At 60.5% G+C, this 56515-nt stretch carries 52 protein-coding genes (1 of these 52 cut by a window edge); 25 read left to right on the top strand and 27 right to left on the bottom strand.

What is annotated here, in order from left to right:
- From J0G10_RS27515 to J0G10_RS27505, 3 genes are all read left to right on the top strand, one after another.
- On the top strand, positions 1-880 hold the 3' portion of the coding sequence (locus J0G10_RS27515) for a GlxA family transcriptional regulator (protein WP_220557068.1). Its footprint begins 122 nt before the window's first position; only the last 880 of its 1002 coding nucleotides appear in the window; its start codon lies beyond the left edge, outside the window; the stop codon is at positions 878-880.
- A gap of 280 nt (positions 881-1160) precedes the next feature.
- Positions 1161-2270, top strand: coding sequence for a DUF3182 family protein (locus J0G10_RS27510; RefSeq protein ID WP_095048829.1), 1110 nt, complete (start codon positions 1161-1163; stop codon positions 2268-2270).
- Positions 2260-3018, top strand: coding sequence for an alpha/beta hydrolase family protein (locus J0G10_RS27505; protein WP_093434434.1), 759 nt, complete (start codon positions 2260-2262; stop codon positions 3016-3018). Before J0G10_RS27510 ends, J0G10_RS27505 begins: the two co-directional genes overlap by 11 nt.
- A gap of 115 nt (positions 3019-3133) precedes the next feature.
- On the opposite strand, the gene J0G10_RS27500 is transcribed toward J0G10_RS27505, so the two are convergent.
- The 4 genes from J0G10_RS27500 to J0G10_RS27485 are packed head-to-tail and all read right to left on the bottom strand — an operon-like array spanning position 3134 to position 7108.
- Positions 3134-4120 (bottom strand): lysylphosphatidylglycerol synthase domain-containing protein, encoded by a 987-nt coding sequence (locus tag J0G10_RS27500; protein ID WP_095048828.1) that lies wholly within the window; start codon positions 4118-4120, stop codon positions 3134-3136.
- Positions 4117-5391: a cardiolipin synthase ClsB gene (clsB, locus tag J0G10_RS27495; protein ID WP_220557067.1), complete on the bottom strand. Its 1275-nt coding sequence runs from the start codon at positions 5389-5391 to the stop codon at positions 4117-4119. The genes J0G10_RS27500 and clsB overlap by 4 nt, the downstream gene beginning before the upstream one ends.
- Positions 5388-6185: an endonuclease/exonuclease/phosphatase family protein gene (locus J0G10_RS27490; protein WP_095048826.1), complete on the bottom strand. Its 798-nt coding sequence runs from the start codon at positions 6183-6185 to the stop codon at positions 5388-5390. The genes clsB and J0G10_RS27490 overlap by 4 nt, the downstream gene beginning before the upstream one ends.
- On the bottom strand, positions 6182-7108 hold the full coding sequence (locus J0G10_RS27485; protein WP_220557066.1) for a DUF72 domain-containing protein: 927 nt from the start codon (positions 7106-7108) through the stop codon (positions 6182-6184). Before J0G10_RS27485 ends, J0G10_RS27490 begins: the two co-directional genes overlap by 4 nt.
- 462 nt (positions 7109-7570) lie before the next feature.
- Here J0G10_RS27485 and J0G10_RS27480 point away from each other — a divergent pair, with 462 nt between their 5' ends.
- The gene (locus tag J0G10_RS27480) at positions 7571-9664 is read left to right on the top strand and encodes a mechanosensitive ion channel family protein (protein WP_220557065.1); all 2094 of its coding nucleotides are present in this window, start codon (positions 7571-7573) and stop codon (positions 9662-9664) included.
- 140 nt (positions 9665-9804) lie between these two features.
- On the opposite strand, the gene J0G10_RS27475 is transcribed toward J0G10_RS27480, so the two are convergent.
- Positions 9805-14091 (bottom strand): DEAD/DEAH box helicase, encoded by a 4287-nt coding sequence (locus J0G10_RS27475; protein WP_220557064.1) that lies wholly within the window; start codon positions 14089-14091, stop codon positions 9805-9807.
- A 278-nt stretch (positions 14092-14369) separates the two neighbouring features.
- On the opposite strand from J0G10_RS27475, the gene J0G10_RS27470 reads away from it, so the two are divergent.
- Together J0G10_RS27470 and J0G10_RS27465 are read left to right on the top strand one after the other, a co-directional pair.
- On the top strand, positions 14370-15254 hold the full coding sequence (locus J0G10_RS27470) for a sugar nucleotide-binding protein (protein ID WP_095048822.1): 885 nt from the start codon (positions 14370-14372) through the stop codon (positions 15252-15254).
- A complete protein-coding gene (locus J0G10_RS27465) occupies positions 15247-16179 on the top strand; it encodes an NAD-dependent epimerase/dehydratase family protein (RefSeq protein WP_095048821.1) in 933 nt (310 codons plus the stop codon). Before J0G10_RS27470 ends, J0G10_RS27465 begins: the two co-directional genes overlap by 8 nt.
- Positions 16180-16558: 379 nt before the next feature.
- Here the strand turns inward: J0G10_RS27465 and J0G10_RS27460 are convergent, their stop codons facing one another.
- The 5 genes from J0G10_RS27460 to J0G10_RS27440 all read right to left on the bottom strand — a co-directional run bounded on the left by J0G10_RS27460 (position 16559) and on the right by J0G10_RS27440 (position 20750).
- Positions 16559-17257, bottom strand: a complete 699-nt coding sequence (locus J0G10_RS27460) for an OmpW/AlkL family protein (protein WP_007910962.1) — start codon at positions 17255-17257, stop codon at positions 16559-16561.
- A 249-nt stretch (positions 17258-17506) separates the two neighbouring features.
- Positions 17507-18025: a DUF3299 domain-containing protein gene (locus J0G10_RS27455; RefSeq protein ID WP_220557063.1), complete on the bottom strand. Its 519-nt coding sequence runs from the start codon at positions 18023-18025 to the stop codon at positions 17507-17509.
- A gap of 11 nt (positions 18026-18036) precedes the next feature.
- Entirely contained in the window at positions 18037-19302 is a 1266-nt protein-coding gene (locus tag J0G10_RS27450) for an ABC transporter permease (RefSeq protein WP_095125519.1), read from the bottom strand.
- A gap of 1 nt (position 19303) precedes the next feature.
- The gene (locus J0G10_RS27445; protein ID WP_095125518.1) at positions 19304-20014 is read right to left on the bottom strand and encodes an ABC transporter ATP-binding protein; all 711 of its coding nucleotides are present in this window, start codon (positions 20012-20014) and stop codon (positions 19304-19306) included.
- Positions 20015-20150: 136 nt separating this feature from the next.
- Positions 20151-20750, bottom strand: a complete 600-nt coding sequence (locus tag J0G10_RS27440) for a DUF2796 domain-containing protein (protein ID WP_095125517.1) — start codon at positions 20748-20750, stop codon at positions 20151-20153.
- Between the two features lie 135 nt (positions 20751-20885).
- Here J0G10_RS27440 and J0G10_RS27435 point away from each other — a divergent pair, with 135 nt between their 5' ends.
- Positions 20886-21245, top strand: coding sequence for a hypothetical protein (locus J0G10_RS27435; protein ID WP_095048817.1), 360 nt, complete (start codon positions 20886-20888; stop codon positions 21243-21245).
- An 88-nt stretch (positions 21246-21333) separates the two neighbouring features.
- Here J0G10_RS27435 and trxA read toward each other — a convergent pair whose 3' ends face one another.
- The 3 genes from trxA to J0G10_RS27420 all read right to left on the bottom strand — a co-directional run bounded on the left by trxA (position 21334) and on the right by J0G10_RS27420 (position 23480).
- Positions 21334-22206, bottom strand: coding sequence for a thioredoxin (trxA, locus tag J0G10_RS27430; protein WP_220557062.1), 873 nt, complete (start codon positions 22204-22206; stop codon positions 21334-21336).
- A 147-nt stretch (positions 22207-22353) separates the two neighbouring features.
- Positions 22354-23019: a class I SAM-dependent methyltransferase gene (locus tag J0G10_RS27425; protein ID WP_220557061.1), complete on the bottom strand. Its 666-nt coding sequence runs from the start codon at positions 23017-23019 to the stop codon at positions 22354-22356.
- Positions 23016-23480, bottom strand: a complete 465-nt coding sequence (locus J0G10_RS27420) for a YbaY family lipoprotein (protein ID WP_095048847.1) — start codon at positions 23478-23480, stop codon at positions 23016-23018. Before J0G10_RS27420 ends, J0G10_RS27425 begins: the two co-directional genes overlap by 4 nt.
- A 128-nt stretch (positions 23481-23608) precedes the next feature.
- Here J0G10_RS27420 and nrdR point away from each other — a divergent pair, with 128 nt between their 5' ends.
- From nrdR to J0G10_RS27360, 12 genes are all read left to right on the top strand, one after another.
- Positions 23609-24073, top strand: a complete 465-nt coding sequence (gene nrdR, locus J0G10_RS27415) for a transcriptional regulator NrdR (protein WP_007910946.1) — start codon at positions 23609-23611, stop codon at positions 24071-24073.
- Positions 24070-25203, top strand: coding sequence for a bifunctional diaminohydroxyphosphoribosylaminopyrimidine deaminase/5-amino-6-(5-phosphoribosylamino)uracil reductase RibD (gene ribD / locus J0G10_RS27410; protein WP_220557060.1), 1134 nt, complete (start codon positions 24070-24072; stop codon positions 25201-25203). Before nrdR ends, ribD begins: the two co-directional genes overlap by 4 nt.
- Positions 25204-25250: 47 nt before the next feature.
- The gene (locus J0G10_RS27405) at positions 25251-25913 is read left to right on the top strand and encodes a riboflavin synthase (RefSeq protein ID WP_093434480.1); all 663 of its coding nucleotides are present in this window, start codon (positions 25251-25253) and stop codon (positions 25911-25913) included.
- Between the two features lie 16 nt (positions 25914-25929).
- The gene (gene ribBA / locus J0G10_RS27400) at positions 25930-27021 is read left to right on the top strand and encodes a bifunctional 3,4-dihydroxy-2-butanone-4-phosphate synthase/GTP cyclohydrolase II (RefSeq protein WP_039761895.1); all 1092 of its coding nucleotides are present in this window, start codon (positions 25930-25932) and stop codon (positions 27019-27021) included.
- A 91-nt stretch (positions 27022-27112) separates the two neighbouring features.
- Positions 27113-27589: a 6,7-dimethyl-8-ribityllumazine synthase gene (gene ribH, locus J0G10_RS27395; RefSeq protein ID WP_003228649.1), complete on the top strand. Its 477-nt coding sequence runs from the start codon at positions 27113-27115 to the stop codon at positions 27587-27589.
- A complete protein-coding gene (nusB, locus tag J0G10_RS27390) occupies positions 27586-28086 on the top strand; it encodes a transcription antitermination factor NusB (protein ID WP_034153728.1) in 501 nt (166 codons plus the stop codon). Before ribH ends, nusB begins: the two co-directional genes overlap by 4 nt.
- 18 nt (positions 28087-28104) lie before the next feature.
- Positions 28105-29070: a thiamine-phosphate kinase gene (gene thiL, locus J0G10_RS27385; RefSeq protein ID WP_095048813.1), complete on the top strand. Its 966-nt coding sequence runs from the start codon at positions 28105-28107 to the stop codon at positions 29068-29070.
- Entirely contained in the window at positions 29067-29570 is a 504-nt protein-coding gene (locus J0G10_RS27380; RefSeq protein WP_007910933.1) for a phosphatidylglycerophosphatase A family protein, read from the top strand. Before thiL ends, J0G10_RS27380 begins: the two co-directional genes overlap by 4 nt.
- A 37-nt stretch (positions 29571-29607) precedes the next feature.
- Positions 29608-30345, top strand: coding sequence for a substrate-binding periplasmic protein (locus J0G10_RS27375; RefSeq protein ID WP_220557059.1), 738 nt, complete (start codon positions 29608-29610; stop codon positions 30343-30345).
- 235 nt (positions 30346-30580) lie between these two features.
- Positions 30581-31198 (top strand): GTP cyclohydrolase II, encoded by a 618-nt coding sequence (gene ribA, locus J0G10_RS27370; RefSeq protein ID WP_016984117.1) that lies wholly within the window; start codon positions 30581-30583, stop codon positions 31196-31198.
- The gene (locus J0G10_RS27365; RefSeq protein ID WP_095048811.1) at positions 31195-31614 is read left to right on the top strand and encodes an MFS transporter; all 420 of its coding nucleotides are present in this window, start codon (positions 31195-31197) and stop codon (positions 31612-31614) included. The genes ribA and J0G10_RS27365 overlap by 4 nt, the downstream gene beginning before the upstream one ends.
- Positions 31614-32414 carry a cobalamin-binding protein gene (locus J0G10_RS27360; RefSeq protein WP_220557058.1) on the top strand — a complete coding sequence of 267 codons (801 nt, stop codon included), beginning with the start codon at positions 31614-31616 and terminating at the stop codon, positions 32412-32414. Before J0G10_RS27365 ends, J0G10_RS27360 begins: the two co-directional genes overlap by 1 nt.
- Positions 32415-32524: 110 nt before the next feature.
- Here J0G10_RS27360 and J0G10_RS27355 read toward each other — a convergent pair whose 3' ends face one another.
- From J0G10_RS27355 to J0G10_RS27335, 5 genes are all read right to left on the bottom strand, one after another.
- Positions 32525-34408, bottom strand: coding sequence for a TonB-dependent receptor domain-containing protein (locus J0G10_RS27355; protein WP_220557057.1), 1884 nt, complete (start codon positions 34406-34408; stop codon positions 32525-32527).
- A 139-nt stretch (positions 34409-34547) separates the two neighbouring features.
- On the bottom strand, positions 34548-36446 hold the full coding sequence (gene dxs, locus J0G10_RS27350; protein ID WP_220557056.1) for a 1-deoxy-D-xylulose-5-phosphate synthase: 1899 nt from the start codon (positions 36444-36446) through the stop codon (positions 34548-34550).
- A 91-nt stretch (positions 36447-36537) separates the two neighbouring features.
- Positions 36538-37425: a (2E,6E)-farnesyl diphosphate synthase gene (gene ispA, locus J0G10_RS27345; protein WP_220557055.1), complete on the bottom strand. Its 888-nt coding sequence runs from the start codon at positions 37423-37425 to the stop codon at positions 36538-36540.
- A complete protein-coding gene (locus J0G10_RS27340) occupies positions 37422-37664 on the bottom strand; it encodes an exodeoxyribonuclease VII small subunit (protein WP_003228627.1) in 243 nt (80 codons plus the stop codon). The genes ispA and J0G10_RS27340 overlap by 4 nt, the downstream gene beginning before the upstream one ends.
- Before the next feature lie 112 nt (positions 37665-37776).
- Positions 37777-38922 carry a Fic family protein gene (locus tag J0G10_RS27335; RefSeq protein ID WP_220557054.1) on the bottom strand — a complete coding sequence of 382 codons (1146 nt, stop codon included), beginning with the start codon at positions 38920-38922 and terminating at the stop codon, positions 37777-37779.
- Between the two features lie 278 nt (positions 38923-39200).
- Between J0G10_RS27335 and J0G10_RS27330 the strand changes: the two genes are divergently transcribed.
- The 6 genes from J0G10_RS27330 to J0G10_RS27305 are packed head-to-tail and all read left to right on the top strand — an operon-like array spanning position 39201 to position 49396.
- Positions 39201-39992, top strand: a complete 792-nt coding sequence (locus J0G10_RS27330; RefSeq protein WP_093434504.1) for a YfaP family protein — start codon at positions 39201-39203, stop codon at positions 39990-39992.
- 48 nt (positions 39993-40040) lie between these two features.
- Positions 40041-41753, top strand: a complete 1713-nt coding sequence (locus J0G10_RS27325) for a DUF2138 domain-containing protein (RefSeq protein ID WP_220557053.1) — start codon at positions 40041-40043, stop codon at positions 41751-41753.
- A complete protein-coding gene (locus J0G10_RS27320; RefSeq protein WP_095048804.1) occupies positions 41738-42388 on the top strand; it encodes a DUF1175 domain-containing protein in 651 nt (216 codons plus the stop codon). Before J0G10_RS27325 ends, J0G10_RS27320 begins: the two co-directional genes overlap by 16 nt.
- Positions 42385-46959, top strand: coding sequence for an alpha-2-macroglobulin family protein (locus J0G10_RS27315; RefSeq protein ID WP_220557052.1), 4575 nt, complete (start codon positions 42385-42387; stop codon positions 46957-46959). The genes J0G10_RS27320 and J0G10_RS27315 overlap by 4 nt, the downstream gene beginning before the upstream one ends.
- Before the next feature lies 1 nt (position 46960).
- On the top strand, positions 46961-48580 hold the full coding sequence (locus J0G10_RS27310) for a DUF2300 domain-containing protein (RefSeq protein WP_095048802.1): 1620 nt from the start codon (positions 46961-46963) through the stop codon (positions 48578-48580).
- A 3-nt stretch (positions 48581-48583) separates the two neighbouring features.
- Positions 48584-49396: a YfaP family protein gene (locus J0G10_RS27305; protein ID WP_095048801.1), complete on the top strand. Its 813-nt coding sequence runs from the start codon at positions 48584-48586 to the stop codon at positions 49394-49396.
- 54 nt (positions 49397-49450) lie between these two features.
- On the opposite strand, the gene J0G10_RS27300 is transcribed toward J0G10_RS27305, so the two are convergent.
- The 9 genes from J0G10_RS27300 to J0G10_RS27260 form a co-directional block, all read right to left on the bottom strand.
- The gene (locus J0G10_RS27300) at positions 49451-49747 is read right to left on the bottom strand and encodes a type II toxin-antitoxin system RelE family toxin (protein WP_016984129.1); all 297 of its coding nucleotides are present in this window, start codon (positions 49745-49747) and stop codon (positions 49451-49453) included.
- The gene (locus J0G10_RS27295; protein ID WP_016984130.1) at positions 49737-49976 is read right to left on the bottom strand and encodes a type II toxin-antitoxin system RelB/DinJ family antitoxin; all 240 of its coding nucleotides are present in this window, start codon (positions 49974-49976) and stop codon (positions 49737-49739) included. Before J0G10_RS27295 ends, J0G10_RS27300 begins: the two co-directional genes overlap by 11 nt.
- Positions 49977-50406: 430 nt before the next feature.
- The gene (locus tag J0G10_RS27290; RefSeq protein WP_095048800.1) at positions 50407-51153 is read right to left on the bottom strand and encodes a S24 family peptidase; all 747 of its coding nucleotides are present in this window, start codon (positions 51151-51153) and stop codon (positions 50407-50409) included.
- Between the two features lie 223 nt (positions 51154-51376).
- Positions 51377-51904, bottom strand: a complete 528-nt coding sequence (ppa, locus tag J0G10_RS27285; protein ID WP_008052339.1) for an inorganic diphosphatase — start codon at positions 51902-51904, stop codon at positions 51377-51379.
- Between the two features lie 112 nt (positions 51905-52016).
- Positions 52017-52829, bottom strand: a complete 813-nt coding sequence (locus J0G10_RS27280; protein WP_095048798.1) for a M90 family metallopeptidase — start codon at positions 52827-52829, stop codon at positions 52017-52019.
- Between the two features lie 4 nt (positions 52830-52833).
- Complete coding sequence (locus tag J0G10_RS27275) at positions 52834-53484, bottom strand: DedA family protein (RefSeq protein WP_220557051.1); 651 nt, start codon at positions 53482-53484, stop codon at positions 52834-52836.
- 229 nt (positions 53485-53713) lie between these two features.
- Complete coding sequence (locus J0G10_RS27270) at positions 53714-54175, bottom strand: GNAT family N-acetyltransferase (protein ID WP_220557050.1); 462 nt, start codon at positions 54173-54175, stop codon at positions 53714-53716.
- 115 nt (positions 54176-54290) lie between these two features.
- Positions 54291-55124: an ethanolamine ammonia-lyase subunit EutC gene (eutC, locus tag J0G10_RS27265; RefSeq protein WP_371857748.1), complete on the bottom strand. Its 834-nt coding sequence runs from the start codon at positions 55122-55124 to the stop codon at positions 54291-54293.
- Complete coding sequence (locus J0G10_RS27260; RefSeq protein WP_038361972.1) at positions 55121-56515, bottom strand: ethanolamine ammonia-lyase subunit EutB; 1395 nt, start codon at positions 56513-56515, stop codon at positions 55121-55123. The genes eutC and J0G10_RS27260 overlap by 4 nt, the downstream gene beginning before the upstream one ends.

Below are 56515 nucleotides of genomic sequence, written 5' to 3'. Positions count from 1 at the left end.
TCAGGCCGCGCAGTTGCCAGTGCTGCGGGTCAGTCACTGGCAGGTCGAAGGTGAGCAGCCGCCAACGCGCACTTACGCCAGTCATGCGGGTGACGACAGGGCTTTGCTGGCGGTGCTGATTCCGCCATCGATCGGCGGGTTCTCGGCGGCGCAAGCGCCGGCCAGCCTGATGCAATGGTTACGGGATCAACATGCCCACGGTGCGACGCTGGGCGGGGTTTGCGTAGGCTCGCTGATGTTGGCTGAAAGCGGTCTGCTCGACGGCCGCAGCGCCACCACCCATTGGACCTCGGCCAAGGCCTTCGCCGAGCGTTACCCAAAGATCAAGCTCAAGGCTGATACCCCGATTGTCGACGACGGCGACTTGATCACCACGGCCGGATTGATGGCTTGGTCGGAACTCGGATTACGCCTGGTCGACAGGTTGCTTGGGCCGAGCATTGCCACCGGCACCGCGCGATTTCTGGTGATAGAGCACAGTGACAGCGCCAGTGAGTGCGGCAGTAATTTCGCGCCGATACTCGGGCATGGCGATGCGGCGATTCTCAAGGTTCAGCATTGGCTGCAAAGCACCGGCGCGACGGATGTTTCCTTGGCGGCGATGGCGGAGCGGGCGGGGTTGGAAGAACGTACCTTTCTGCGCCGGTTCCGCGCGGCAACCGGTTTGAAACCGACCGAGTACTGCCAGCATCTGCGGGTGGGCAAGGCACGGGAAATGCTCGAATTCAGTAATGGCACGATTGATCACATTGCGTGGACGGTGGGTTATCAGGATCCGGGTGCGTTTCGTGCGATCTTCAAGAAGATTACCGGGCTGGCGCCGAGTGATTATCGGGCGCGGTTTGGTGTGTCCCCAAACCCGAAGCCGACGAATATCTAATGTGGGAGCGAGCCTGCTCGCGATTGCGATTCGTCAATTAAGAACAGGTCGACTGACCCACTGCTATCGTGAGCAGGCTCACTCCTACAGGCGACCGTGTAAGGTTCAGGATCGTGCAATTTGCCGGGGTTTTGCGCACGGTCGTGCAGATTGAAACAGGCGCGGTGCCAGTACGATTCCGGCAAGTTTCTGATTAGGCTAGGATTTTTGTGGAGCAGCCGTTGGCCTGATCTCTGCACCTCTCACCGCCACAGTCATCGAACCGATGGAAGGGGGACGCATGACCCCGACACCCAGCAGGAAAATCGTGGTTGCCCATTCGGTGCGCCCTGACGCGCCGCAGCACGAAGTGCAAACCAATAAAGCTCTGGCGCGTTGGCTGGCGCAGATTCTCGGATGCAAATTTGGCGGCAGTTACGATCCGGACAAACATCGCGGTCGTGACCTGTATCTGCTACCGACGCAAACCATCGTCGGTAATGCCAGCGCTCAGCAACTCGGCATCAAAGGTCCGGACGATTTGTGGGGTGGCTTTGTCGAGCACGATTTCATCTGCACCAAAGCCATTAGCCACGGCCTGCGCAGTCATCTGGCTCAGGCGCCGCAAGGCTGGTCGCCATTATTTTCCGAGCGAACGCGCAATGTGGTGCTCGACGGGCTCAGCGTGTTCTCGCTGGAGGATGCGCGGCCCGCTGCCGAGCATTTGCTGTACAACGGCCCGATTCGTTTGAAGCCGGTTCACGCCTGCGCCGGTCGGGGGCAGGAAGTGATCAAAAACCTCGACGCCTTCGACGAAATTCTTGCCCGGCCTGACATTGAAAAGCAGTTCAGCGAAGGCGTGGTGCTTGAGCAGGACCTGAGCGATGTCGTCACCCACAGCGTCGGCCAGTCATTCATCGGCGACAAAGTGTTGAGCTACTGCGGTGATCAATACTTGACCAACGATGCCCACGGTGAAGACGTGTACGGCGGCTCGAACCTGTTGGTCGTGCAGGGTGGGTATGACGAACTGCTGAAGCTCGACCTGCCCGACGATGTGCGTCTGGCCATTGAGCAGGCGCAGGTTTTCGACGCTGCCGCCAATGAAGCCTATCCGCGCTTCTATGCTTCGCGGCGCAACTACGACATCGCCCAAGGTCTGGACAGCAAGGGCAAAAACCGCAGCGGTGTGCTCGAACAATCGTGGCGCATGGGCGGTGCCAGCAGTGCTGAAGTCGCCGCGTTGCAAAGCTTCGTCAACGATCCGGGGATGCGCGCGATCCGTGTGTCTTCGGTAGAAACCTACATCGATCAGCCGTTGCCGGCGGATGCCATCGAGGTCTATCGCGGCCCGGCTGAGAACAGCGAATTTCTCCTCAAATACGTTACGGTCAAATCCTATGACGGCTAGAAGCGAAAGCATTCAAATCGACATTGATGATGAACAGATGAGCGGGACCTTTCTCAGTCCCAAATCGAAAGTGCCTGGCGTGTTGTTTGTCCACGGTTGGGGCGGTAGTCAGGAGCGTGATCTGGAGCGGGCCAAAGGCATCGCCGGTCTCGGGTGTGTGTGCCTGACTTTCGACTTGCGCGGACATACCGGCGGTACCGGGATTCCGCTGACCCGCGTTACCCGCGAAGACAATCTGCGTGATCTGCTCGCGGCGTATGACCGCTTGCTCGCGCATCCGGCGCTCGACACTTCGGCCATCGCCGTGGTCGGCACCAGTTATGGTGGGTATCTGGCGGCCATCCTTACCTCATTGCGTCCTGTACGCTGGCTGGCACTGCGCGTACCGGCGCTGTATCGCGATGAGCAATGGCACACACCCAAGCGCGATCTGGACAAGGCTGATCTGCGTGATTACCGCAGCACGCTGGTGCGGGCTGACACCAATCGGGCGCTGCATGCCTGTTCACAATTCACCGGGGATGTTTTGCTGGTGGAGTCGGAAACCGATGATTACGTGCCCCATGCGGCGATCATGAGTTACCGCGCGGCGTGTCAGCAGACCCATTCACTGACGCACCGGATTATCGATGGCGCCGATCATGCGTTGAGCGAACCAGTGTCGCAGCAGGCCTACACCTCGATTCTGGTGGACTGGATTACCGAGATGGTTGTGGGCGAGCGGTTGAGCATTATTCAATCAGCATGATTTTTTAGTGTTCTTTCTAACGCTATCGCGAGCAGGCTCACTCCTACATTTTGGAATGCGTTCACTTGTAGGAGTGAGCCTGCTCGCGATAGCGATTTCGAATTCAAAAACTAACTCAAGAGGGGTTTTTCTCGATCCGAAGCGCCTTGGCCTTGGCCTCAACCACCAGATACATCACCACCGTAATTAACAACGGCAACAGAAAATAAATCGCCCGATACGCCAGCAATCCCGCCACCAGACTGCCGCGTGAAGCCTCGTGTTGCAGCAGCGCCACAAACACTGCCTCCAACACCCCAAGCCCCGCCGGAATATGCGTGATGACCCCGGCAATCGCACTGATCAACAGCACGCCCAGCACCAACGGATAATCGAGCTTGCTCGGCAGCAAAGTGAAAATCACCGCTGCCATCAGCGACCAGTTCAACGCGCCCAGCAGCAGTTGCAGGACCGCCATGCGCAACGACGGCAGATTGATTTCCACGCCGCGAATCGACCACTCACGGCGCTTGGAAAACTGGCACGCGGCGAGATAACCGGCACTGATCAGTAGCAACAGCACGCCGATGCCTTGCAGCGCACTGCTGCTGATTTTCCAGCCCGGCGGCATTGTCACCAGCCCACTGCTGAACACCACGCCGGCAATGGTCATGTAGCCGAACCAATTGGTCGCCAGGCTCAAACCGAGGATCTTGGCGATGTTGCTTTTGCTCACCCCAAGACGCGAATACAGCCGATAACGCATGGCGATGCCGCCGACCCAGGCGCTCAGGTTCAGGTTGAACGCATAGCTGATGATCCCCACCGGCAGGATCTGTTTCCAGGTCAGGTCCTGACGAATGTAAGTACGGCCGATCAGATCAAAACTGGCGTACACGAGAAAACTCAGCAGTGTCAGGCTGGCGGCGATGATCAGTGTGCGCAGCTTGAAGTCGGCAAGGGTTTGCAGCACTTCGGCCCACTCGATGCGCGTGGCGAACAGCGTCAGCAAGACGATCAGTGCGAGGAAAAACAGCAGGCTCAACGGGCGTTTCCAGCGACTCCATTTCGAGTGAGTCGCTGGTGCCGAATGGCTGCTCGAATGCGCTTCGGAATGGCTCATGGCGTGTTTCCTCGAAATGGCTTGAGCCGTGGTTTGTGCGCCGGCAGCCAACCGGCCATCGCCGGAAAATGCCGCAAAAAGTGGAACACCAGAAAACCCACGGTCATGTGCCAGATTCGACCACGCGGGGACTTGCTCGGGTCCATGGCTTTGCAGTGGTTCTGGCTGAGGTCTTCGAGGCGCTCGAACAGATGCTGATTGAACGCGCGGTCGCGGATCAGCACGTTGGCTTCCAGGTTCAGCGACAGGCTCAGCGGGTCCAGATTGCTTGAGCCGACGGTGCTCCATTCTTCGTCGACCAGCGCGACTTTGCCGTGCAGCGGGCGCTGGCAATATTCGTGGATCTGCACGCCGGCCTTGAGCAAGTAGTCGTAGGTCATGCGCGCCGCCAGTTTGGCCACCAGCATGTCCGGTTGCCCCTGCAGAATCAGGCGCACCTCGACGCCGCGCCGCGCCGCGTTACGGATCTCGCGCAGCAAACGATAGCCGGGAAAGAAGTAGGCGTTGGCAATCACCACGCGGCGTTTGGCGCGGCGCAGTACCTGTAAGTACACATCCTCGATATCGGTGTTGTGTTGATCGTTGTCACGGAACACCAGACGCACTTGGCCATCGAGATCGTTGAAGGCCATTTCCGCACGCCGCTGGCGCCGGCGTTGCCACCAGAACCGTGCACGTCCGGGACGACCGCTTTGCAGCAAGGCGAAATGATGGATGTCGGTAACCGCCGGGCCCTGAACTTCCACCGCATAATCCTGCTTGGCTTCGGGGCCGAAGTCGGCCAGGTGATCACCGGAAAAATTGATTCCGCCAACGAACGCAACCAGTCCGTCGACCACGACGATCTTGCGATGCAAACGGCGGAACCAGTTGGTGCGAATACCCAGGTGCTTCGGTGCTGGATCGAAAATCTGCAGGTGCACCCCGGCCTCGCTCAACGCCGTCAGATAACCGGTGGTCAATTCGCCACAGCCGAAACCGTCAAAGCTGACCGTGGTGCGAACGCCACGCTGTGCTGCGTCGATCAGAATCTCCTGCAGTTCGGCGCCGACCTTGTCTTCGAAAACGATAAAAGTCTCGAGGAGGATTTCACTCTTTGCCGCGCGCATCGCGGCGAACACCCGCGGGAAATATTCTTCGCCGTTTTCCAGCAACTCGACACGGTTGTTGCCCTGCCAGTGGTACTCGACATCGACCTGGCCGGGCTCGCGGGTCGGCGGGGTGATGGCGACCGGTTCCACGGCGGATTTCTCCAGCGGCGCGCTGCTCATAGTTCGATCTCTACCGATAAAGGAACGTGGTCGGAAAGGTGCGACCAGGGCCGGTTCGCCAGGACTTTCGGCTGGCTGGCCTTGAGGTTGCGCACGTAAATACGATCAAGCCGAAGTGCTGGCAGGCGCGCGGGAAAGCTGCGCGCCGGTTTGCCCTGGTGCTCGGCGAATACTTCGCGCAGGCCGCAGGGTTTGAGCTGCGCATCGGCGCGCTGGCGCCAGTCGTTGAAATCGCCCGCGACGATCACCGGTGCGTCGTCGGGCAACTCCGCCAGGCGTTGCATGAGCAAATCCAGTTGGGCGTTGCGATGACTTTCGCGCAGGCCCAGATGCACGCAGATCGCATGCACTTCGGTGCCGTCACCGGGCAGGCGCAGGACGCAATGGAGCAGGCCACGGTTCTCATGGCCGCTGATCGATACGTCGAGGTTGTCGTGGCGAATGATTTGGAATTTCGACAGCAGCGCGTTGCCGTGATCGCCCTCCGGGTACACCGCGTTGCGCCCATAGGCGAACTGCGGCCAGAGGCTGTCGGCGAGGAATTCGTATTGCGGCATCGTCGGCCAATTGTTGTAGCGCTTGGGGTGCTGTTCGTGGGTGCCATGGACTTCCTGCAGAAACACCACGTCGGCGGCGACGCTGCGCACCGCTTCGCGCAACTCCGGCAGGATGAAACGCCGGTTGAGGGCGGTGAAACCCTTGTGGGTATTGACCGTCAGCACGGTGAACGTGCGTACCGATGGCGCGACTACCGAACCTTCGTCTGTAAAACCGACCGGTTCTGGAATACTCATGCCAACACTCCTTCGCCAGCGGGTTCGCCGGGGGTGGTGACGAGGTCTTTATCCAGTTCGAAACGGTGCAGCAGATCACGGGCGTCGTACGGCGCGCGGACTTTGATGTCGTTGTCGAAATAGCAGAACACTTCGCGAGACTTGCGTGCGCGTGGCTTCAAGCGTGGTGCGATCAGATGAGCATCCTTTGGTTGCTCGCCGTGATGCCAAGCGTCAATGCGCTCGGCCCAGCGTTTGAGTGCCGGTGCTGTGTAGCCACTGGCGTACAGCTCTTCGGCACCGTGCAGGCGCAAGTAGACAAAGTCGCTGGTGAGGTCTTCGCGGTATGGCCATTTATCGGCAGTGTCGGCGATCACCAGTGCGGTGTTGTAGCGCTTCAATAGGCGCACAAAATCGGGATCAAGGAAGCTGTCGTTGCGGATTTCCACAGCGTGGCGCAGCGGTTTTCTACGCCAGGCTTTCATGCTCGCGTGACCGTGCAGATGAGGGTCGTGTTGCCGGGCGAGGGTGGCGGCGGCTTCGGTATCGTGGGGCAGTAGCGCGAGGAAATTTTCAAAGCGCTCAGGCTCGAATTTGAAGTTCGGCGGGAACTGCCAAAGGATCGGCCCGAGCTTTTCCTTGAGCTCCAGCACCCCCGAGGCGAAGAAATTGGCCAGAGGCTTTTCGATCTCGCGCAAGCGGCGGATGTGGGTGATGAAGCGCGGCGCCTTAACGCTGAAAACGAAGTCGTCCGGTGTTTCGGCGTACCACTGCGAATAGCGTTCGGGCCGTTGCAGGGCGTAGAACGATCCATTGATTTCGATGCTGTTGACCGCCCGCGAAGCGAACTGCAATTCGCGTTTCTGCGCCAGTCCCTTGGGGTAGAAGTCCCCGCGCCACGGTGCGTAGCGCCAGCCGGAAATACCGATGTGGATCGTTGCCATGCCGCCCTCCGTCGAAAGTCCTCGTGTTGCCGGTATCTTTTGATGACTGCGGGCGGCTGGGGAAAGTTTCGATGGTGTTACGGACGGTCACGTCTAAAGCGAAGATCAAAAGCGCTCCCCCCTCACCCCAACCCTCTCCCCCAGAGGGGGCGAGGGGAAGGGAGCAGATCTTCAGGGTTTTCAGGGTTTGAGTTCGACTCCGGACTTGCAAGTCGGTGTACTTCTCGCAGGCAACTTGGTCAGCTCCCTCTCACGCTGGGAGAGGGCGAGGGGGAGGGGAGCTGATCTTCAGGGTTTTCAGGATTTGAGTTCGACTCAGGACTTTCAGGTCGATGTACTTTTCGCAGGCAACTCGGTCGGCTCCCTCTCCCTCAGGGAGAGGGCTGGGGTGAGGGTGCTCTTGAACTTGCTGTGCAATTACCGATCAGTTCCTTACAGGTTCAGCCACGGGAGATCGGAGTTTTGGGCAAGTTCAGGATCGCCATTCTGCTGGGAGCACTGCTGTTTCTCGGCGCCAGTGAAATCGACGCCGCCGCGTTGCCGGGCATCCCGGCCGCCGCCGAAGAGGCGGAAAAACCTGAACCGATTGTGCAGGGCGGTCTGCTCGGTGCAATCAGTTCGAGCATCGACGACGTCCAGGACAAGCTCGATCTCAACGAACACCTGGTCGACGCCTGGCGCCTGCGCGCCGATCGCGCCGCTGATGAAGTCGATAAACTGGTCAACCAATCCTCGAACCGCTCGGGCTGGAGCGTCGCCGGGGACTTCCTCACGCTGTCGGGCGTTTGGCTTGGCAGTTTCGCGTTGTTGACCGTGCTCGGCAGTTTGATGGCCAAGCGTCTGCGTGAGGGCCGCTGGTTGCGCACCCGCCAGCGCAGTCAGGATCTGATTGGTTACTTGCTGCCGTACACCGTGCCGGCGCTGATCTGCCTGCCGCTGACGCTGTACGTCAGCCATTTTCTGCAAGCTTCGGTCGGCCGCGCGCTGGCGCTGTGTCTGGCCTACGCCACCAGCAGCGGCATCTTTTCCACCTCGATGTTGTTGTGCGTGGTGGTGATGTTCAACGTCGGCCATAAACGTCCGGCGGCGCGGATCATTCGTGATTATTGCCCGCGTCCGCTGTTCCTGATCGGCTTCCTCGCGGCCCTCAGCGATGCGCTGACCAGCCCGCAGATCGCCCGACAACTGGGCGGTAACATCACCAGCAGTATCGCGGTGTTCACCGGGCTGATCGCCTCGATAATTTTTGGTTTGCTGGTGATTCGCCTGCGTCGTCCGGTGGCGCATCTGATCCGCAATCGTTCACTGAGTCAGCGGCTGAAACAACCCTCGTTGCAGGAGTCGCTGCGGATTTTCTCAGGGCTGTGGTATTGGCCAATCGTGTTGATGGTGCTGGTCTCGGCGGTCAATCTGATCGGCATCGGCGAGGACAATCAGAAGGCCCTGCGTTGCGCGTTGTTCACCACGGTTTTGTTAATCGGCACGGTATTCCTCAGCACGATCCTGCAGCACTTGTTCAAGTCACGAAAAGCCGAAGCGATCCAGCGCAGCAGCGCCTACAAGGAACGTTTTCTCAGCCTGTTGCACGCCTTGCTGCGGATCGTCATCGCTATCGCATTCATCGATATCCTCGGGCGAATCTGGGGTGTGTCGCTGCTCGATTTTGCCCAGAGCAGCACGGTCGGCCGGGCCATCAGCAACGCGCTGAGCAGCATCGGTCTGATCTTCCTGGTGACGTGGTTACTGTGGGTGGTACTCGACACGGCGATTCAGGAAGCGCTGAAACCGCCGCTCAGCAAACGCGCGGCGCGCCAGCCGAGCACGCGGGTGAAAACCATCCTGCCGCTGCTGCGCAACGCGATCAAAATCATCCTCGTGGTGATCTGCGCAATCACCACTATGGCCAATCTGGGGATCAACGTTGCGCCACTGCTGGCCGGTGCCGGGGTGGTCGGGCTGGCCATCGGGTTCGGTTCGCAGCAACTGGTGCAGGACGTGATTACCGGATTGTTCATCATCATCGAAGACACACTGTCGATAGGCGATTGGGTGGTGCTTGATTCCGGGCATGCCGGCACCGTCGAAGGGCTGACCATCCGCACTCTGCGTCTGCGCGACGGCAAGGGATTTGTGCACTCGGTGCCGTTCGGCCAGATCAAAGCGGTGACCAATCAATCGCGGCAGTTTGCCTTTGCGTTTTTCTCGGTGCAGTTCACTTACGACACTGATGTGGATAAAGCCATCGAGCTGATTCGCGAGACCGGTGACTCGATCCGCGAAGACCCGTTCCTAAAGTACAACCTGCAAGGGCCGCTGGATGTGTTTGGTGTCGACAAGATGGATTTGAACGGCGTGGTGCTGACGGCGCAGTTCCGCACGGTATCCGGTGGGCAGTATGCGGTGAGCCGGGCGTTCAATCAGCGCTTGAAAAAGCTTGTGGATAACAGCCCGCTGGTGCATTTCGCGCAGACTTATCCACAGCAGGTTTTGTTGCCGAAGCGGCAGCAGGAGGGGGCGGTGGTGGTGAGCGAGGTGCCGCAGGAATCGCGGACTTAACGGCGGGATTTGGTGTGAGTGCTGGCCCCATCGCTGGCAAGCCAGCTCCCACAGTGATTTGTGGTGTGCCTTCTAATTCCAGCATCACCCAAAACCCTGTGGGAGCTGGCTTGCCAGCGATGAGGCCAGAACAGTCACCCTCAATGCCGGATCAATTTGCTGCGCACCTGCTCCATATCAATCTGATCCAGCTCCAGCCAGAACTGCTGCTTGCCGGTAATCTCCGCCGCCGCCGGCAAACCATCGCGATAGACCAACCGATTACTCACCAGTGCTGGCACTTTCACCCCCGGCAACAACGTCCCGGCCAGATTTAGCGGATCAACCCCGCACACCGCGACCAGACTGCCGTCATGTGGCCGCCGACGTACTTCGCGCAACAGCGGAATCGCCTCAGGCAAGGCAAACTGCTCCCCCGCCAGACCACTGACAAACCGTCCACCGCGAATCTCGCCGCGCGCTTCCAGTCGATGAAACGTGCGCAGCAATTCGCGCCAACTCGGCAACCAGTCCGCCTCGCGCTCCAGCAAGCGCCAGAACACCACGCCATAGCGGCGCAACAACGTCATCGCGACATGTTCCAGCGTCTCGCTGTTATCCACAGCCGCCCCGCGCCGCAGCAAGGCCCAACGCCCGGCATCATCCATCCCACCGATAAACGCCCCGCGCCCACGCCGACTGCTGCGCTGCTGGCGCTTGCTCGCCGGGGTGATCAGCGCGCGTAGGCCGGCGAAGCTGTCGGCGTTCACCAGGCCGGCGCCGACCAGTTCCTGCAAGGCGATTTCCAGCTCGGTGCGCAACAGGTGCGCTTCATGAATCAGCTCATCGAAAAATAGCGCGCCGTGCTGGCTCAAGGCTTCAAAAACCTTCTGGGTTTTCGGCGAAAGTTCGCTCACCGGCGTCTGTTCGGCCAGCGCACTCCACAGGCCGACCTGACTGCGCGGCAGCAGCACGATAGGCGTGCTGCGCAACGCCGTACCGCTGATTTTTTGCCGGGCACTGAGGCGCGTCCACACCAGTTTGCCGTTGCGGCACAGCTCATCCAGCCAACTTGGCGAATAGTCTTTTAATCGCGCCGGGAGGATATCGCTGTCCCACGCCGAAGCCGCCGCCGCGTAGCCTTCGAACTGGCCGATAATCGCCGGCAACACGGCTCTACCCTGACCGCGAGTAGAAGGCGAGAGATGCTGCCAGTCGAACAGAAACCGCATGAAATCCTGCAGAGCTACCGGTTCGATTTCCCGGCGCAGGCGCTTGACCGTGTAGCGATGAATGCGCGCGAGCAGATGCCGTTCGCACCATTCTTCTACTTCCAATCCCGGCGTGAATTGGCCGCGCAGCACGTAACCTTCGCGCTCCAGTTGGGCGAGGGCTTGATGGACTTCAGTGGCCTGCAACGCGAGCGGTTCGGCAATCGCGGATAATGGCAGCGGTCCGAAGGCACCGAGGCGCGCGCGGATCACTTCGACCAGCGCTTCATCGAACGTCCACGCCTCATCGAATCCCGGCAACGCCTCCAGTTCGGCTTGCAATTTGGCCTGTGGATAAAGCGCTTGCAGACACGTCAGGCGTTCGCGGGCCAGCCACAAGCCATGCTCGGCATCGATCTGTAGACGGCAGGCGCGACCACTGCTGGCCAGATTTTCCAGCCATGCACGCCAGCCTTCGTTCGTTTGCACTTCCTCATCGCTGATGCACGCCAGGCTCATCAGCGCCTCATGCATTTCATCCACAGCGTTCGGCGTCGGCCAGGCTTCTGCGCGCACAGCGTTTATGGCGTCCGCATCCAGCGCGCCGAGATCATCGGTCGATTGCGGATCGCTCCAGCGCCGGTTGATCACCGCTTGAGTGCGACGTTCTTCCAGCGGTGCATCGTCGAGAAAGGTGTACGGCCGCGCACTGAGAATTTCTGCGGCGAGCGGCGAGGGCGCCGGCAAGTCGCGGCTGATCAAGCGCACGTCGCCACGCTCCATGCGCCGCAGCAGATTCAACCAGCCTTCGCTGTCCATCGCTTCATGCAGGCAATCGTCGAGGGTTTGCTCGATCAGTGGATGCTCGGGAATTTCCCGTTCGCCGGCGAGGTTTTCCAGACAGGCGATTTGGTCGGGAAATATGCTGGCGATCAGGTCTTCGCTTTTCATCCGCTGCAACTGTGGCGCGACTTTGCGCCCGCCGGTAAAACGCGGCAATGCCAGTGCCACCCCGGCATTCCAGCGCCAGCGCACGCCGAACAGCGGCGCATCGAGTACGGCTTGAATAAGGATGTGCTCGGCGCTGTTGCTGTGCAGGTAACGCCAGACGTCATCGAGTTCAAAGCTGTGGCTGGTGGACAGCGACAGGACGATCGCGTCTTCGCTGGCGGCGGCCTGCAATTCGAAGTTGAAGGTGCGGCAGAAGCGCTTGCGCAGGGCCAGGCCCCAGGCGCGGTTGATGCGACTGCCGAACGGTGAGTGGATGATCAATTGCGTGCCGCCGGACTCGTCGAAAAAACGCTCCATCAGCAGCGTGTCTTGCGAGGGCAGGGCGCCGAGGGTTTGGCGGGCGCGGGCCAGGTATTCGACCAGTTGCTCGGCGCTGGCGAGGTTGAGGCCGAGGGTCTGAGTCAGCCAGTCGAGTGCCGGTTGCAGATTGCCGGGGCTGTCGCTGAGCAGTTCATCGAGCTGTGCTTGCAGACGTGCGACAGCCGATGACAATTCATCGCTGCGCCCCGGCGCTTCGCCGAGCCAGAACGGAATGGTCGGCGGCTGGCCGTGGGCATCCTCAACGCGGACCTTGCCGGTTTCCACGCGCAGGATGCGATAGGAGGTGTTGCCGAGCTGGAACACGTCGCCGGCAATACTTTCCACTGCGAAGTCTTCGTTGACGCTGCCGATGTTCAGGCCTTGCGGCTCGAGCATGACGCTGTAGTCGGCGTTATCGGGAATGGTGCCGCCGCTGGTCACGGCGGTCAGTTGTGAACCGCGACGGCCACGCAAGGTGCGGCTGACGGCGTCGCGGTGCAGGTAGGCGCTGCGGATGCCCTGGCGACCGTTGTAGCCTTCGGCGAGCATGCTCAGCAGGGCCTGATAGTGTCTTTCGTCGAGATCGCGGTAGGGCGAGGCGCGGCGGAACATCGCCAGCAAGGCGTCCTCCGGCCATTCCTGACAACTGACTTCGGCGATGATCTGCTGCGCTAAAACATCCAGCGGCGCGACCGGGATGTGCAGGGTGTCGAGTTCGCCTCGGCGCACGCAGTCGAGCAGGGCGGTGCATTCGATCAAGTCGTCGCGGGTGGTGGCGAACAATCGACCCTTGGGTGTGCCGCCCACCTGGTGCCCGGAGCGGCCAACACGTTGCAGAAAACCGGCGATAGAGCGCGGTGAGGCAATCTGGCAGACCAGATCGACTTCGCCGATATCGATGCCCAGTTCCAGCGAGGCGGTAGCGATCAATACCTGCAGTTCGCCGCGCTTGAGTCGTTGTTCGGCGTCCAGGCGAAACTCCTTGGCCAGACTGCCGTGATGCGCGGCTACGGCGTGTTTGCCCAGGCGTTCGCTGAGGTGCCGGCTCAGGCGTTCGGCCAGGCGCCGGGTGTTGACGAAAATCAGCGTGGTGCGGTGCTCGCGGGCAAGTTCGGCGAGGCGGTCGTAGACCCGTTCCCAGACATCATTGGCCATGACGGCCGACAAGGGCACTGGCGGCACCTCAATACCCAGATCCCGTGGCCGGGCGTGGCCAATGTCAATAATTTCGCAGGGACGGTCGTGGCCGACGAGAAATTGCGCCACGGCTTCCACCGGTTTCTGCGTGGCGGACAGGCCTACGCGGGTCAGCGGTTCGCTGCATAACGCCTGCAGTCGCTCAAGGCTCAGGGCCAGATGACTGCCGCGTTTGCCGGCGGCCATCGCGTGGATTTCATCGATGATCACCGTGCGCGTGGTGCCGAGCATTTTTCGTCCCGACTCCGAACCGAGCAGCACGTAGAGCGATTCCGGGGTGGTCACCAGAATGTGCGGCGCGGTCTTGCGCATGGCCGCGCGTTCTTTTTGCGGGGTGTCGCCAGTGCGCACGGCGGTGGTGATTGCCAGCCCAGGCAGATTCATCTGCCGCAGGTGTTCGGTGATCCCCGCCAATGGGTTTTGCAGGTTGATGCGAATGTCGTTGGAAAGCGCCTTCAGTGGCGAGACGTAGACCACCAGGGTTTCGTCGGGCAGGCCGTCGGGATCTTCCAGGCCTCGGTGGACGAGGTCGTCGAGCACGGCCAGAAACGCAGTGAGGGTTTTGCCGGAGCCGGTGGGCGCGGCGATCAGCGTCGAACGGCGCTGGCGGATCAACGGCCATGCGCGGGCCTGGGCGGCGGTGACCGTCGCGAATGTGTTGCTGAACCAGGCACTGACGGCGGGGTGAAAGCCTGCCAGGGCCGCGTCCGTGGGGATGGGCAGATTCATGGCTTAAGTTATGCGGGCGCGGGTGTGAAGATACAAGTACCGTTCGGGCCTCATCGCGAGCAGGCTCACTCCTACAGGGGAATGCATTTCAATTGTAGGAGTGAGCCTGCTCGCGATGGCGCCAGTCGAAGCGCTACAAATATCCGGGATGTACACTTTACGGATGACGGTTGCGCACTAAACCCGCAAAATGCAACGATTCCGGCAATTATCGACGACGGTTTCACAAGAACCGTCGCTAAAGCCATCGTTCCAATCAGACTGGGCCTGCTGACTCTATGCGAATGCGCCTTATGTTACTGGGCGGCGGAAATGCCCTTGGGCAGGCGCTGATTCGCCTCGGTGCAGAGGAAGACATCGGTTTCCTCGCCCCCCGCCCGCCCGAAAACGGCTGGGATGCCGCGAGCCTGACCCAATTGCTCGACGACACCCGTCCCGATGCATTGATCAACCTCGCCTACTATTTCGACTGGTTCCAGGCCGAAACCGTCAGCGAAAGCCGCATGGCCGGGCAGGAACGTGCGATCGAGCGTCTGGCCGAACTGTGCCAGCACCACAACATCGTCCTCGTGCAGCCCTCCAGTTATCGGGTGTTCGATGGTTCGCGGGCCACGGCGTACAGCGAAAAAGACGAACCGGTACCATTGGGCCTGCGCGGTCAGGCGTTGTGGCGAATTGAACAAAGTGTGCGCGCTACTTGCCCGCAACACGTTTTGCTACGATTTGGCTGGTTGCTCGACGACAGCCCGGAGGGCACCCTCGGGCGCTTCCTCGCTCGTGCCGAGCAGCCAGAAGAATTGCTCCTGGCCGATGATCGCCGGGGTAACCCGACGCCGGTCGATGACGCCGCACGGGTGATTATTTCCGTGCTCAAGCAACTCGATTGCGCCGCGCCACTGTGGGGCACTTACCACTACGCCGGCCACGAAGCGACCACACCGCTGGCGCTGGGTCAGGCGATTCTGACCGAAGCGCGCAGCCTGCACGCCCTAGCGATCGAAGCACCAACCGCCCAGGCTCACGCCGCGCGACCGGACGCTGCCGAAGAGCCGCAACACGCGGTGCTGGCCTGCAAGAAAATTCTGCACACTTTCGGGATTAAACCGCGCGCCTGGCGCGCCGCACTCCCGGGCTTACTGGATAGGTTCTACCGTCATGGCTGAAGGGACTGTTTTAATCACCGGCGGAGCCGGCTTCATTGGCTCGCACCTGACCGACGCCTTGCTTGCCAAGGGGCATTCGGTGCGCATTCTCGACGATCTGTCGACCGGCAAGCGCAGCAACCTGCCGCTGGATAATCCGCAGGTTGAGCTGATTGTCGGCGATGTCGCCGATGCGACGCTGGTGGCCAGAGCCATGCAAGGCTGCAGCGCAGTCGCTCACCTGGCGGCCGTGGCGTCGGTGCAGGCCTCGGTGGACGATCCGGTGAAAACTCACCAGAGCAACTTCATCGGCACGCTGAATGTCTGCGAAGCCATGCGTCTGGCCGGGGTCAAGCGCGTGTTGTACGCCTCCAGCGCGGCGGTGTACGGCAACAATGGCGAGGGCGAGTCGATTGATGAAGAGACGCCCAAAGCCCCATTGACGCCTTACGCTTCGGACAAGCTGGCGGGCGAACATTATTTCGATTTCTATCGCCGCCAGCATGGCCTGGAGCCGGTGATTTTCCGCTTCTTCAATATCTTCGGCCCACGTCAGGATCCGTCCTCGCCGTACTCCGGGGTGATCAGCATCTTCAGTGAGCGCGCACAGAAAGGCTTGCCGATTACCGTGTTCGGCGATGGTGAGCAGACGCGTGATTTCCTCTATGTCGAAGATCTGGTTGATTTGCTGGTACAGGGCATCGAAAAACCTGAGGTGGAAGTCGGTGCGGTGAATGTTGGATGGAATCAGGCGATGAGCCTCAAGCAAATGCTTGAAGCCCTGCAAGCGGTGGTCGGTGAGCTGCCGCCGATCAGCTATGGCCCGGCGCGTTCCGGTGATATCCGTCATTCCCGGGCGAATAACGCTCGTCTGCTGGAACGCTTCAAGCTGCCGCAGCAGACGCCGATGAGCGTGGGGTTGGCGCGGTTGTTGGGGCGAGCCTGAAAAGAGCCCCTCATCGGAACGCCGCCCGCCTAACCCTCTCCCAGAGGGAGAGGGGACTGACCGTAGCGTTTGTGAGAAATGCGCCGACGTGAAATACCGAGTCGAACTTGGATTTGAAAAGCACCCAAATCGGCTCCCTTTCCCCCTCTCCCTGAGGGAGAGGGCTGGGGTGAGGTGGGAGACTCAAACTCACCACGCATGCCAGGCAGACATGAAAAAGGCGCCCTTTGACAGGCGCCTTTTTCACGGCCGGAATATGTCGCTACTCCTGTGGCAAGGGGATGTTATCCCCCGATCAACTGCGTACGGTCGCCGTCAGTTCTATGCCTGCTCACCACCAAGCCTCATTCACCACCACGTGAACGTTCGGTCAATCGACTTAGAACTTATAGCCCAAACCGACCATGTAGATGAACGGATCCACATCCACATTCACCCGTGCGCGAGTGCCCGGCGCAACGGCGTTGTTTTCGACGGTGGCGCGGGTGTCGATGTCGATGTAACGCACTTGGGCGTTGAGCATGATGTTGTCGGTCAGCATGTAGTCGGCACCGACCTGCCAGGCCAGACCCCAGGAGTTTTTCGCCTTGAAGTTGCTGAAACCGTTAGCACTGGCTTCGCTGCCGACGTGTTCGTCATAGATCCAGGTGTAGTTGATACCGCCACCGACATACGGCTGGAACGGCGACTTCGAATCCAGCGGGTAGTAGACGACGCTGAGGGTCGGCGGCAGGTGTTTCAGGGTGCCGAGCTTGCCGTTGGCCGCTGGCAGGGCAGTACCCTTGAGTTTGACGTCATGCTCGAACGGCGTGGCCGCGAGCAACTCGAGGCCGACGTGATCGGTAAGCATGTAAGCGAAGTTCAGACCCAATTGAGTGTCGCTGCTCATGGTCGCTTTGCCGCCCAGATTGGTGCCGCTCAACGGACCCTGATCGACCTTGACGCTGGAGCTGTCGGCTTTCGGGTTGACGGTGATCGCACCGGCGCGGATGAGGATGTCACCGGCTTCGTGGGCGTGGGCGAGCGGGGCTGCGAGCGCGAGGGCAAACAGCGAAGCGCTGAGCAAGGACTTGTTCATGGGGGCTCCGAAAGGACGTTAAAAATGTTCGATGTCCTATGGTACGAAGCCAACTGATACGGTCTTTTGACTCAGCTCAATGAAACAGTGAAGGGGCGGGTTTCTGTGGAACCTTTGAGGGCCCCATCGCTGGCAAGCCAGCTCCCACAGGTTTTGTTGTTGATCACAAAATTTGTGAGCGACTCAATCACTGTGGGAGCTGGCTTGCCAGCGATGGGGCCCTTGCAAACAGCACAAAACTACCGGGATTCACTCCGGCAGTTCATACACATAAATCTTGTCGGCATCCATCTGATACCCGGCATCCGCCAGTTCGCTGCTCGACGCCTTGACCTGCAACGGTCCCTCCACCCAATACGGCTGATACAGCTCATCAAGCTTCACGCCCAACTCGCTTTTCACATGCACAATCTGGTTCGACGGCGGGGGCGGCACGTGGATGCAGGCGCCGAAATACGGCACCAGCAAAAAGTCCGTGGTGCGTCCTTCTTCATTGACTTCCAGCGGCACGATATAACCCGGCAAACGAATGTTCTGACCGTCGAGGGACTTCACCACCGGCGCGTTCGGCAGGTCCTGCTTGGCCGCTGGCGCGGACTCGGCGGACAGCGCCTCACTCATCTTCGACATGTCGTGCAGCGGGGTCATGTTCGGCACTTCCGGCGCGGCGTCCGGCGGAATCATTTCCGACCACGTCAGGTCTTTCGGCGCCGCTGCCCACACGGGCAGGGCGATCAGCAACAGCAGCGCGAGTACAGCGCGGGGCATGGTGAACATCCTCATAAACGGATCGACAGGCCATCGGCCAAGGATTGGCGATAAGCGCGCCAGGCCGGCACGCTGCCCATCAGCAGCGCGGCCGCCAGAATGCCACCGAGCAGCGTCCATTCATACTCGCTCGGCCACGCCAGCGGCAGGTACAGACCGTAATTGGCCTGCACGTAACCCTGGGCGGCGGCGATGCCGATGTACAACAACGCCACCCCGGCAATCACCCCGGTCAGCGCCAGTGCAAACGCCTCGAGCACCAGCAGACTCGCGATATGCCAAGGGCGCGCACCGACCGAACGAAGGATCGCCATCTCGCGGCGTCGTTCGTTGAGGCTGGTGAGAATCGCCGTGAGCATGCCGATCAACCCGGTCAACACCACAAACAACGAGACCACGAACAGCGCTTTTTCAGCGGTGCTCATCAGGCTCCACAACTCCTGCAAGGCTACACCCGGCAGAATCGCCAGCATCGGTTCGCCACGGAATTCGTTGATCTCGCGTTGCAGGGCGAAGGTGGAAATCTTGCTGTTGAGGCCGAGCATGAATGCGGTGATCGCTTGCGGCGTCAGGTCCATGTTGCGTGCCTGATCGGCGGTTATTCGGCCATTACCTCGCGCCGGCACGCCGTTGTGCCAGTCGATATGAATCGCCTCCATGCCGCCGAGGCTGATGTGCAGCGTGCGATCGACCGGGGTGCCGGTGCGCTTGAGAATGCCGACCACGGTGAACGGTTTGTCGTCGTGCTTGACCAGACTGATCGCGGCCACGCCGTGGGCCAGCACCAGTTTGTCACCGAGCTTGTAATGCAGCGCATCGGCCACTTCCGCACCGAGCACCACTTCAAAAGGATCGCTGGCAAACGCACGACCGTCCGCCAGTTGCAGATGCTGCTGGCGACCGTACTGGTAATGCTCGAAGTAGGCTTCGGTAGTGCCCATCACTCGGTAGCCACGATGGGAGTCGCCGAGGGACATCGGGATCGCCCACTTCACTTTCGGGTTGCTGGCGAAGTGTTCGAAGCTGTCCCAGCGGATGTTGTTGGTGGCGTTGCCGATGCGGAACACCGAGTACAGCAACAGGTTCACCGAGCCGGAACGGGCGCCAACGATGAGGTCGGTGCCGCTGATAGTACTGGCGAAACTGGCTTTGGCCTCGGTGCGCACCCGCTCAACGGCGAGCAACAGACACACCGAGAGGGCGATGGCAAAAGCCGTGAGCAAAGCGGTGAAGCGGCGGTTGGCCAGGCTGGCCATGGCCAGACGAAACAGATACATCTCAGACCTCGGCAGACGTGGCGGCGCGATTGAGTTCGGCCAGGGACAGGTGACGGTCGAACAGCGGCGCCAGGCTCTGGTCGTGGCTGACGAACAGCAGACTCGATCCGGCCTCGCGGCATTCGGCGAACAGCAGGCGGATGAAGTTTTCCCGGGCGTCGTAATCCAGCGCCGAGGTCGGTTCGTCGGCGATCACCAGCTCAGGCTGACCGATCAAGGCACGCGCGGCAGCGACCCGCTGCTGTTGGCCGATCGACAGCGAATCGGCGCGACGGCTGAGGATGCTTTCATCCTTTAAACCGAGGTGGGCGAGCAGGGTGGCGGCGGCTTGATCGACGCTGCCGTGGCGCTGTTTCGCCCGTTGCGCGCGCAGCTTGGAAAAGTGACACGGCAGCTCGACGTTTTCGCGTACCGAGAGAAACGGCAGCAGGTTGAATTGCTGGAAGATGTAGCCGGTGTGGTCGACACGGAAGGTATCGCGAGCGCCGGCGGAGAGTTCGGTGAGTTCCTGGCCGAGCAGGCGAATGCTGCCGCGACCGGGCTTCTGCACGCCACCGAGCAGGCCGAGCAGGGTGGTCTTGCCGCTGCCGCTGGGGCCTTTGAGGAACAGGGTTTCGCCGGCTTCCAGACGAAACCCCGGAATGTCCAGCAGCGGCGGATGACCGGGCCAGTTGAAGCCCAGGTCGGACAGTTCGATGAGTGCTTGGGTCATGGCACCAGTTTCATGGTTGTACACGGACCCCTGTAGGAGCTGCCGGAGGCTGCGATCTTTTGATCTTGGTTTTTTACAATCAAAAGATCGCAGCCTCGTTTCACTCGACAGCTCCTACAGGGGATTTTCGGTGTTATCAGAATTTCAGCGAGGCAGCCTTGGCCGTCACTTCGGTACCTTGCTGGCCGCTGGCGCTGATCAGTTGTACCTGAATTTTCTGCGTCGCCGGGAAGGTATTGAAGACATTAGCCAGATCCAGCGTCTTCAACGCACCCGGTGTGGCGCAGTTGAATTGGTAATGCGCGTGGATTTCGCTGTGGTCGTGGTGATGCTCGTGACCATCCTTGTCCGCTTCATCGTCGTCATGGTCATCGGCATCCGGCTTGTCGCCGAACAACGGGCTTTCCAGTTCCTGACTGACCACTTTGCAACCGGCAGCAGTGGGCAGGCTGAACAGGGTCAGCGGCTTTTCCAGTTGCGCACGGGCTGCAGCGACTTTGGCCTTGTCGGCGTCCGTGGTCGCAACGTGTTCGAAACCAACGAGGTTCATCGCCGGGCTTTCCAGCTCAAGCTCCAGGGTCTGGCCATCGAGTGCAGCATTCAGGCGACCAACGCCATGTTCATGCGCGCCGAGGCTGCCGTGTTCATGGTCGTGATCGTGGTCATGCTCATCGGCAGCATGGGCGATGGCCAGCGGCAACAGGGCAAACGGCAAAGCGAGCAGCAGACGACGCATGGCGGTCTCCGGGAAGTAAAGTGAAGAGTTTGTTATGTAATCTTATAACGAAAGTGCGCAGAGTTTGCCCGTGCGCTTGGCGTTGCACAAGTCCCGTGGGAGCATGCACGTCAGAAAAGTGCGGGAGCGAACTCAATGTTGCGGATACGCGGAACCGTCGGCGATGTGCCGGTGGACTTGACGGTGGAACTGGATGACGGCGACTGGGCGAAGCTCGGTTCGGCACTGAATGGGCAGGCGCCGGTAGCTCAATCTGAGGCGGTCGCGTCCGCCCCGGCGGCGAAACCGCTGAATCAGGACGATGCCTTGTGGCAACTGGCCAAGGATCTGTTGCGCAAGGCCGGGCAGCTCAGCGGGCCGGATCTGCTTGATCAACTGGAAGGGCTGACCGGCAGCGCGGCGTTGGGCAAACGCTTGCTGGTGCGCCTGCGCCACAGTGCGGACGTGAAAGTGGTGAGCGGCGGGGATACGCCGCTCTACAGCTGGATCGAGTGAACCGCAAAAGATCGCAGCCAGCGGCATCTCCTACAAGGGTGTAGACGATCCCAATGTAGGAGCTGCCGCAGGCTGCGATCTTTTGATCTTAATAAAGTGCAGCAAACATCTTGCGGCGGTACATCGTCACCAACGGATGATCATTGCCCAGCAGATCGAACACTTGCAGTAAGGTCTTGTGCGGCAGACCTTCGCCATAGTTGCGGTTGCGGACGAACAGCTTGAGCAAAGCATCCAGCGCCGCTTCGTACTGCTGACGCGCCAGTTGCTGGATCGCCAGTTGATACGCCGCCTCATCGTCCTGCGGATCTTTCGCCAGGCGCGCTTTCAGATCGGCGGCATCCGGCAGATCACGCGCCAGGCCAAGGAATTTGATCTGCGCCTTGGCTCCGGCCAGTGCAGCCTTGTGCTCATCACTCTTGACCGCATCCAGCACGGTTTGCGCTTCATCCAGTTCGCCGCGCTCAGTCAGGCAACGCGCGTAGAGGATCAGTGCCTTGGCGTTTGTGTTGTCCTCAGTGAGCATCACCACCAGCGCCGCTTCGGCATCGGCGTAACGGCCGTCATCGAACAACGCTTGAGCCTGCTCGAACGGATCGGCTTCGGCCGGTGGCGGCATCTGTACATGCGGCTCAAGCAGGGCGCGCACGGCGGATTCCGGTTGTGCACCGGCAAAACCGTCGACCGGTTGGCCGTCCTTGAACAGCACCACGGTCGGCAGGCTGCGAATACCGAAGCGGGCGACGATGTCCTGCTCGATGTCGCAGTTGACCTTGGCCAGCAGCAACTCGCCCTGATAGCTCTCGGCAATGCCTTGCAGCATCGGCATCAGCGCCTTGCATGGCGCACACCATTCGGCCCAGAAATCCACCAGCACCGGTTTGTTGAAGGAAGCCTCGATCACCGACTGGTCGAAATCGGCCGTCGTGGCGTCGAAGATGTATGGCGTTTGCTGACTCATGGGGGATCTCGTCAAAGCGTTAATGAACGCACTATAAGCGGTGGCGCAAAAGATCGCAGCCTTCGGCAGCTCCTACAGGTTCAGCGTCCGCCCGCAATATAGACGACAAAGCCGATCACTGTAGGAGCTGCCGAAGGCTGCGATCTTTTAACGATTCCAATCACGCCGCGCGTGGTACAGGCTGACATGCCGAAATTCCTCAGGCTCCGCCAGATCCGGCAACGTCATCGCCTCAAGCATTTCAATCCGCTGATACAACGGATGGCGAAAATCCCGAACCCGCGAATCCGCCACCAGCGCCTCGCGGCCACGGCTCAAAAACGCATCGAGCAACGGCAGATTGGCCCGGTCATACAACACATCCGCCACCAGAATCAGATCAAACCGATCCGCCTCGGCAAAGAAATCCGTCGAGTAATTCATCCCTACGCCATTCAGCGTGGCATTCGCCCGACACGCGGAAATCGCCAGCGGATCCAGATCGCACGCCACGACTTCCAACGCGCCGGCCTTCACCGCCGCGATCCCGGCAATCCCGGAACCTGCGCCGAAATCCAGCACACGCTTGCCGCGCACCCACTCGGGAAATTCCGCCAGATAACGCGCCACCGCCAGACCGCTGGCCCAGCAGAAACCCCAATACGGTGGCTCATGCAAAATTCGCTGAATTTCTTCCTGGCTGAATTGGCGATCCATGTTGTCGCCATCGATCAGCCATAGCTGTAAATCAGTGTCCGGCAACGCACAGACCTTGAGTCTGGCGTCGCCGAGCAATTCACCTAACGCCTGTTGCAGGTCGAGCGGTGCATTCATGGTGCTTTGACAAATTGCAGTTGGCCCAGCGCCTGGGAGGTCGGCTGGCTGATGGTTTGCGACGGCAGATGCAGAATCAACTGACCGGACTGGCTGGCGCGGCCACGCAACTCAACCCGCGCACCGGCCGGGAACGCGTCCGGGTTGAAGCGCAGGCGGAACGGCAGGATCTGGTTGTTGCCGATCAGGCTGGAACTGGCGAGCAATTGTTGCGGGCGATCCTTTTCGTCGATCACCAGCAGCGCCAGTTCGACTTCGGCGCCGGCCGGCACGCCTTGCAGGGTGCCGCTCAATTCCCGTTGATAAGCCGGCAGCGGGCCAAGTTCGGCAGCCTCTTTGGCTTTTTTCTGCGCTTGCTGCGGGGCAGGTCCCGGTGTTGGCGGCTGGGGCTTGGGTGCATCGCTGCCACAGGCCACCAGCAGGCTGAAAAGACTGAGCAAAACGAGCGGACGTAACGGCATTGGATGCTCCAGCAAAATGAAATCCATGGATCAAACGATCATGTCGTTCTGTATACCGCAAAGCCTATGGCTTGTCTTGCCACCGGGATGCGCTACCATGGCCCTCCCTTTTTTTGTTGCCAGCCACCATGCACTGTCCCTTCTGCGGTGCCAACGACACCAAGGTCATCGACTCGCGTCTGGTCGCCGAGGGCGAACAGGTGCGCCGCCGGCGTGAATGCCTGGCCTGCGGCGAGCGTTTCACGACGTTCGAGACGGCCGAACTGGTGTTGCCGCGCCTGATCAAAACCGACGGCAGCCGCCAACCGTTCGACGAAGAAAAACTCCGCGCCGGGATGCAACGCGCCCTGGAGAAACGTCCGGTGAGCGTCGAGCGCCTCGAATCCTCCCTGGTTCACATCAAGCACAAGCTGCGCGCCACCGGCGAGCGCGAGGTCAAATCCCTCGTGGTCGGCGAACTGGTGATGGCTGAGTTGCAAAAGCTTGATGAAGTCGCCTACATCCGTTTCGCGTCGGTGTACAAACGCTTCCAGGACCTCAATGAATTCCGCGAAGAAATCGACCGCCTCGCCCGCGAACCGGTGAAAGAATGACCAGCGCCGGCGAGCAGGCCATCCTCGACGCTCACTTCATGGCTCGCGCGCTGGAACTGGCGCGCAAAGGTCATTACACCACCCATCCCAATCCTCGGGTCGGCTGCGTGGTGGTGCGTGATGGGCAGATCGTCGGCGAAGGCTGGCATGAGCGCGCCGGCGAACCTCACGCCGAAGTCCACGCCCTGCGCGCCGCCGGTGAGCTGGCCCGGGGCGCGACTGCTTATGTAACTCTCGAACCGTGCAGCCACCATGGCCGCACACCGCCGTGTGCCGATGCGCTGGTGAATGCTGGCGTAGGCCGCGTGGTCGCAGCGATGCGTGATCCGAATCCACAAGTGGCTGGGCGTGGTTTGCAGCGTCTGGCCGATGCCGGCATCGCCACTGAAAGCGGTGTGCTCGAAGCCGAAGCGCGCAAGCTCAACCAAGGTTTTCTGAAACGCATGGAACACGGCTTGCCGTTCGTGCGGGTCAAGTTGGCCATGAGTCTCGATGGTCGGACAGCCATGGAAAGCGGCGAGAGCCAATGGATCACCGGCCCGGCCGCGCGTTCAGCCGTCCAGCGTCTGCGTGCTCAGGCCGCCGTGGTCCTGACCGGCGCCGACACCGTGCTGGCCGATGGCGCGCGTTTGACCGTGCGTGCAGACGAGTTGGGTCTGGATGCCGAGCAAACCGCGCTGGCCATGAGCCGACCGCCGCTGCGCGTGCTGATCGACGGGCGCCTGCGGGTGCCGCTGGATGCACCGTTCTTCAAGGCTGGCCCGGCATTGGTCGCCACCTGTGTCGCGATCGAAGAGCAATACGCGCATGGCCCCGAGTGTCTGATCGTGCCGGGTGATGACGGTCAGGTCGATCTGCATCAATTGCTGATTGAACTGGCCAAGCGTGACGTCAACGAGGTGCTGGTCGAAGCCGGCCCGCGTCTGGCAGGAGCTTTTGCTCAACTCGGTCTGGTCGACGAATTCGTGATCTTCATCGCCGGCAAGTTCCTCGGCTCCACGGCGCGTCCGCTACTGGACTGGCCGTTGGCTTATATGAAGGACGCTCCCGAGCTGAAAATCACTGAAATTCGCGCGGTGGGCGATGACTGGCGAGTCACTGCCATCCCTGTCCTTGCGGCGAGCGTATAATTCCCGGCCATCGTTATTACGCTGGCTTAGTTCTCAAGGAGAACCCCATGTTTACCGGCATCATCGAATCCATCGGCAGTATCCGCGCACTGACCCCAAAGGGCGGTGATGTGCGGGTCCACGTCGCCACCGGCAAGCTCGACCTGAGCGACGTCAAACTCGGCGACAGCATCGCGGTCAACGGCGTCTGCCTGACCGCCGTTGAGCTGCCGGGCGACGGCTTCGCCGCCGACGTCAGCCGTGAAACGCTGGACTGCACCGCCATGAACGACCTGAAAAGCGGCAGCCCGGTCAATCTGGAAAAAGCCCTGACCCCGACCACCCGTCTCGGCGGGCACCTGGTCAGCGGCCACGTCGACGGTGTCGGCGAAATCGTCTCGCGCAGCGACAATGCCCGCGCCGTGGAATTTCGCATTCGCGCGCCGAAGGAACTGGCCAAGTACATCGCCCATAAAGGCTCGATCACTGTCGACGGCACCAGCCTGACCGTGAACGCCGTCGATGGCGCCGAATTTATGCTGACGATCATTCCGCACACCCTGAGCGAAACCATCATGGCGTCGTACAAGCCAGGTCGCCGGGTGAATCTGGAAGTTGACTTGCTGGCGCGGTATCTGGAGCGTCTGCTCCTCGGCGACAAGGCCGCAGAGCCGAGCGCTGGTGGCATCACCGAAAGCTTTCTGGCCGCCAACGGCTACCTCAAATCCTGACTGAAGGGGGTGCCTTGTGGCGCTCAATAGCATCGAAGAACTGGTTGAAGACATCCGCCAAGGCAAGATGGTCATCCTCATGGATGACGAAGACCGCGAGAACGAAGGCGACCTGATCATGGCTGCCGAATGCTGCCAGGCCGAGCACATCAACTTCATGGCCAAGCACGCCCGTGGTCTGATCTGCATGCCGATGAGCCGCGAGCGCTGCGAACTGTTGAAGCTGCCGCTGATGGCGCCGCGCAACGGTTCCGGTTTCGGCACCAAGTTCACCGTGTCGATCGAAGCCGCCGAAGGCGTAACCACTGGCATTTCCGCCGCCGACCGTGCGCGCACCGTGCAAGCGGCTGCCGCCAAAGACGCCAAGGCTGAAGACATCGTCAGCCCGGGTCATATTTTCCCGCTGATGGCCCAGGCTGGCGGCACCCTCGCTCGCGCCGGCCACACCGAAGCGGCTTGCGACCTCGCGCGCATGGCCGGTTTCGAGCCAAGTGGCGTGATCTGCGAAGTGATGAACGACGACGGCACCATGTCCCGTCGCGCTGAACTGGAAGCGTTCGCTGCTGAGCACAACATCAAGATCGGCACCATCGCCGACCTGATTCACTACCGGATGATCCATGAACGTACCGTTCAGCGGATTGCCGAGCAGCCACTGGACAGCGAACTGGGCCAATTCAACCTGGTGACCTATCGTGATTCGGTGGAAGGCGATGTGCACATGGCCCTTACGCTGGGCACTGTTTGCGCCGAAGAGCCGACCCTGGTTCGGGTGCACAACATGGATCCGCTGCGCGACCTGCTGATGGTCAAACAACCGGGCCGCTGGAGCCTGCGCGCCGCCATGGCTGCGGTCGCCGAGGCTGGCAGCGGTGTCGTGTTGTTGCTTGGTCACCCGCTCGATGGCGATGTGCTGCTGGCACATATCCGTGAAACGGGTGAGCAGGCAGCGCCGAAAAAACCGACCACTTACAGCATCGTCGGTGCCGGTTCGCAGATCCTGCGTGACCTCGGTGTGCGCAAAATGCGTTTGATGTCTGCGCCAATGAAATTTAATGCGATATCCGGTTTCGATCTGGAAGTTGTAGAATACGTGCCCTCCGAATAATGACCGGTTGTTTCCGATCTCCGATTCGCGGCAAATAAATCACTGAGGGACGCGTAGCAGACGCGTCCCGGCTCTTTAAGAGAACTGACGAATGACCCTGAAGACCATCGAAGGTACCTTCATCGCCCCTAAAGGCCGCTACGCTTTGGTAGTGGGCCGCTTCAACAGCTTCGTCGTTGAAAGCCTGGTCAGCGGTGCAGTTGATGCCCTGGTTCGCCACGGCGTGAGCGAAAGCGACATCACCATCATCCGCGCACCTGGCGCCTTCGAAATCCCGCTGGTTGCGCAGAAAGTCGCCCAGAAAGGTGAATTCGCAGCCATCATCGCCCTCGGCGCGGTCATTCGTGGCGGTACTCCGCACTTCGAATACGTGGCAGGCGAGTGCACCAAGGGTCTGGCCCAGGTGTCCATGGAGTTCGGCGTTCCGGTTGCCTTCGGCGTCCTGACCGTTGATTCCATCGAGCAAGCCATCGAACGTTCCGGCACCAAGGCCGGTAACAAAGGTGCCGAAGCTGCCCTGTCCGCTCTGGAAATGGTCAGCCTGCTGGCACAGTTGGAGGCCAAGTGATTAGCGACGAAAGCGATCGTTTCAACCCGCGCGAGCCGCGTCCAACCGACGCCGGCAAGCCTTCGAAAAGTGAAAAGCGCCGCGCTGCCCGTCAGTTGGCGACTCAAGCGTTGTACCAGCGCCACATGGCCAGTACTTCGCTGAACGAAATCGAAGCGCAGTTCCGCGTCGATAACGATTTCACCTTCGCCGATGCCAGCTACTTTCACGACATCCTGCACGGTGTTCCGGCCAGTCTGACCGAGATCGACACTGCGCTGGCGCCGTGCCTGGACCTGACCATCGAAGAGCTCGACCCGGTTGAACTGTGCGTACTGCGCCTGTCGACCTGGGAACTGCTCAAGCGCGTCGACGTGCCGTACCGCGTTGTGATCAACGAAGGGATCGAACTGGCGAAAGTCTACGGTTCGACCGACGGTCACAAGTTCGTCAACGGTGTGCTCGACAAGCTGGCTCCGCGCCTGCGTGAAGCTGAAGTGAAGGCGTTCAAGCGCTGAAACGCGCTTGATACTTCAATGGGCGAGTTTGAGCTGATCCGTAACTTCTTCGCCGCCGCGCCTTGTGCGCAGGGCGGCGAAGGCGTTGCGCTGGGGATCGGCGATGACTGCGCCTTGCTCGCTGTTCCCCTTGGGGAACAGTTGGCGATCTCTACCGATACGCTGGTGGCCGGTGTGCATTTCGCCGACCCCTGCGATCCGTTTCTGCTCGGTCAGCGCTCGCTGGCCGTTGCGGTCAGCGATCTGGCCGCCATGGGCGCCACACCCGTTGCCTTTACCCTTGCCCTGACTGTGCCGACGGTGACTGCTGATTGGCTGCAAGCCTATGCCGGCGGATTGAACCGCATGGCGCAGAGTTGCGGCGTCGCGCTGGTGGGCGGCGATACCACGCGCGGGCCGTTGAGCCTGACGGTGACGGTGTTCGGTCGCGTGCCTGCCGGTCAGGCGTTGACCCGCAGTGGCGCGCAACCGGGCGACTTGCTCTGTGTCGGTGGCGAACTTGGCAATGCGGCCGGCGCCTTGCCGCTGGTGCTCGGTCAGCGTGACGCCGAAGCGAACGTCGCCCAACCGCTGCTCGATCATTACTGGTCACCACAACCGCAACTCGCCCTCGGCCAGGCCCTGCGTGGCAAAGCCACCTCGGCGCTGGACATCTCCGATGGATTACTCGCCGACTGCGGCCATATCGCGCTGGCCTCAAAGGTCCGACTTGAGATTGAACGCGAGCGCGTACCGATGTCGGATGCATTAGTGGCGTTTCTCGGTCAGCGCGGCGCCGAGCGTGCTGCGCTGAGCGGTGGCGATGATTACGTGCTGGCGTTCACCTTGCCGTCTGTCGAGTTGCCGGCGCTGCTGGCCAATGGCTGGCCGATCCATGTGATCGGTCGAGTGTCCGAAGGTCAGGGCGTGGTCCTGCTGGATCGCGAAGGTCACGACATCACCCCGCAAATCCGGGGTTATCAACATTTTCAGGAGACACCGTGACAGATCACCCGAAACAGGTTCCGGCCGAATTCGTTCCGCCGTCGGTCTGGCGCAATCCCTGGCATTTCCTCGCGTTCGGCTTCGGTTCCGGCACCTTGCCCAAGGCGCCGGGAACGTGGGGCTCGCTGGTTGCGCTACCCTTTATCCCGTTATGGCAGATGTTGCCCGACTGGGGTTACTGGCTGATGCTCGGGATCACCATGCTGTTCGGCTTCTGGCTGTGCGGCAAAGTCGCTGACGATCTGCGGGTACACGACCACGAAGGCATCGTCTGGGACGAAATGGTCGGGATGTGGATCACCTTGTGGCTGGTGCCGGAAGGCTGGTACTGGTTGCTCGCGGGTTTCCTCGTATTCCGTTTCTTCGACATTCTCAAGCCATGGCCGATCCGCTGGATCGACCGGCACGTGCATGGCGGCGTCGGCATCATGCTCGACGACGTGTTGGCCGGCGTGTTCGCCTGGCTGGCCATGCAGGGACTGGTGTGGATTTTCGCCTGAGTCCAAGGGGTATCAGGGTCAAGTGAGGGGACTAGGGATGGCTCGACGTTGGTTGGCGCTAGTGGTTTTGGCTTTGCTGAGCACCGTGGCCGGTGCGCAGGAAGCAGCGCCGACGCCGACGGTCATCCATCTGGCCAGCGAAGACTGGGAAGACTACACCGCCGCTGATGGCCATGGCCTGGGCTGGGACGTGCTGCGCAAAGTGTTCGAACCGGCCGGGGTCAAGCTGGACATTCGCAGCGTGCCTTACACCCGCTCGGTCGGGCTGGTGCAGTTGAAGGAAGTCGATGCGCTGGTCGGCTCCTACCGCGACGAAGCCGAGCAGGTGTTGTACCCACACTGGAATTTCGATTCCGACCACATTTACGCATTGGGCCTGGCGAGTAATCCTGCACCTACCCAAGCGACGCTGGGCAGGTATCGCCTGGCCTGGGTGCGCGGTTATCGCTACGAAAACTTCTTGCCGAATATCAAGCGCTACAACCAGATTGAGCGGCGTACCGGGATCCTGTCGATGCTCAAGCAGGGGCGGGCGGATTACTACATCGATGCGTTGACCGAGATTGAGGCGGTGGTGAAAACCGCAGCCGATCCGGCGCAGTATCGCTATTCACACCTGGCCGAGCTGCCGCTGTTTCTCGGGTTTGCCGACACGCCACAGGCGCGAGCGCTGATGGCGCTGTATGACCAGCGTATGGAGCAGTTGGTGAAGAGCGGCGAGTTGAAGCCGATCTTCGAGAAGTGGCAGCAGCCGTATCCGTTCAGCTCGAACTGAGCATACAACTCCTGTGGGAGCGAGCCTGCTCGCGAAAGCGGTGGTTCAGCCAGCATTAGGGCGACTGACCTGACGCCTTCGCGAGCAGGCTCGCTCCCACAGGGATAGAGGCAACTCAGTAGTTATCAAACTTTTTGATCGTTATGCCCGATAATTCAGCCTAAGCGCCGGTAGGAACCTGCTGTTACAATGCCGGCCTGCGAATTTTCAGACTCTTTAGATCAGGAGCACACCGGTGCCTGTCGTCTTTGTCGCCGCTTCCAAGCTGCCAACGCCTTTTGCGCAATTCACCATGCACGGTTTTCTCGATGAAGCCACCGGCCGCGAGCACGTCGTGCTGAGCCTGGGTGAAATTGCCGACGGTGCCCCGGTACTCGGCCGGTTGCACTCCGAATGCCTGACCGGCGATGCCTTGTTCAGCCAGCGTTGCGACTGCGGTTCGCAACTGGAAGGCGCGCTTAAAGCCATCGCCCGTGAAGGCCGTGGTGTATTGCTGTACCTGCGTCAGGAAGGTCGTGGCATCGGTTTGTTGAACAAGATCCGTGCCTACGAACTGCAGGATGGCGGCGCCGACACCGTTGAAGCCAACGAGCGTCTGGGCTTTGCCGCTGACCAGCGTGACTACGCCATGTGCCTGCCGATGCTCGAGCATCTGGGCGTGAAATCCCTGCGCCTGATGACTAACAACCCGCGCAAGGTCAAAGCCTTGACCGATATGGGCATTACTGTCGCCGAGCGCGTGCCGCTGCACACCGGTCACAATCCGCACAACAAACTCTATCTGGCGACCAAGGCCAGCAAGCTCGACCACATGATGGGCAACGAGCATCAGGGCGAGGTCGATCGCGCGTGACGCGGGGTCAGGTGCGGCGCCGGTTATCGGTCGATTGGTGGAAATACCTCGCGCTGGCGCTGGTGCCGCTGTTCGTACTCAACGCGTTGTTCGGTCAGGGCAAAGGCATTCTGCCGGTGCTGGCGATGCCGTTCTTTATTGCCGGCGTGGCATCGATGTTTGTCAGCCTGAAGTTTTTTGGCCGTTATAAACATGCGCTGATCGCCACGCAAAAAGCTCTCGATACCCCCGATGAACCGGCCGCGTGGATTGCTCTCGCAGCCCGTCGTCGTGCGGCTTTTCTTGTGGCAGCCTTGCCGGCGTGGATTGGCGCACTGGCGGTGTTTGTCGGTCTTGAAGCCGTACCGTTGATGCTGCTGGCGTTGTCCACGGCAGTGCTGTTTTATCTCTACCGTATCCCGCGTCAACTCGGTTGATGCACCGCCTCTGGCTGGCGGTTCTGCTACTGGCCGTCAGTGGTTCTGCGCTGGCGCAACTGCGTGTGGTCAGCCTCGCGCCGTCCCTTTCTGAAATTGTCGTTGAGCTGGGTTCGGCAGATCTGTTGGTCGGTGTGCTGGATGCCGGTGAGCGGCCGGCTGAAATTGCCAGCGTCCCCTCTGTCGGCCGCTATGGCCAACTCGACATGGAACAGCTACTGAGCCTCAAACCTGATTTGTTGTTGCTGTGGCCCGGCAGTGTCGGCCCGGCGCAGCGTGATCAACTGAAGCGCCTGGGCATCCCGACCTTCGTCGCCGAACCGCATTCTTTAGAACAACTCACCACCCAGATTGAAGCCATTGCCGCGCAATTGGGGCGACCGGAGCATGGGGTCAAACGGGCGGCGGCGCTGCGCCAACAACTCGCGGAGCTGCGCCAGCGCTATCGCCGGGAAGTGCCGTTGCGGGTGTTTTATCAGGTCTGGGACAAGCCGCTGTACACCGTCGGTGGCGGGCAAATCATCAGTGATGCGCTGGAGGTGTGCGGGGCGCGGAATGTGTTCAGCGATCTGAGTTTGCCGGCGCCGCAGGTGAGTATTGAGGCAGTGTTGCAGCGTGATCCTGAGGTGATTCTGGCGAGTGATCAGGCGCAGTTGAATGCGTGGAGAACCTGGTCGCAGGTGGCGGCGGTGAAGCAGGGAAAATTACTGTTGGTCACCGACAAAGGCCTCGAACGCCCAAGCGGCCAAATGATCAGCGCCACCGCCAAACTCTGCCAATTGATCGCGCCTGACCGCTGAAATCGCGGTGACCTCTTCGCGAGCAGGCTCGCTCCCACAGGAGGATTGCATTCCAAATGTGGGAGCGAGCCTGCTCGCGAAGGGGTCAGTCAAATCACCGAAGATTCAAATCAAAGCTGGGGAGTCCAAGTCACCCCAAACATCCACATCCGACCTTCCTCGCGATAACCATACTGGCTGCCGTCATAGCTGTAGTTCGCCCGGCTGTAACCTTTGTCGAAAACATTATCGACCTTCAGATCCAGCTTGATCTCGCGGTTCAACGCCCAACTGCTGCGCAAGCCGAACAACGCATAACCACCCAGTGGGTTTTCATTTGTCAGGTCGTCATAACTGCTGCTGACCGCCTGCCAACTGGCGCCGAAGCTGACTTGATCAAATTGCCGATCCAGATCCCAACTCAACGTGCGTCGCGCGCGCCGGGCCAGGGTGTGCCCAGTATTGCGATCACGCGGATCGATGATCGAAAGGCCAAGATTGCTCTGCCAGTCGAACAGTTCCTGCTTCAGCGCTGCTTCAAAACCGTTGATCCGCGCCGAAGCGACGTTTTCCGGGCGTGAGTTACTGCCGAAAATGATCGCGTCTTCCAGATCCGTACGATAGATCGACGCCTCCAGACGGCTGCTGTCAGTCAACTGACTGCGCCACTGCAACTCATAGCTTTTCGAGGTTTCCGGTTTCAAATCCGGGTTGCTGAAGTCGGGGTAGTACAGATCGTTGAAAGTCGGCGCACGAAAGCCTTCGCTGTAGCTCAGCAACAGATCATTGTCCGGATTCAGCGGCAGAGTGAACGTGCCACTCCAGGTGTTCTGGCTGCCGAATTGCTGGTTGTCGTCGTGACGCAGACCCAGTTCCGTGGAGAAGCTGTCGGCCTGATAGCGATGCTGGATGAATGCGGCGCGGTTCCAGCGGCTGTCTTCGTCGAATGCGGTGCTGCTGTTGACCCGGTCTTCGTACCAGTCGCCGCCGAGGATCAGGCTGTTGCGTGCGTCCAGTGTCAGGTCGTTCTGCCAGTTCACCGAGTCGCGGTAGGTGTTGAACACGGTGCGTTCGTCGCTGAGCTTGTCGAGGGTCTTCTCGCGATTCTCGGTATGGCCGACCTCGACGCGGGTTTTCCAGATCTCGTTGACCTGGGCATCGACGTAACTGCTGACGCTACTGACGTTGAAATCGCTGTACGGCTGCTGTTGGACCGATTCGAAGGTGTTCATGTCGAAGCGGCCGAACGGGTTGTCAAACTCGCTCTTGCCCCGGTTATCCAGCAGATTGGCGCCGACTTCGATGTCATCGGTCAGCGCATGACTCAGGCTCAGGCTGACGGATTTATTGCGGTAGGCGTCGTGATCGCCATCGCTTGGATACGACTCATGGGTACGATCAATCCCGGCAGTCTCATCGAGACTGGCGCCGAGATTGAAGCGGGTTTTCGCGTCGCCACCGGACAAGCCGAGGCTGCGTTCCCACGTTTGGTTGCTGCCGAAACCGACGTGCATCCGTGGCTGCAAACCTTGCTCAGTGCCGCGCCGGGTGAAGATCTGAATCACCCCGCCAATCGCATCGCTGCCGTAAATCACCGAACGCGAACCGCGCAGCACTTCCACCCGTTCGATTTGCTCGATGTTCAGATGCTGCAGGTTGCTGTCGCCGGAAGTGGAGCTGCCGATACGCTGGCCGTCGACCAACACCAGACTCTGCGCCGACTGCGTGCCGCGAATGTAGATCCCCGGCAGGCTGCCGCGCCCGCCGGCCTGCGCCACTTGCACACCAGGGACGCGCCTTAGCAGGTCCGGCACGTCACTCGGCTGCAGGCGGTCGATGTCTTCGCGGGTGAACACCGTGTTGGCGGCGCTGCTGTCGTTGCGGGCTTCGACCTGGCGGTTGGCTGAGATAAGCATGTCCGGCAGTTTCAGTGCCTGATCACGCTCGAAGGTGTCGGCGAGGGCGTTGGCGGCTGGCAGCAGGAGGAAGGGCAGGGCGAGGCGCGAGAGGTTCATGGACAGTCCACTGGTGTTTCAAGTGTACACAAATCAAATGTGGGAGCGAGCCTGCTCGCGAATGCGGTGAATCAGTCAGCAATGTATTGACTGACAGTCCGCTTTCGCGAGCAGGCTCGCTCCCACAAGGGTAATGCGTTTATTTGTCGAGTAAGGCCAGACGCTCACGAATCGACGCTTCGATCCCCGCCTCATCCAGCCCGCACTCAGCCAGCATCTGCGCCGGTTTTGCGTGCTCGACGTAAACGTCAGGCAAACCCAGATGCAGCATCGACTTGAGGATGTTCTCCCGCGCGAGGAATTCACTGACCGCGCCACCGGCGCCGCCCATGATCGCGTTCTCCTCGATGGTCACCAGCAACTCATGACTGCCGGCAATCTCGCGCACCAACTCTTCATCCAGCGGTTTGACGAAACGCATGTCGACCACGGTGGCATCGAGTTTTTCAGCCACCATCAGCGCCTCGGCCAGTTGCACACCGAACACCAGCAAAGCGACTTTGCTGCCCTGACGACGGACGATGCCTTTGCCGATTTCAATCGGCTCGAGGTCTTTGTCGATCATCGCGTTCGGGCCGGTACCGCGTGGATAGCGCACAGCCGCCGGGCCGTTGTACAGGTGGCCGGTGGTGAGCATTTTGCGCAGTTCGTTTTCATCACTCGGGGTCATGATGACCATGCCCGGGATGCAACGCAGGTAGGACAGATCGAAGCTGCCAGCGTGGGTCGGGCCGTCTTCGCCCACCAGGCCAGCACGGTCGATGGCGAACAGCACGTCGAGGTTCTGCACCGCTACGTCATGCACCAGTTGGTCGTAACCGCGCTGGAGGAATGTCGAGTAGATCGCCACCACCGGTTTCGCGCCTTCGCAGGCCATGCCGGCAGCGAACGTCACCGCGTGCTGCTCGGCAATCGCCACGTCGAAGTAGCGCAGCGGGAAGCGTTCGCTGAACGCCACCAGATCCGAGCCTTCCTTCATCGCCGGGGTAATCCCGACCAGACGTGGATCCGCCGCCGCCATGTCGCACAGCCACTCGCCGAACACGGCCGAATACTTCGGTCCGCCAGTCTTTGTCGGCGCTGTGGCCGGGGCGTCCAGTGGTTCGAGTTTGGTGATCGCGTGGTACCCGATCGGGTCGACTTCCGCCGGGGCGAAGCCTTTGCCTTTCTTGGTGACGATGTGCAGGAACTGCGGGCCCTTCAGATCGCGCATGTTGCGCAGGGTGGCGATCAGGGTTGGCAAATCGTGGCCGTCGATCGGGCCGATGTAGTTCCAGCCCAGCTCTTCAAACAGCGTGCCGGGAACCAACATGCCTTTGGCGTATTCTTCGGTGCGGCGGGCGATTTCCCAGGCGCCGGGCAGGCGCGACAGGACTTTCTTGCTGCCCTCGCGCATGCTTGCGTAGGTGCGGCTGGAAAGGATCTTCGCCAGATAATTCGACAGGCCACCGACATTGCGCGAGATCGACATGTCGTTGTCGTTGAGGATCACCAACATGTTGGCGTTGACTTCCGGCGCGTGGTTCAGCGCTTCGAAAGCCATGCCAGCGGTCAACGCGCCGTCGCCGATCACCGCAATCGCCTTGCGATCACTGTTTTGCAGGCGGGCGGCGATGGCCATGCCCAATGCTGCGCTGATCGAAGTGCTGGAGTGGCCGACGCCAAAGGTGTCGTACTCGCTCTCGGCGCGACGCGGGAACGCGGCGATGCCGTCCTTCTGGCGCAGCGATTCCATGCGCGTGCGGCGACCGGTGAGGATCTTGTGCGGATACGCCTGATGACCCACGTCCCACACCAGCCGGTCGTCCGGGGTGTCGAAGACGTAATGCAACGCGATGGTCAGCTCGATGACGCCCAGGCCGGCACCGAAATGCCCACCGGTCTGGCCGACCGTGTAGAGCAATTCCAGGCGCAACTCATCAGCCAGGGTTTCCAGCTCGGCTTCGCCTAACCGGCGCAGGCCGTCCGGCGTGTTCGCGCGGTCGAGCAGGGGCGTGGTCGGGCGCTTGCGGGGAATCTCATGAAACGTCGTGGGCATCAGGCGAATCGTTATAGGTATAAAAGATGCGGCAGTTTACCTGATGCATCGCCCCCTGCCCACGCGTTGGTCTTTTTTGGCTGATTCGCCGTCAGTTGCGGCGCTCGACGATATACCGGGCCAGCTCGCGCAAGGGTTCGGCGGCCGCGTCAAACGGTCGCAGGGCGTGCAGAGCCTGATCACGCAGTTCCAGCGCGTAAGCCTTGGCGGCGTCGAGGCCGAGCAGCGCCGGGTAGGTCGGCTTGTCGCGGGCGATGTCGGCGCCTTGGCGTTTGCCGAGGGTTTCGGTATCGCTTTCGACGTCGAGGATGTCGTCCTGCACCTGAAAGGCCAGACCGATGGCCTGTGCATAAGTCTGCAGGGCCTTGAGCTCATCCTTCTCGGCGCGGCCGCTGGCCAGGGCGCCGAGTTTGACGCTGACTTCGATCAGCGCGCCGGTCTTGTGCCGGTGCATCTGTTCGAGGGCTTTCTGGTCGAGTTTCAAGCCGACCGAACCAAGGTCGATGGCTTGACCGCCGACCATGCCTGCCGGGCCCGCAGCCTGGGCGAGGGCGGTGACCATTTGCAGGCGAATGTCGCTGCTGCAGTCGCTCAGGCGCGGGTCGAGCAGAGCGCTGAAGGCCAGGCTCTGCAAACCGTCACCGGCGAGGATCGCGCAGGCTTCATCGAATTTCTTGTGAGTGGTCGGCTGGCCGCGACGCAAGTCGTCGTCGTCCATCGCCGGCAAATCGTCGTGAACCAGCGAATAAGCGTGGATCAGCTCAACCGCGCAGGCTGCACCGTTGGCCTGTTCAGCGTTGCCACCGAGCGCTTCGCACGCGGCGTAGGCCAGCAGCGGACGCACGCGTTTGCCGCCGTTCATCACGCTGTAGCGCATGGCGTCATAAAGCCGCGCCAATTCCGGCAACGGCGCGTTGAACAGGGTTTCCAGAGCCGCGTTAACCCGGGTCTGGCTGGTCGCCGTGTACGCCGCAATCATTCTGGCTGTTCCGCGTCGAAGGGTTCCTCGGCGAGTTCGCCATCGCGCTCCAGCAGCACCTGCACCTTTTGCTCGGCTTGCGCCAGCGCTGCCTGGCAATCACGGGTCAGACCGATGCCCTGCTCGAAAGCGGTCAGCGAGTCTTCCAGCGACAATTCACCGTTCTCCAGACGCTCGACCAATGTTTGCAGGTCGGCGAGGGACTGTTCGAAATCCAGTGCAGCTTTTTTGCGGGCCATGGCGGCGATTTCCGGTTGACGTTAAACCGGCGCGACACTAGCAGATAGGGGGGTTATGGGCAAATGAGCGGGCCGGCTCTCAAGGACAGAAATGGCTCTGTGCTGGGTGAGATTAATGTGTAGCTCTGTCGGGATAGTTGATCTGATAGCGGGTGCTACGACCCCCTCCCGGCAAGCGTTGAAGGCAACCTTTCTCCAGCAACTCCGCAAGGTGTCGGGTTGCTGTGGCCTTCGACACTTTCGCCACCGCTTGATATTGCCCGGCACTGATGCCGTGCTCAAAGCTCCGCTCGCCGCCGTCGAGCAGACGATTGAGCACTTTGACCTGCTCCGCCGAAAGTTCGGACTCGCGGTGTGCCTGCCAGAAACGCGTCTTGCCCAGCACGCTTTCAATGCGGGTGATGGCTTGTTGCAGACTGCGTAGCAAGGTTTGCAGGAACCATGTGAGCCATTCAGTGATGTCCAGTGTGGCTTTTTGACTCGATTCCAGAATTCGATAGTAGCCGGACCGATCATCCAGAATGCTCGCCGACATGGCGTAGAAACGGATGGCTTGCGCTTCGCCCTGTGCCAGCGCCAGATCAGTGATGGTGCGGGTCAGACGGCCGTTGCCATCGTCGAACGGATGCAAGGTGACGAACCAGAAATGGGCGATGCCCGCACGAAGCATCGGGTCCAGTGCTGTCTGATGCTGGCTGGCCTCGAACCATTGGAGAAATTGGTCGAGCTGCTGCTCAAGACCTTGGCGAGGTGGCGCCTCGAAATGAACTGTTGGACGATCAATGCGACCCGAAACCACCTGCATTGGCTCGTCACCGCGTAGCGCACCCACATGCATTGAGCGCGCAGTAAGGTCAGCCTCTTGATCGGGAGACAGCCATTGGTGCCATTCCAGCAAGCGCTCCAGTATCAACGGTTCGGCAAATCGACGGGTGGCATCAAGCATGAGTTGCGCCAGACCTTCACTGCGTTGGCTGACTTTATCGCCGTCGATCAACTCCAGGCCCAAACGTCGCACCAAGGATGACCGCACGGAGCCGACATTCAGTTGCTCACCTTCGATGGCCGAAGACGTCACGATATTCTGCAAAAGGGCGTCCAGTTCGGTCTGAGCCCCCAAAGAGTCACCTACCGAACCGGCCATACCCATCAACTGACCTTGGGCCTGTACACACTCGCGCAACAACGGTGCCAGGCGTTCCGCCTGCCAGTTGAAGTCGGGCCAATCGGGCTGCTGCCAGATCCAGTAAGTTGCCATTCGTTGCCTGCCTTGAGTCCGTGAGCCGAATAGAAATGCTATTCGGCTCATTTTGTGAGCCGAATATGAGGCCTATTCGGCTCACCGTCCACCGGATTGGCTTGATTCCTACAGCAACAGCACATGTATCTGATTGTTAAAAAACCGCCGAATCGCTAATCTTCGCGCCTTCTACGACCCCATAGTCACGGGTCTTTCAGACGAAACGCAGTTTTCACCGCTGTGAAGTACCGAGGATCGGGTGCAAGGTTTCGTTCAGGCATGGCAGGAGGCATTACATGCGTTCATTTCTTTGGCTGCTGATCGGCCTGGCCTGCGCGCCCGCGCTGTCGGCCGCGCCGAGCGCTGAACTGTCGGAACCGGTGGGCGGCTGGCGCTATCACGGCTTGCTCGATCGTACGGAAAACCCGCAAGTCGCCTACCCGACGCCGCCGATTGATCGCGGCATTCAGCGCAATCGCACGATGATCCAGGGCCAGCTCAAAGCCATCGGCCACATGCGCCCGCCGCACAGCCTCGCCGTAAATGGCAATCCACTGAATCTGTACACCGACGACCAGGGCCGTTTCGCCCGGCCCTACGCGTTCGGCGCTGGCTCCAACAGCGTCGAAGTGATCAGCGCCGAGGGCCAGTCGCTCAAGCGCGTGCAATTTTATGAAGCAAACAATTTGCGCACGCCGGCGCGAATTCGTCTTGTCTTGGGCTGGGACGATCCGAAAGCCGAACTCGATCTGCACATTGTCACGCCCGACGGTCAGCATGCGTTCTGGGCGCAGCCGGCGCTGAGTAATGGCGGCGGTCTTGACCCGGATGGCGTCGATGGCCCCGGTCCGGAAATGTTCACCATGACTGCGCCGCTGCACGGCACCTATCTGGTTTACGTCAACTATTGGGGCAACTTCGGCAACGGCGGCTATAACTTCGAGGAGACCAGCAACCAGAACGAGGTGATCACCTCGCAAATTACGCTGGTGCTCAACGAAAACACCGTCGACGAAAAACGCGAAACGTTCATCGTGCCCCTGCGGGCGATCGGTGATCTGCTGCTGGTCAAGACTTTCAACTATTAAGCATTCCGCCACGGATGAAATCCTGAGCTTTGGGAAATGAGCGAAAAGATGAGCGATAACACTGTTACTTCGGCTGCCGACACGCCAGCGGCCAAACCTTCGCGGCGCTGGCCCTTGCTGCTGGCCGGGTTGTGCCTGGTGGCCGGTGTAGCGGGTGGTTTTGGCTGGCTGTTGCTCAAGCCCAAGGCGCCGCCGGCGGAATTGGCCAGTGACAAGCTCGGCCTGAGCCGCCCCGATGCACTGCTGGAAACCCGCTCGCTTAGCCAGTTGCCCAAGGACCTGCTGACGGTGCCGTTCCTCAAGGCCACGCTGACCGAAGATTTCGTCTTCTACTACGAGACCCATGCTGATCGCCTCGGCTTGATCGGCAGTCTGCGCCGGATCATCTACGAGCATGACCTGAAGTTGCAGGACAGCCTGATCGAGCAGCTTTTCGATCAACCGGCCGACGTTGCGTTGTGGCGTGGCGCGGATGGGCGCTTGAAAGATTTCCTGCTGGTGATGGACCGTGGTGGGCTGGCGAAACTGCTCGAGCCGCTGGCGAAAGTAGCGCTGGATGACACGCAGCTCAGTCAGATGGGCGAACTCAAAGTCGGCGGCGATAGCGTGCCGCTGTACCAACTGACCTATAACGCCAGCAAAGCGCTGCTGTTCGCTTCCCACGGCGACAAACTGGTAGTGCTGTCGAACCCGGTCAAGTATTACGACCCGGAAAGCGGCGTCTCCGAAGAATCGGGCCATGTCTCGCCACAAGCGCTGGCGGCGCTGCTCAATGGCGAAAAACTGTTCCCCGAAGCGTTCGGTCTGCCGGCGAAAGCCCCGGAAACCAAACAACGCTTGTCGGTCAACTCCAGCGTTCTGGCCATGGGCTATCAACGTTTCATCCCGAACTTCGCCGGGCTGCGCTTCGACATGGACGACAAGGGCTGGCACAGCTACCTCGCCATGGACGAGCTGGACAATCAGCCAGACTTCGATTTCAAACCGGTCTGGCAAGCAATGCCGCTGGGCGCTAGTGCCTGCGTAACCTTGCCGGTCGCGGCCGAACCGCAAAAACCATTGCTGGTAAAACTCGGCGCCGAAGAAGCGGTAGCGCAGACCCTCACCGAACATGTGGCCGGCGCGGCAGGCCTGTGCTGGTACGCCGACTCGCGGTTGTACACGCCATTGCTGGTGGCCAGTCTGAAAGACGAGGACAGCAGCAAACTCGACGGTGATCTTGGCAAACTGTTCGGTTCGATGGTCGGTGCATTCGAAGCCAACGTCGAAGAAAACGTGTTCCCGGTAGTCGAGAAGCAAGAAGGCCAAAACCACGTCTGGCAGCGTCAGGTCAGCTCCAACTTTGGCCCTTATGCGGCGAAGACGGCGCAGAACCCGGACGCTATTTCCGGCAAGGCCTTCATGAAAGTCAGCCTCGCCCGTCACGGTTCGACGTTGCTGTTTTCCCTCGACGACAAACTGGTCGACAAGGCCCTCGGCACTCTCGACAAACGCTTCCCGCCGATGGCCGACGTTTTGCCCAAAGACGTGCTGATGCCGATCTACTTCGGCCCGGATTCGATGGCGCAACTGATGCAGCAGGAAACCCTCGACAGCCTGCCGCAGGACATGGAGCCGGTGTTCTACAACGCCGCGCAAACCTATCTGATTCCGAAACTGCGCACCCTCGGCGGCTACGGCAAATACGCGCTGACGCTGCCGGAAGGCAGCGAGCCTGACGGCCACTGGCAATGGTTGCCGCTGGAATGGAAAGCGCTGTGACGACACTGATCCGCAGCCTCGGCCTGCTCGCGTTGTTGCTCAGTGCGGGCGCCCGCGCCGTTGAAGCACCCGCACTCGATCCGGCGCAATCCCAGGTGTTTCGCGCCTGGTTCGTGCGCATCGCTCAAGAGCAGTTGAGCCAAGGCCCAAGTCCGCGCTGGTATCAGCAGGACTGTGCCGGGCTGGTACGTTTCGCTGCCAACGAAGCGCTGAAAGTCCATGACGAAAAATGGCTGCGCAGCAATGGCCTGTCCAATCGCTACCTGCCGCCGGAGCTCTCGCTGAGCGACGATCAGCGCAAGCTCGCCCAGCAATGGCAGCAGGGCGGCGGCAAGGTCGGGCCGTACGTCAACGCGATCAAACTGATTCAGTTCAACAGCCATTTGGTCAGCCGTGACGTGTCGCAGGCGCGGCCCGGTGACCTGATGTTTTTCGATCAGGGCGACGACCAGCACCTGATGATCTGGATGGGCCGCTACATCGCCTATCACACCGGCACCACCACCCCGACTGACAACGGCATGCGTTCGGCAAGCCTGCAGCAACTCATGACATGGAAGGACACCCGATGGATACCCGACGCAGCCAACCCCAACTTCATCGGCGTCTATCGACTGAACTTTCTCTCCCAATGACCGGTGCCCGCATGTTGCGACTCTGCTCCCGAATTCCTTTGCTGCTGGCGCTGTTGCTGCCAGTGGCTACCGTCAGCGCCGAAGATTCGGTCGAGCCGAGCGGCTACACGCCGGTCTCGGGCGAAAGCTTTTTCCTGCTGGCTGATAGCAGCTTTGCTGCTGATGAACAGGCAATGGTCCGTCTCGAAGCGCCGGGCCGCGACTATCGTCGTTTCCGCATGGAACCTTACGGCGGCGCGGATATTCGTGTGTACCGGATCGACAAACCGCTGGATTTCCTCAAGCGCCAGAAGAACCTGCATCGCGTGGTCAGCGACGGCCAGTTCAAGGGTGAAGGCCTGTCCAACACCCTCGCGTACCTGTGGGACAACTGGTACCGCAAATCCCGTCGGGTGATGCAGCGTGCGTTCTCCTATGAGTCGCGCAAACAAGTCACCGAGGAAGTGCCGGAACTGAAGATGGGCAATACCATGGTCGCGCCTACTCCGTATGACGCGCAGCCGCAATTTGCGCTGATTCCGGGTCTACCGGTGGTCAGCCAGTTCCGTTATCCGTTGTGGCAGGCCAAGCCGATTCAGCCGCCGGCCGGGGTCAATCTGGCCGGGTCTTCGAGCGATTTCGTCAGCGTCGCGCCGGGTAACGTTTATATCCCGTTGGGCAATCTGAAGCCGGGTCTGTATCTGGTCGAAGCGTTGATCGGCAAGTACCGCGCAACCACCATGGTGTTCGTCTCCAACACCGTCGCGGTGAGCAAGATTGCCGGCGATGAATTGCTGGTCTGGGCCGCGCGCAAACACGAAGGCAGTTCGGTACCGAAGGTCAATGTGCTGTGGACCGACGGCCTCGGCGTGATGAGCAGCGGTGCCACCGATACTGACGGTTTGCTGCGCCTGAAACATGTCAGCCCGGAGCGTTCGTTCGTCATCGGCGAGGACGAAGAGGGCGGGGTGTTCGTCTCCGAAAACTTCTATTACGACAGCGAAATCTACGACACCAAACTCTACGCGTTCACCGACCGGCCGCTGTATCGCCCAGGTGATTGGGTGTCGCTGAAAATCGTTGGTCGGGAGTTCAAGAATGCGCGGGATTCGGTGTTGCCGGGTGCTGCAGATGTCACGGTCAGCGTGCTTGACGCCACAGGCACTGAGTTGCAACACCTCGACCTGAAACTCGATTCGAAGGCCGGCACTCAGGGCCGCTTCCAGTTGCCGGACAACGCCGTGGCCGGGGGTTACGAGATCCGTTTCAACTATAAGGATCAGGCTTACAGCAGCGCCTTCCGTGTCGCCGAGTACATCAAGCCACACTTCGAAATTTCGTTGAACCTGGCCAAGCAGGATTACCGCACTGGCGAACCGGTGAAGGGCAGCCTGGTGCTGCTGTACCCGGACGGCAAACCGGTGGCCAACGCTAAGTTGACCCTGAGCCTGCGCGCCCAGCAACTGTCGATGGTCGACAACGAGCTGCAATACCTCGGGCAATTCCCGGTGGAGCTGACCAGCACCGAACTGACCACCGACAGCAAGGGCAGCGCGACCCTCGACCTGCCGGCCGCCGACAAGCCGAGCCGCTATATGCTCACCGTGTTTGCCAGCGATGGCGCGGCGTATCGGGTCAAGACCACCAAGGAAATTCTAATCGACCGTGGCGCTGCGAGCTTCCGCCTGAGCGCGCCGCAACGCTTCAGTGCGGTCGGTGACAAGGTTGCGTTCAGCTACGCCAACGAGGGCGGCACCGAGCAAAGCAAAGCGGTGACGCCGAGCACCTATGGCTGGGTACGTCTGGAAGACCAGAGCACCGGTGAAGGCAAACTCGCGGCGACGGACAAGGGCTTCAGTCTGGCGTTTGATCGTCCGGGTACTTACAACCTGACCTTGAAAGATCAACACGGTCGCGTCCTCGGCGCCACCGGTCATTCGGTCACTGGCGATGGCGTCAAAGCCGTGCCGGGCACTGTGGAAATCGTCCTCGACAAGCCTGAGTACAAGGCCGGCGATGAAGCGCTGGCGCTGATCACTTTCCCGGAACCGGTCAGCGATGCATTGCTCTCGCTGGAACGCGACAAAGTCGAAGCCACCGCGCTGCTCGCCAAGGGCGGTGACTGGTTGAAACTGGAAAAACTCAGCGACACCCAATACCGCGCGCGCATTCCGGTGAAGGACAACTTTGCACCGAACCTGACCTTCTCCGTGCTCTACACCAAGGGCGGTCAGTACAGCTTCCAGAACGCCGGGATCAAAGTGGTCGCGCCGCAAATCGACGTGGCGATCAGCACCGACAAAGCGGCGTACCTGCCGGGCGACACGGTCACGGTTGACCTGACCACCCAGTTCGCCGGCAAAGCAGTACCGGCGCATCTGACCGTCAGCGTCGTCGACGAAATGGTCTACGCGCTGCAACCCGAAGTTGCGCCGACCATTGACCAGTTCTTCTATCACCCGCGCCGTAACAACGTGCGCACCAGCGCCAGCCTGTCGTTCATCAGTTACGACGTCGCGTTGCCGGGCAGCCCCGGTGCACCGGGCAAAGCCAACCGCAGCGAGCGTGGTGTAAAAGTGCTGGAGCGGCCGCGTCGTGAGGACGTCGATACCGCTGCGTGGCAGCCGGAGTTGTTGACCGGTGCCGACGGCAAAACCCGTTTCACCTTCAAGATGCCGGACTCGCTGACCCGCTGGCGCATCACTGCCCGCGCCATTGCCGATGACGGTCAGGTCGGGCAGAAGAAGCAGTTCGTCCGCTCGGAAAAACCGCTGTACCTGAAGTGGAGCGGGCCGAGCAAATTCCGTAAGGGCGATCAGCCGCAACTCGGTGTGTTCGCCTTCAGCCAAGCCGAGAAACCGGTCAAGGCTGAACTGGTCACTCACTATGCGGGCGCCGAACAGCGTCTGCCGGTAACCCTGAACAACGGCATCAATTATCTGCCGCTGCCGGCGTTCACATTGGCTTCCGGCGAATGGACGGCGGAGTTGGTGCAGGACGGCAAGACCGCCGACTCCCTCGCCGTGCGCCTGAGTGCGACCGGTGACGGCTGGCAAGTGACGCAGACGCAAAGCCTTGATGTCGCCAGCGGTGACACACCGTTGAGTCTGCCGGCCGACGCCACCGATATTCGCCTGCGTCTGGATGACAGCCCTCAAGCGTTGTTCCGCTCGGCACTCGATGATCTGCTCAGCTATCCGTATGGCGGCGTCGAGCAGACTGCCAGCCGGTTGCTGCCGTTGAGCATTGCCTATCCATCGCTGGCATCGAATCCACAGATTCGTGATCGCTTGCGCCTGATCATGCAGAACAGCCGTCTGCGTCTGGTGCAAATGGCCGGGCCGTCGGCGAGCTTCACCTGGTGGGGCTACGACGGTGAACCGGATGCGTTCCTCACGGCTTACGCTTACTACGCCGACTGGAACGCTAGCCAGGTGCTGGAATTGACCTTGCCGCCGGAGCATTGGCAGCGAGTGCTGGAGGTCTACGCCAAGCAAGCGCCGAACACGTCATTGCTGCAACGGGCGCTGATTCTGTCGTTTGCCAAGCAGATGCATTTGCCGGTGAACACCTTGCTCAGCGGTTTGATGGAGGATCTGGCCAAGGCCGGTGAAGGCAGCGCCGAAACCCTGATGGACGACGGCGAAGACAGTCTGGTGATGAGCGACCCGGATTCGGCCCTCGGTCTGGCGGCGGCGCGGGTATTGACCGCATCGTTGGCCACGCAGTCGAAGGTTACCTTGCCGGAAGCGTTCAATCGTCAGGTAGGGGCTGCGCAACAGCGTCTGGCGGTCAGTTCGCAGCCGTTCGCCGAGGCGCTGAACCTGTCGCTGCAAGCGTTCGATCAGGCCCGTGCTACGGCGTTGTTGCAACGTTTGCTGCCGCAGCAATCGACCCTCGAACGTGCGCTGGCGCTGACCTGGCTGCAACGCAGTATCGCCCAGGCGTCGCCGACCATTGCACTAACGCCTGGTGAAGGCTGGAAGAAGAACTACGGAGCCAGCGGCGAGATGTACTGGACGTGGCTGGGCGCGACGCCAGTGCCGAGCGTGTTGTCGGTGTCCGGTACGCAGGAGCGTCCGCTGCGCGCGGCGTTGAGTTTCCAGACCCAGCAACCGGCAGTCGATCCGATGGCCGTGACCATCACCCGTCGCCTGTCGCGACTGGTGCCGGGCGACGAAGCGTTCACCTTCAAACTGGAGCCAATCGGCACCAAGCCGTTGTCCAGTGACAGTCTGTATCTGGACGAAGTGATCCTCACCAGCAAAGCGCCGAAACCGCTGCGTTACGGCATGCTCGAAGTGCCGCTGCCACCGGGCGCCGATGTTGAGCGCACGACGTGGGGCATCAAGTTGCAGGGCAAGGACGGCACCGAACCAACGGCGCTGGAGAAGGCGCGCTTCGAACCGGGGCAACTGGCCTACGCGGTGCCGGTGGATGCGCTGAGCGGCGAATTGCGCCTGCGTCATCTGGTGCGTTTCTCGCAGAAGGGCCAGTTCAACCTGCCGCCGGTGCGTTTCAAACAAGTCTACGCGCCGCAGCATCAGGCCCAGGAAGCAAAAGCCGCTCTCGGTCAGGTCACGGTCAACTGACATGAACCGGCCGCTGCTGTGGCTGCTGATGTGTGTGATACCTGCGCTGGCGACGGCGCAGGATGAGCCGTTGCGCGTGGCCTATAAGGGTGAGTTGTTATCGCTGAATCAGACGCAACTGATCGCTCGTGAACCGTTGCCGCAGACGCTCGATACCCCGTTGGGCAGTCTGTGGAAATTGTTCGTATACGCGTGGCTGGTCGATACCGGTGCGCGTGAGCCGGCCTATGAATGTCGCGGACAGTCGAAGGAAGAGGTTTATTGCTGCTCGGCGGGCGGCAGGATCGAGCGTGATCAGGCACTGGTGAAATCCTGCGGGTTGTATTTTGAACCTGCACGGTTGGGAATTGCGGCGGCGGAGTGGCGGACGTATTGGCAGGCGCGACAGGCGCCGTCGTGGTTGCTGGATTTGCCGTTGGTGCAACCGGCTCAACGGGTTTCCGTGGTTGAGTTGCTGAAGGTTCTCGCCTCGTTGCCGGCGCAGGATCAGGCGCGCCGAGTGCTGCTCGATGTGGTGCTGAATGCGGCGGACGGTAATGTCGTCGGCGAACTGGGCGGGCGTTTGCGGGTGAAAACCTGGAGCTGGCTTGGCGATCAGGATCCGCAGTCGCGCCAGGGTGGTTTCGCCGGTTGGATCGCGGACGGATCTCCGCTCTGGGCGGGTGGGCGTGGTACCAGTCAGATGGTTTTGCGCCATTACGGGCAGGCACTGGCGACGGTGTTGCCCGCCGCATGGCCGGCAGAGCCGGGGCGTTGTGTTGAAGTCGGGTTGTTCTCGCGTTATCCGGTTACGCGGGTTTTGACTGGCGAGCGGGTGGTGACTTCCGGCCCGTTACAAGGCGATTACCGCGTCGAATTCGCCAATGGCAACGCACTGGATATCCACAGCGATGGCGAACTGTTTCTGCTCAACGACAAACTCATCGCAAGGCTTGATCGCGAAGAATACGTCGCCCGCGTCCTTGAGCGTGAAGCCAAACCCGAACCCACCGAAGCGGCCAAAGCGCTGGCCGTGGCGATCCGCACCTATCTGCTGCAAAACGCCACGCGCAACGGCGATTGCCTGAGCATCGACGACAGCAGCAATCGCCAACGCGTCGCACCGCGACCGGCTTCGGCCGAATCCCGCAACATCGCTGCATGGACGGCAGACCTCGTGCTGGCCGGCAGCACCGTCACCTATCACTCCGATCAACCCGGCCCGGACAAACTCGCCTGGCAACAAGCCGTCGAGCAAGCTAATGCCGGTCAGCGTTACGACGCGATTCTGCTGCACGCCTACCCGCGCGCCAGCCTCAGTCGCTGGGACAATCCGGTCGCCTCCTGCGAGGCACTGCCCGCCGCGCAAGACTGGCTGCAGAAACAACGACGCGGCTGGCGCCCGAAACTGGAAAGCGAAACCGGCTACAACGAAGTCAGCACTTTCGCCGTGTGCAAACTGGCGTTCGGCAGGCCCTTCGTCGACCGCGAACGCCAACGTATCTACGTGCGCGGCGTACTGACCCTGCAGGATCGCCTCGACCTGACCCACGAATATCTGCACCTGGCCTTTGAAGCACATCCCAACGGCCAGGATGAAACCTACATCGAAGGGCTCGCCCGTCACCTTTTGCTGGAATAGACCATGACACTCCGTTATCCACAGGTCTTGCTGCTGCTCTGCACCTTGACTGCGCTCTCGCCAGCCATCGCTGCCGACGGCGTCAAACTCGACACCCCGATCGGCGGCTGGCGCAGCGGCGCACCCGAAGGCGAGGGCGAAAGCTTCCGCCAGACCGTCAATTACCCGGCCTCATCGGTCAACACCCAGGTCGGCCAGGCCAACACCGCCCGCATCAGCGGCGAGATCAAAGCTGCGCGGAAGGACAACGAACCCGGCCGCCTGATCGTCAATGGCGTGAGCATGCCGCTGAAAATCGACGACAGCGGCCGCTTCGACCGCCCGTTCTCGTTCCCCAACGGCAGTAACAGCGTCGAAGTGCGCAGCCCTGACGGCCAACAACGCCACCGCACGCAATTCCTCAACACCAGCGGCGGCGCCACCCCGGCGAAACTGCGCGTGTTGCTAGCGTGGGACAGCGACGGCACCGACCTCGACCTGCACCTGATCACCCCTGACGGCGCGCACATTTGGTACGGCAACCGCGTCGCCGCCAACGGCGCCGGTCTGGACGTCGACGTGACCACCGGTTACGGCCCGGAAATCTTCGCCATGCCGGCGCCGATCAAGGGGCAGTATCTGGTGTATGTGAATTATTACGGCGGTGGGTATCGCGGGGATGATGAGGGTGGAGATGAGGCGGTACAGGCACTGACCACGGCGCAGGTGACGGTGATTACTGAAGAAGGGACGCCTAGCGAGAAGATGGAGACGTTTTTGATCCCGATGCGGGCGGTGGGGGAACTGACGTTGGTTAAGGCGTTTAGTTATCCGTGAGGGAATTGGGCTACGGGTTGCTGCCCAATTTCAGGTCGCAGACATTGGACCGACTCAGGGCAGGAGCGAAAGACGGTCCTGCGCAACCTCGTAAGCAGCTTCTCTCTCTCGCTTCCCGATTGCGATTACAAACACCACAATCTCTTGATCAAGGACCTGATAGATCAGGCGATAGCCAGCGCTTTTCAGCTTCACTTTGTAGCAATCCGGGAGCTCGCGAAGTCGATTGGCTTCTATTCGAGGATTCTCCAATACCTCTGTGAGCTTCTTCTTGAACTGGTGGCGAACCGTATCGCCGAGTTTGTTCCACTCCTTTAAAGCACGACGATCAAATTCAAGGTTATAGGTCATCCAGACTTACCTTGACTCGTTGAGGTGCCGCGAGGCGTTCGGTGACTACGGCTATGAGTACTTCATCTTCCTCGCTGAGCAATGCTGCTTTGAAGGGTAGCTTGCCTCGCTCGGCGACGTATTGGAGTGTCTGACGCAAAAGCTCTGAGGGGGTTACTCCCAGCTTTTCCAGTTCGGCGAAGGAGCGCTGCTTCAGATCATCGTCGATGCGAATGTTGATGGAGGCCATGATGAAATACCTGTAATGACGTTTGTCGTTACGGTACCAAGAGGCTCTTCTGTTCGACAAGCGCGAATTTATGTTTCAGACGGTAGGCCGGGTTTATTTCAGGCATTAAAAAGCCGGCTTGTGGCCGGCTTCTCGGGGACTGGCTTGGCCTATTTTTGGTAAGCCTTGCCAGCCTTCAAAACGTACATCCGGATCTGCGTCCGGCTGTGGGACTTGGTCAGACGTTGGTCTGCCGCGTCGTGCGCTGTCTGAGCCGCGGGGCGGGTCGATGCGCAAATGTGGGGCGCAGGATACTGAGTTTTGCTGTGGATTCCCAGCCTGAAGTTCGGTTTAGAGCGACCGCAGTCGAACAAATTCGAGATTTGTACCGATTATCAGGGCCTCATCGCGAGCAGGCTCACTCCTACAGGAGGCTTTGCAGGCCGTGAGATCATAGAAACGGCACCACCGGCCGCCGCTTGCTCACGGTCGACCACCAGAACACCCAGCCCAATATATGAATCCTTTGCTCCTCGATCTGTGCCGGGCGGAAGACTTCGTCCGGGTATTCGGCGTTGTTGTGGCTGCGCAGGCGCAGGCCGTTGCCGGGCATGCGGTGCAGGTATTTGATGCGCAGCATGCCGTCGTGTTCGATGGCGTAGATCTCACCGTCGACGACCTGGGTCAGGCTGCGGTCGATGGCGACGATGGAGCCGTCTTCGATGCGTTCGGCCATGCTGTTGCCGATCATGTGCGCGCAGATGGCGTCGGCATGGCGGATTTCCAGTTGATCCAGTGGGGCGCGCAGCAGGCGAATGGACAGGTCCGGGTCCTGGATGACGTGGGTTTTGTCTGAGCCGTTGGTCAGGGGTGTTTCTTTGAAGAAGGCCAGTTCGATGTCGTTGGGATGGATGAATCGGTAGGCGCCCTGAGGATCGTGGGCGTCAAAGCTGTCGCCGTTGCTGGCTGGCGGAGTCAGGCTTGGCAGCTCTTTTGTGCCTTGGCCGGTTTTCAGCCATTCGCTGTTGACGGACAGCAGGCGTGAGACTTCTTCCATGCGATACGCCGGGACGCCCCGGGTGTACCAGTTGTGGACATTTTGGGCTTCCGTGCCCCAGAACTTTGCGAAACCCGTCGTCGAGATGTTCGCAGCTTCCAGGAGTGCCTTGAATCTTGGACCGCTAGTGTTCTTTCTCATAAACACGGAGTCTACGGCCGTGCCAGAGCGGTTTGAATAAACCAGACGTTCAAAAACGGGCTGAATTTTGCGACGGAATGTAAGACGATCTTGTGGGAAATTACACAGGCTAAAACTTTTCTGTAGTCCTTTATAAACGCTCTGTTTAAGGCGGCTATTACCAGGCACAAAAAACCCCGGATCAACCGGGGTTTTCTTCAAGCCTCACGCGTAGCGCAGGTGCTTAGCCCTTGTAGGCGGCAACCGACTTGGTGATCGCGTCGCGGGCGGCGTCTGCACCGGCCCAGCCTTCGATCTTGACCCATTTGCCTTTTTCGAGATCTTTGTAGTTCGCGAAGAAGTGCTCGATCTGCTGGATCAGCAGTGGCGGCAGGTCGGTGTATTCCTTCACATCGACGTACAGCTGGGACAGCTTGTCGTGTGGCACTGCGATGACTTTGGCATCGCCGCCGCCGTCGTCGGTCATGTTCAGGATGCCGACTGGACGGGCGCGGATTACCGAGCCTGGCGCAACCGGGTAAGGGGTCACAACCAGTACGTCGAGGGGATCACCGTCGTCAGCCAGGGTGTTCGGGATGTAACCGTAGTTGGCCGGATAGAACATTGGGGTGGCCATGAAACGGTCAACGAACAGGCAATCGCTGTCTTTGTCGATTTCGTATTTGATCGGCGCGTGGTTGGCCGGGATCTCGATCGCGACGTAGATGTCGTTCGGCAGGTCTTTGCCAGCCGGAATCTTGCTGTAGCTCATTGGGCGTTGCCCCCGTAGTTGACCAAAAACACTTGGCCGGATTGACCAAAAAGTGGCGGCGATTATAGGCATATTCTGCCGTCGACGCCATGTACCGAAAGTCGTGCAGAGCTTAGTCGTGCGCCTGATAGACCGGGTCTGTGGCCTGAAGTTGCCGCAACCGGCTCAACGGGTCCTGCCGGTAGAAAAGCTGCAACTGCGCATAGACCTGTGGATAAGCCTCGTGCAGCAGATCCGGGGCGCTGAAGAAGTACTCGCTGGTGACCGCAAAGAACTCGGCGGGGTTTTCGGCGGCGTAGGGATCAATGGCGGTTTCGGCGTCCGGGTCATGGTCGAGCTGACGGTTGAGGTCGTCGTAAGCCTTTTGCATGACGTCGGCCCAGTCGCTGACACGCATGTCGGCATGCAGCGGCGGCAGACCATTGGCGTCGCCGTTGAGCATGTCGAGTTTGTGCGCCAGTTCGTGGATCACCAGGTTGTAGCCTTCCCAGCCACCACTGGCCATCACACCCGGCCAGGCAAGGATGATCGGCCCTTGCTGCCAGGCTTCGCCGCTGTGCTCGCCGTCCCACTCATGCTCGACACCGCTGGCGTCACGATGACGTTGCGGGCTGAGGAAATCGTCCGGGTAGAGGACGATTTCATGAAAACCCTGATACCAGTTCAGATCGCCGAGATTGAGCAGCGGCAGCTGCGCCTGGGCGGCGAGCAACAGGCGTTGTTCCTGATGCAGTTCGACGCCGGGCAGGGCGCTCAGGTGTTTGTCTTCGAGGAATAGCACGCAGGCTTCGCGCAGCCACTGGTCTTCGGCTGCGCTGATGCCGTCAAGGAAGCTCAGGTGATGGCGCACCCGTTGCCACATCTCGTCGGCAATCGGGTGCTTTGCCAGAGTGCGCCGGCGACGCCAGGCGCTCAGCGACCACATCGGCTTAGTGCGATTGGGCTTTGGTGCAGCCGAAACGGCTGCGAACCACGCCGAGAATCATCGGCACCAGCGACAGCAGAATGATCGCCACCACCAGCAACGACAGGTTTTTCTTGATGAACGGTACGTTGCCGAAGAAATAGCCCAGCGTGACCAGACCGCCGACCCAGAGGATGGTGCCCAGTACGCTGAAACCGAAGAAACGTGCGTACGGCATCTTCGCCACACCGGCGACGAACGGGGCAAAGGTACGGATGATCGGCAGGAAGCGCGCCAGGGTTACGGTCTTGCCACCGTGCTTGTCGTAGAAGTCGTGGGTTTTCTGCAGGTAATCGCGACGGAAGATTTTCGAGTTCGGGTTGCTGAACAGCTTCTCGCCGGCCGTTCGTCCGATCACATAATTGGTGCTGTCACCGAGTATGGCCGCGAGCATCAGCAGACCGCCCAGCAGCACCGGGTCCATACCACCGCCAGCGGCAACGGCGCCGGCAATGAACAGCAACGAGTCACCCGGCAGGAAAGGCATCACCACTAGGCCGGTTTCACAGAAAATCACCAGAAACAGGATGGCGTAGATCCATGGCCCATAGTTGTTCACCAGCAAATCGAGATAGACGTCGAGATGCAGGATAAGGTCGAGCGGGTTGAAATCCATGGGGGCACCTGTATGGCGGCCCGACTCGGCAGGCCTGTGCGGATGACTTCGTGTAAGCCTACAGCGGGGTGTAGTTTTTCTTACAAGCCGGAAAGATCGGGATTATACGGTCTGAAGGATGAAAAGCGCGTTGGTTTTGTAGCGGGGGATGTCGGGGTGTGAACAATTGTCAGGCTGCATTCGGCGTGGCTGAGGGAGCAGGCTCCCTCATCACACGTTGCATGCGCGATCAGAGTTCTTCGCTGATCGGCAACACATAGTTTTTGAACTCGGTGTCTTCCTTGAACCCGATGGATTCGTAGGTTTTCTGCGCGACGTCATTGTTGCTGCTGGTGGAAACGCGCATGCGCACTGCCTGGGTTTCCTTGGCCATTTTCTTCGCAGTGCGGATCAGGTTGTCAGCGACCAGTTGCCGGCGCGCGTCTTCAGCGACATATATGTCGTTGAGGATCCACACGCGTTTGAGCGACAGCGAGGAGAAGCTTGGATAGAGCTGACAGAAACCCATCAGTTTCTTGTCGTCATCGTCGGGCAGTGCCAGGTAGATCACCGATTCCTTGCGGCGCAGACGCTTTTCAAGGAACGCACGGGAGGAATCCGGGTAAGGCAGGGAACCGTAGAACTCGCGATATTTGACGAACAATGGGGTCAACAAATCCAGATGTTCGAGGGTCGCTTGAATAATCCGCATGATAGGTCTCGTCTTCAAGTGGCTGTCTTCAACTGCTCTGACGGCGATGGGAAACCCGTGCGGCCGTGCATCGATCCTGCCTTAACCCGGCGCAGAAACGCAATGCGGAAACGGTTCAGGTTGTGGGCGGATCCAGTAGGAAATTACCTTTCATGTCTACACCGGCATCCGATTCCAGCGTCTGAACCTGTGCTTCGTCCTTCAGGTTGACCCCCGACAACTGCCGCCGACAGGCTTCGCGCATCAGATAGAGCAAGCGGTGCGCCGCCATGCCGTAGCTCAAACCTTCGAGCCGCACATTGGAGATGCAGTTGCGGTAGGCGTCGGTCAGGCCGATTTTTGGATTGTAGGTGAAATATAAACCGAGACTGTCCGGTGAGCTGAGGCCCGGGCGTTCGCCAATCAGCATCACCAGCATTTTTGCACCGAGCAATTGGCCGATTTCATCACCGACGGCAACGCGACCCTGTTCCATCAGGATAACGGGCGCCATCGACCAGCCGTCAGCGCTCATTTGCTCCTCCAGTCGGGTCAGAAACGGCAAGGTATGCCGATGAACCGCCAGTGCCGACAGGCCGTCGGCCACGACAATCGCCAGATCGACACCACCCGGATGCGCCGCAGCGTATTCACGCAAGGCCTGCGCCGATTCATCGCTGAGCTTGCGCCCCAGATCCGGGCGTTGCAGATAACTGTTTCGATCCGTAGCGGCGCTGTGCAGCAGCAGGCTTTCGCGTCCGCGTTCAGTCAATTGCGCACTGAGTCCGGCATGATCAAATGGCAGATGCACGGCATCACGTGCCTGGGCATGGGCAAACTGAAAATCCAGTTGCGCGTTGGTCGGCAGACTGGTGCCAGTGCGGCCAAGGGCGATCCGTGCCGGGGTCAGGCGGCGCAGTTCCAGCCAAGGGTTTTGCGGGTCCACGGGCGGTTTTTCCATACGACTCATCCCAGTTGCGCGAGCGCCTGGCGGAAGGCCGGCGGCAAGTTGTTACCGAAGCGAACCTTGCCGTCCGCTTGAGTGAAGATGCCCATGTTCGCCAGCCACTGTTCGAACTCGGGCGCCGGTTTCAGGCCCAGAGTCTGCCGGGCGTAGAGCGCGTCATGGAACGAAGTGGTCTGGTAGTTGAGCATGATGTCGTCGGAGCCGGGGATGCCCATGATGAAGTTGATCCCGGCGACACCGAGCAAAGTCAGCAAGGTGTCCATGTCGTCCTGATCGGCTTCAGCGTGGTTGGTGTAGCAGATATCGCAACCCATCGGCACGCCGAGCAGCTTGCCGCAGAAGTGATCTTCGAGGCCGGCGCGGATGATCTGTTTGCCGTTGTACAAGTACTCCGGGCCGATAAATCCTACGACCGTGTTTACCAGGAACGGCTTGAAATGTCGCGCCACCGCGTAGGCTCGGGTCTCGCAGGTCTGTTGGTCGACGCCGTGGTGAGCGTTGGCCGACAGCGCGCTGCCCTGACCCGTCTCGAAATACATCAGGTTCTGCCCGAGAGTGCCGCGATTCAGGCTCAGGCCGGCGTCGTAGCCTTCTTGCAACACGTTCAGGTTGATGCCGAAACTGGCGTTGGCCGCTTCGGTGCCGGCGATTGACTGGAATACCAGATCCAGCGGCACGCCGCGATTGATCGCTTCGATCGAGGTGGTGACGTGGGTCAGCACGCAGGCCTGGGTCGGGATGTCGTAGCGCTGGATGATCGCGTCGAGCATTTCCAGCATGGCGCAGATCGAGGCGATGCTGTCGGTGGCCGGGTTGATGCCGATCATCGCGTCGCCGTTGCCGTAGAGCAGACCGTCGAGAATGCTCGCGGCGATGCCGGACGGTTCGTCGGTCGGATGATTGGGTTGCAGGCGCGTCGACAAACGTCCGCGCAGGCCGAGGGTGCCGCGAAACTTCGTCACCACGCGAATCTTTTGCGCCACCAGCACCAGATCCTGCACGCGCATGATCTTAGATACGGCAGCGACCATTTCCGGGGTCAGGCCGGGGGCGAGGTTGCGCAGACTGGTTTCGTCGGCGGCGTCGCTGAGCAGCCAGTCGCGGAAACCACCGACGGTAAGGTGGCTGACCACCGCGAATGCCTGCTTGTCGTGGGTGTCGATGATCAGGCGGGTGACCTCATCGGACTCGTATGGAATCAGCGCCTCTTGCAGGAAGTGCGTGAGCGGGATGTCGGCCAGGGCCATTTGCGCGGCCACGCGCTCGCCGTCGTTGAGCGCGGCGACGCCGGCAAGAAAGTCCCCGGAACGCGCCGGGCTGGCCTTGGCCATGACGTCCTTGAGGCTGTCGAAGCGGTAGGTCTGGGCGCCGACCGTGTGAGCGAAACTGGCCAT

Source organism: Pseudomonas germanica, from assembly GCF_019614655.1.
Classification (GTDB): Bacteria; Pseudomonadota; Gammaproteobacteria; order Pseudomonadales; family Pseudomonadaceae; genus Aquipseudomonas; species Aquipseudomonas neuropathica.
This window is presented reverse-complemented; position numbering and strand designations above follow the sequence as displayed.

Excerpts from the sequence above, each read along its gene's own strand:
- J0G10_RS27510 (WP_095048829.1), top strand. The coding sequence starts at position 1,161 with ATGACCCCGACACCCAGCAGGAAAATCGTGGTTGCCCATTCGGTGCGC.
- J0G10_RS27505 (WP_093434434.1), top strand. The coding sequence starts at position 2,260 with ATGACGGCTAGAAGCGAAAGCATTCAAATCGACATTGATGATGAACAG.
- J0G10_RS27500 (WP_095048828.1), bottom strand. The coding sequence starts at position 4,120 with ATGAGCCATTCCGAAGCGCATTCGAGCAGCCATTCGGCACCAGCGACT.
- clsB (WP_220557067.1), bottom strand. The coding sequence starts at position 5,391 with ATGAGCAGCGCGCCGCTGGAGAAATCCGCCGTGGAACCGGTCGCCATC.
- J0G10_RS27490 (WP_095048826.1), bottom strand. The coding sequence starts at position 6,185 with ATGAGTATTCCAGAACCGGTCGGTTTTACAGACGAAGGTTCGGTAGTC.
- J0G10_RS27485 (WP_220557066.1), bottom strand. The coding sequence starts at position 7,108 with ATGGCAACGATCCACATCGGTATTTCCGGCTGGCGCTACGCACCGTGG.
- J0G10_RS27475 (WP_220557064.1), bottom strand. The coding sequence starts at position 14,091 with ATGAATCTGCCCATCCCCACGGACGCGGCCCTGGCAGGCTTTCACCCC.
- J0G10_RS27470 (WP_095048822.1), top strand. The coding sequence starts at position 14,370 with ATGCGAATGCGCCTTATGTTACTGGGCGGCGGAAATGCCCTTGGGCAG.
- J0G10_RS27465 (WP_095048821.1), top strand. The coding sequence starts at position 15,247 with ATGGCTGAAGGGACTGTTTTAATCACCGGCGGAGCCGGCTTCATTGGC.
- J0G10_RS27460 (WP_007910962.1), bottom strand. The coding sequence starts at position 17,257 with ATGAACAAGTCCTTGCTCAGCGCTTCGCTGTTTGCCCTCGCGCTCGCA.
- J0G10_RS27455 (WP_220557063.1), bottom strand. The coding sequence starts at position 18,025 with ATGCCCCGCGCTGTACTCGCGCTGCTGTTGCTGATCGCCCTGCCCGTG.
- J0G10_RS27450 (WP_095125519.1), bottom strand. The coding sequence starts at position 19,302 with ATGTATCTGTTTCGTCTGGCCATGGCCAGCCTGGCCAACCGCCGCTTC.
- J0G10_RS27445 (WP_095125518.1), bottom strand. The coding sequence starts at position 20,014 with ATGACCCAAGCACTCATCGAACTGTCCGACCTGGGCTTCAACTGGCCC.
- J0G10_RS27440 (WP_095125517.1), bottom strand. The coding sequence starts at position 20,750 with ATGCGTCGTCTGCTGCTCGCTTTGCCGTTTGCCCTGTTGCCGCTGGCC.
- J0G10_RS27435 (WP_095048817.1), top strand. The coding sequence starts at position 20,886 with ATGTTGCGGATACGCGGAACCGTCGGCGATGTGCCGGTGGACTTGACG.
- trxA (WP_220557062.1), bottom strand. The coding sequence starts at position 22,206 with ATGAGTCAGCAAACGCCATACATCTTCGACGCCACGACGGCCGATTTC.
- J0G10_RS27425 (WP_220557061.1), bottom strand. The coding sequence starts at position 23,019 with ATGAATGCACCGCTCGACCTGCAACAGGCGTTAGGTGAATTGCTCGGC.
- J0G10_RS27420 (WP_095048847.1), bottom strand. The coding sequence starts at position 23,480 with ATGCCGTTACGTCCGCTCGTTTTGCTCAGTCTTTTCAGCCTGCTGGTG.
- nrdR (WP_007910946.1), top strand. The coding sequence starts at position 23,609 with ATGCACTGTCCCTTCTGCGGTGCCAACGACACCAAGGTCATCGACTCG.
- ribD (WP_220557060.1), top strand. The coding sequence starts at position 24,070 with ATGACCAGCGCCGGCGAGCAGGCCATCCTCGACGCTCACTTCATGGCT.
- J0G10_RS27405 (WP_093434480.1), top strand. The coding sequence starts at position 25,251 with ATGTTTACCGGCATCATCGAATCCATCGGCAGTATCCGCGCACTGACC.
- ribH (WP_003228649.1), top strand. The coding sequence starts at position 27,113 with ATGACCCTGAAGACCATCGAAGGTACCTTCATCGCCCCTAAAGGCCGC.
- thiL (WP_095048813.1), top strand. The coding sequence starts at position 28,105 with ATGGGCGAGTTTGAGCTGATCCGTAACTTCTTCGCCGCCGCGCCTTGT.
- J0G10_RS27375 (WP_220557059.1), top strand. The coding sequence starts at position 29,608 with ATGGCTCGACGTTGGTTGGCGCTAGTGGTTTTGGCTTTGCTGAGCACC.
- J0G10_RS27360 (WP_220557058.1), top strand. The coding sequence starts at position 31,614 with ATGCACCGCCTCTGGCTGGCGGTTCTGCTACTGGCCGTCAGTGGTTCT.
- J0G10_RS27355 (WP_220557057.1), bottom strand. The coding sequence starts at position 34,408 with ATGAACCTCTCGCGCCTCGCCCTGCCCTTCCTCCTGCTGCCAGCCGCC.
- dxs (WP_220557056.1), bottom strand. The coding sequence starts at position 36,446 with ATGCCCACGACGTTTCATGAGATTCCCCGCAAGCGCCCGACCACGCCC.
- ispA (WP_220557055.1), bottom strand. The coding sequence starts at position 37,425 with ATGATTGCGGCGTACACGGCGACCAGCCAGACCCGGGTTAACGCGGCT.
- J0G10_RS27340 (WP_003228627.1), bottom strand. The coding sequence starts at position 37,664 with ATGGCCCGCAAAAAAGCTGCACTGGATTTCGAACAGTCCCTCGCCGAC.
- J0G10_RS27335 (WP_220557054.1), bottom strand. The coding sequence starts at position 38,922 with ATGGCAACTTACTGGATCTGGCAGCAGCCCGATTGGCCCGACTTCAAC.
- J0G10_RS27330 (WP_093434504.1), top strand. The coding sequence starts at position 39,201 with ATGCGTTCATTTCTTTGGCTGCTGATCGGCCTGGCCTGCGCGCCCGCG.
- J0G10_RS27325 (WP_220557053.1), top strand. The coding sequence starts at position 40,041 with ATGAGCGATAACACTGTTACTTCGGCTGCCGACACGCCAGCGGCCAAA.
- J0G10_RS27320 (WP_095048804.1), top strand. The coding sequence starts at position 41,738 with ATGGAAAGCGCTGTGACGACACTGATCCGCAGCCTCGGCCTGCTCGCG.
- J0G10_RS27315 (WP_220557052.1), top strand. The coding sequence starts at position 42,385 with ATGACCGGTGCCCGCATGTTGCGACTCTGCTCCCGAATTCCTTTGCTG.
- J0G10_RS27310 (WP_095048802.1), top strand. The coding sequence starts at position 46,961 with ATGAACCGGCCGCTGCTGTGGCTGCTGATGTGTGTGATACCTGCGCTG.
- J0G10_RS27305 (WP_095048801.1), top strand. The coding sequence starts at position 48,584 with ATGACACTCCGTTATCCACAGGTCTTGCTGCTGCTCTGCACCTTGACT.
- J0G10_RS27300 (WP_016984129.1), bottom strand. The coding sequence starts at position 49,747 with ATGACCTATAACCTTGAATTTGATCGTCGTGCTTTAAAGGAGTGGAAC.
- J0G10_RS27295 (WP_016984130.1), bottom strand. The coding sequence starts at position 49,976 with ATGGCCTCCATCAACATTCGCATCGACGATGATCTGAAGCAGCGCTCC.
- J0G10_RS27290 (WP_095048800.1), bottom strand. The coding sequence starts at position 51,153 with ATGAGAAAGAACACTAGCGGTCCAAGATTCAAGGCACTCCTGGAAGCT.
- ppa (WP_008052339.1), bottom strand. The coding sequence starts at position 51,904 with ATGAGCTACAGCAAGATTCCGGCTGGCAAAGACCTGCCGAACGACATC.
- J0G10_RS27280 (WP_095048798.1), bottom strand. The coding sequence starts at position 52,829 with ATGTGGTCGCTGAGCGCCTGGCGTCGCCGGCGCACTCTGGCAAAGCAC.
- J0G10_RS27275 (WP_220557051.1), bottom strand. The coding sequence starts at position 53,484 with ATGGATTTCAACCCGCTCGACCTTATCCTGCATCTCGACGTCTATCTC.
- J0G10_RS27270 (WP_220557050.1), bottom strand. The coding sequence starts at position 54,175 with ATGCGGATTATTCAAGCGACCCTCGAACATCTGGATTTGTTGACCCCA.
- eutC (WP_371857748.1), bottom strand. The coding sequence starts at position 55,124 with ATGAGTCGTATGGAAAAACCGCCCGTGGACCCGCAAAACCCTTGGCTG.
- J0G10_RS27260 (WP_038361972.1), bottom strand. The coding sequence starts at position 56,515 with ATGGCCAGTTTCGCTCACACGGTCGGCGCCCAGACCTACCGCTTCGAC.